Source organism: Neisseria sp. HMSC074B07 (genome assembly GCF_001810355.1).
GTDB lineage: Bacteria > Pseudomonadota > Gammaproteobacteria > Burkholderiales > Neisseriaceae > Neisseria.
In genome coordinates this window covers 76,162-128,571 of the sequence record NZ_KV800921.1, presented here as the reverse complement: position 1 = coordinate 128,571, position 52,410 = coordinate 76,162, and the positions used below count along the sequence as shown (strand labels likewise).

The following is a 52,410-nucleotide window of genomic DNA, read 5'->3' as shown; positions in this document are numbered from 1 at the left end:
CCGTACTGGTTTAAAGTTAATCCACTATAAATGATAAAAGGTCGTCTGAAACCGTTTTCAGACGACCTTTTGACTGAATGGCTGTCAACTTTACCGTTTACGCCGCGTCATACAAACCGCGCACCACCCTGCCGATGGCGGCGATGCCTTTTTCCAGCGTTTCCGCGTCCTGGGCGATGCTCATGCGGATGCACTCGCTCGCGTGCGGGTAATCCTGCGTGTCGATGCCGACGAAGAAATGTTCGCCCGGAATAATCAGCGTGTCTTCGGCTTTGAGCATTTCGTACAGGGTTTGCGATGAAACGGGCAGGTTTTCAAACCAGAGCCACAGGAAAATCGCGCCTTCGGGCTTGTGGATTTTCAGCGGATACGCGCCCAGCTCGCGCTTGAGCAGCGAGACGGCGGTTTGCGCCTGATTGCGGTAAAACGGCCGGATGACGTCGTCTGAAAGCTGTTTCAGACGACCGTCCTGCAACAGGGGCGTTGCGATGGCTGCGCCGAAACGGGTGGGCGACAGGTTCACAATCGCGTTCAGGCTGCTGACGGCTTTGACGACTTCGGGCGCGGCGACGATGATGCCGGTGCGCACGCCCGGTAAGCCGACTTTGGAAAGGCTGAAGCAGAGGATGATGTTTTCGTGCCAATTCAGCGTCACGTCGCTGTAAATGATGTTGGGGAACGGCATTCCGTAGGCGTTGTCGATAATCAGCGGAATGCCGTGTTCTTGCGCCAAAGCGTCCAGCCGCGCCATTTCGCCGTCGGTCAGCACGTTACCGGTCGGGTTGGTCGGGCGCGAACAACAAATCGCGCCGATTTTGCCCGCCTTGAGTTCGGGCAGGCTTTCCAGCGCGTCAAAGTCCACGCGGTATTTGAAGAAGCCTTCTTCGCCCTCGTGTTCGACAGCTTCGATTTTGGGTTTGACGGAAACGAAGTGCTGCCCTTCGACATGCACGTCGGCATAGCCGATGTATTCGGGCGCAAGCGGCAGCAGGATGGCTTTCTCTACGGAAAGGTCGTCTGAAACCTTGAATTTGCCGCCGAAGAGGTTGAAAAGATAGAAAAACGCGTTCTGTGAACCGTTAGTCAACGCGATATTGTCAGCGGTCAGGTGCCAGCCGTATTCGCGGTTGAGGAAAGCGGTCAACGCGTCAATCAAGGCGGCATCGCCTTGGGGGTTGGAGTAGTTGCCGATGTTCTCGACGGCGTGTTCCGCCGCCAGCTTGGAAAATACGTCGGCGAACACGGCGTTGACTTCGGCGATTCGCGCCGGATTACCGCCGCCGAGCATGTTGACGGGCTTGTCGCTTTTGAGCGCGTCGCCGAGGTCGTCCATAAGTTGCAGGATGCCGCTGTGTTGCGTGAATTTTTCGCCGAATGCCGAGAACTGCATGATGACTCCGTGTAAATATGATTGGCGGGGATTATATCAGCTTGATATGGCGAGGGGTCGTCTGAAAATGAATGTGGCGGGTTTGACGCACCATTGTCCCAACATCGCAAGAATATGTGACGGCAATTCATCTGCCCTCTTAAAAATTCAGACGACCCGATGAATCTCATCAGGTCGTCTGAAAATGTGAACGTCGGAAAAGGGAAAGCGACTTAGCGGATTTTCAGCGTACTCAATCCGATTAACACCAAGACGATGGTGATGATCCAGAAGCGGACGACGACTTGGGTTTCTTTCCAGCCTTTTTGTTCGTAGTGGTGGTGGATAGGCGCCATCAGGAAGATGCGTTTTTTGGTTTTCTTATACCAGCCGACTTGAAGCATAACGGACACGGCTTCGACGACGAACAGACCGCCCATGATGACGAGGACGAACTCTTGGCGGACGATGACGGCAACGGTACCGAGTGCCGCACCCAGAGCCAACGCGCCGACGTCGCCCATGAAGACTTGCGCAGGATAGGCGTTGAACCACAAGAATCCGAGACACGCGCCGCACATGGCGGTACAGAAAATCACGACTTCGTTCGCGCCTGCGACATAAGGCAGTTGCAGGTATTGGGCAAATTGGGCATGGCCGCTGGCGTAGGCGAAGATGGCGAGGCCGGCGGCAACGAGGACGACGGGGAAGGCGGCAAGTCCGTCAAGACCGTCAGTCAGGTTGACAGCGTTGGAAGTGCCGACGATGGTCAGATAGGTCAGGACGACGAAGCCGACCACGCCCAGCGGCAAAGCGACTTGTTTGAAGAAGGGAACGATGAGGATGTTGTTGGAGGAGTTTTCAGCAAGGAAGAACAGGGCAAGCGCGGCAACGATGGCGACGCTCGATTGCCACACCATTTTGAATTTGGCGGAAACACCGTTGGGGTCTTTATAGACGACTTTGCGCCAGTCGTCGTAAAAACCGAGCGCGCCGGTGGCGAGCAATACGCCCAAGAGAATCCAAATATACGGGTTTGCCCAGTTGCCCCACAACAGCGTGGATACGGTGATGGCGGTCAGAATCAGCGAACCACCCATCGTCGGCGTACCGTTTTTGATGAGGTGGGTTTGCGGCCCGTCGGTGCGTACCGCCTGCCCGACTTTCAACTGCGTCAGTTTGCGGATGGTCCACGGACCGAGCAGCAGGGAAAACGCCAAAGCGGTCAAAGCTGCCATGACGGCGCGGAATGTGGTGTATTGAAAGATATTCAGACCGGTCAACCAGTTACTGAAATGTGCAAGCCATAAAAACATGGGGCTTCCTTTTGTTTTTGTTGTTACATTGGGCTTATCGCCCGTTTTAAAGTTTGGTTTTTGGGGTCGTCTGAAAAAGTTTCAGACGACCTTTGCAGATTATTAAGCTGTTTATGACAGTCAGTGCCTGCTGAAGTTCACTCTCTATGCAGGTTTCTAGCGAACCCGTTATCCGTTGTTTAGAGAGATGGCAGCGTTATTGAGCGACAGCTGCGTTAGTGTCTTTCTCAATCACGCAAATCGGATAATTTCCCGGATTCCTGCCGCCGCCCCAATCCAGACAGAGGTCTTCATAAAGATACGCCTGCGCCCGCATTCCGGCATAAAACGTGCCAATCAGCGCGGCAATCAGCAATAAGGCTTTCACAAAGCCGCGGCTTTTCATTTTCAGACGACCTCTTTATCCGTTAATGCCTCGACCACTTCTTCCATCTTCATAAAGCGCGAACCTTTCACCAACACGGTGGCGCGTTCGGGCAAATCATGGCTCAACACTTGAATCAACGGGTCTTTGGCGGCAAACCACAAACCATCCGCGCCAAACGTTTCTGCCGCTTCGACGCTGTTGTCGCCGACAAAATAAGCCGCTTCGATGCCTTGGTCGCGGGCGTACGCGCCGACTTCGGCGTGCATGGCGGCGGCTTCATCCTCGCCCAGTTCGCCCATATCGCCCATCACAAAAATACGCGGCGCAGGCATGCGCGCCAACACGTCAATCGCAGCTTTCATGCTGTCGGGGTTCGCGTTGTAGGTATCGTCAATCAGGGTCGCGCCTTTGATGCCGGCTTTGACGTTCAGACGACCTTTGATATTGCTGAAGCCTTTCAAACCTTCCGCCACATCGTCCAAACTCAAACCTGCCGCCAAAGCCAGCGCGGCGGCAGCGGCGGCGTTATGGACATTGTGGCGGCCGGGAACGGGCAGCACCACGGCGGCGCGCTCGTTGCCGCACACCAAATCAAATTCGCACGACAAAGGTTTCAACACGATATTTTCCGCGTGAACATCGCCGCTATCGACGCCAAAAGTCTGTTGCGTATGACTTTGGGAGGTCGTCTGAAACACGGCGGCATGTTCGTCTTCACACGGAATCAAAGCCAATCCGTCTTCACCCAAACCTTGATAAATCTCGCTTTTCGCCTTGGCAATATCGTTCGTGCCGTCAAAACCGCAGCCGACATGGGCGCGCAGGGCGTTGTTGACCAAAGCGGCATCGGGTTTGGCGATTTGCGTCAAAACCGCCAGCTCGCCGAAATGGTTCATGCCCATTTCAATGACAGCATAGCGGTGTTTTTCGTTTAATTTCAACAAAGTCAGCGGAAGGCCAATATGGTTGTTGAAGTTGCCCGCCGTCGCTAAAACGGCATCATCGCCGAAACGGCGGCGCAATACCGCAGCCAACATTTCCTTCACCGTCGTCTTGCCGCCCGAACCGGTAATGCCGAATACAAACGGGTCCACATTATTGCGCCACGCCTTCGCCAGCGTTTGCAATGCGGCAAGCGTGTCATCGACTTTCAACGCGCCATCCATTGCAGCGCAATCTTCGCGCGAAACCACAACCGCCGCCGCACCCGCAGCCAATACGTCTTCAACAAAATCATGCGCGTCAAACCGCTCACCCGCCAAAGCAAAAAACACATCGCCCGCGCGGATGTCGCGACTGTCGGTTACGATGCGCGACACGGGTTTGTTTTCAGACGGCGTCGGAAGGTTGAGGGTCTGGCAGATGAAATTTAGGTCTAGTGGTTTCATGGTTTCTTTCGTTTGTTTTTTTCAAACAGGCATTTTGTTGCAAAGGCATTTTACACTTTGGAAGAAGGCAGCAACTCTTCGACGAGCACCTTTAAAGCACGCCTTCCTTCTCGATTTCTGGTACTGGGATGAGGTGCTCGGTAACATATTATTTCCTTATTACCTTCAAAAGAAAATTTTTCCAGTTTTCCCTTATTCAAGCCGTTTATGCCTTGATCCGAGCCGGACAAATCAGGAAAGCACTCCCTCCGCGCCGCTACGCCGCCGTCTCCGCTCACGAAAAGAATAATCTGTGGCTTTAAAATTTCAATTTGGGCACGTAACAATTTACAGGAAAGTGTTTTTATATCTTCGAACCAATCCGAATGTTTAGGATGTTTAGTTTTATAGTCCACCGCAAAAATATTAGCCCACAAGATGCCCTCATTCCCACTTCGCTTGGCAACCTTGCGGACGAAATTGAAAAATGTTGCTCCTTTTGTGTTTCTTTTTAAATCCCCAGTCAAATTCCGCCAAATAAAATCTTTGCTTAACGACATCAGTTGCCTTACATTTTCGGCATGATATTCATCAAATTTCTTGCTATCGTACCAACTTCGTGTTTCTCGACCGACAATCAGAATTTTATGTTCTGCGCTTTCATAATGCTCAGGGACAAAGCCCAAATGGATATTGGATAATTTATTGTCTTTATTGCTAATTGCACGCAATAAGTTCTGATGTTCCGGTTTGTTTAAAATCTCTACATACTTATTCAGCAATACTTCTTGTAAATCATTCACTTGACGTATTCCTGTACTATTGAAACCGATTTTCCCACACTCAGCTACCGATTTTTCCGTACTCCTGATAATCGGAGAAACACAATACGATGGTTTTACCGTTTTTACGGTAAGGATGGCAGAGGCTGTAATGACCGTCTTCCGCTTCATAGCGCATTTCCTGGGTTTGTCCGGCAAATACTTTTTGCAGGTATTCGCGCCCCTTCAAATCCGGGGAATAGACATAGTCCGTTTTCTTGACCGCCACTTTCTCACCATTTCGATTCACGACGAAATTATCGCTACCTTCTGCATTCTGATTGGCGGCAGGCACGACTTCTTCACTCAGGGTAAGGCGGGTGGAGTCGGCTGAAAAAGCCAGATAAACCGGTTTGTTGCCGATCTTATCCGGCACGATAACCATAGCAGCGTTGAACGAAGAATCGTCTTTAGCCATCAAATCCAAGATTTCCGACGTTTTTCTGATATACGCCAAGTCAAAACGGTAATCGGCCAACGCATCGAGTTGAGCAGAATTGTCTTTGACGATGCGCTCCGACGATTGGATTAAGATATCCCGTTTTTGTTGAATAGTCAGGTAATTGCCGCCGAACAGCAGCGCTGCCAAAATAGGAAATACCGCCAACAGCAGATATACGGTTTTCCTGCCGCCACGGACTTCTTCTTCCTGCCCGCGCTCGGCAATACGGGTCAGATTCAACATGATGTTCAGCATCAGCGTACCGCCCATCACAGCAAAAATCCCTAGAATACTCATCAGGAAAATTTCTGTAATGTGTTCACGGAACACCTTGAGTCCGAAAACTTGAATCAATATCAGCGCGAACACCCAGTACACCAGCAGTGTCACTGCCACCATACCGATAATATTCGTTGCCTTGACCAATTTTTTTGCGTTCATTGCCTCACTCTTTTTTCAGACGACCTATTTGTCCTGATTAATCAGCAGATAGGGATTGATCGCTCCGTTTGGCAAATACACGCCGTAATGCAGGTGCGCCGGCGTAGTTTTGGCATTGCCGGTTTTGCCGACATAGCCGATGACCTGTCCTTCTTTCACACGTTCATACAGGCGGACGTTGGCGAATTTGTTGAGGTGGGCATAATAGTGCCATGCGCCCGGCCCTTGGATGCCGATGACCTTGCCACCCAATCGGTTGCGCCCGATTTTGGTTACAATACCGGGCGTCGTACTGCGTATCGGCGTGTTTTTCTTAGCGAAAATATCCACGCCTTCATGTCTGCGCCCCTGACTGCGCGCCGCGCCCCAAGTGTCGTCAAAACGCTTGCCTTTAACAGGATTGGGCAGGCTTTGCGCCGCCGGCGGTTCTTTCGCCCTCAGTTCGGCAATTTCGGCGTTCGGACGCGGCAGTTGTTTGGTGGTACAGCCTGCAAATAAAATCATGGCTGCACTGATTAAAAGGGTTTTTGTCGGCATTTTCAGCATCAAATCGGTCTCCTCGTTTTTCAGACGACCTTTGAAATTTGAAATCAGGGTCGTCCGAAACAACTGTGATGGGTTTAATGGCTGACGTGCCGTAATGCGTGGGTTGTGTTGCTTTTATTTTGTGGGGGATAAACGTTTTCAGACGACCTTAAGGCTGCCGGGCCGTCTGAAAATTGATTACATTGTTGTCAAATTTATAGTGGAATCGATAAGTCGAATACGCAGTACAGCAAAACCTCTCTACCCTACGGTGACTCCACTCTGTCTGTATACACTCAAAAATTACTCTTCAATATCGACATATCCCAAATCGATCAGTGCCTGCTCCACATTTCCCACTGCCTCATCATCATCTTTTACCATCAGTAGGAAGGCATTTTCGGTATAACCAATGTCTATTAGCCGAAGCCCATGGGGCTTAAGTAATGCATCGTAAGCCTCTAAGACATAGTTACTATCATTGAACATTGCAAACATTTCCATCTCTTCACTCTCAAAAAGATCTTCCAATTCACCTTGATCATCTGGCACGGGAATACCTTCGTGAGCGCAAAATTCTACTAATGTACGTTTGCATACTTCGTCATCAATTCCTGTCGCATCTATTTCAATGCCTAGCTTTTGTATAGGATAAAACTTCCCTAATTTTAAATGCGGTTCTTTCCACTCCATATACTCCATAAATTGATGATCAGCATAATGCCATTCACCTGATTCGTGATACCAACCTAAATGCCTAAATAACCAATGACATACCAAATCCTCATTTTCAGCCGGAGGAGCTTTGGGTAAATCTTCACGGGTTAAATAAGGGACGGCCGCAAGCAAGGCATTGAATAAAGGAGTATAACGTTGCATATTTTTGCCTATTAAAAGTGAGATGGAGTAATGTGTAATTTCCTATTTGCCAATGGCCTTAAGGAATTATCTGGAAAATATTTTTACCTGAGTTCTGCCAACGCTTTCTCTGCAACTTCAAAATCAGAAAAATGGTGCTTCACGCCTTGTACATCCTGATAGTTTTCATGTCCTTTGCCGGCAATCAGGATGATGTCGCTTGAAGCAGCACGTTCGACTGCGTAACGGATAGCTGCGGCGCGATCGGCTTCGACGCATTCGGGCGCGGGCACGGCAGGCAGGATGTCGTTGATGATGTCTTGCGGATTTTCCAAGCGCGGGTTATCACTGGTTACGACAACTTTATCCGCACCCTGTACGGCTGCTGCGCCCATCAGCGGGCGTTTGCCTCGGTCGCGGTTGCCGCCGCAACCGAATACGCACCACAAAGCCGCACCCTGTGGTTTGATTTCCTGCAAGGTAGCTAGTGCTTTTTCCAATGCATCGGGCGTGTGTGCATAATCGACAACGACTAAGGGCTTGCCGTTGTTCATGATGCAGTCCATGCGGCCTGAGGCGGGACGGATTTTTGCCAACACATCCAATACTTTATCAAGCGGATAACCGTTGGCACAAAGCAAGGCGATGCAGGCGGCGAGGTTTTGCGCGTTGAACCGTCCGAGCAGGCGTGTGCGGCAGCGGCCTTCGCCCCACGGCGTTTGGAATACGGCTTCCATACCGTCTGAAGAGGCGGTGAAATGAACAATGCGGATGTCGGCGTGTTCGCTGAAGCCGTAGCCGTAAACGGCCAAATCAGGACAGTCTCTTTTCAGACGACCTGCGAGTTCTGCACCGTATTCATCATCTACGTTAATGACGGCGTGTTTCAAGCCGTGCCAGTAAAACAGGCGCGACTTGATGGCGCCATAGGCTTCCATCGTGCCGTGGTAGTCGAGGTGGTCTCGGGTGAGGTTGGTGAAGATTGCGCTGCGGAATGGCACGCCGTTGACGCGCGATTGGTCAAGACCGTGGCTGGAGACTTCCATCGCGGCGGCTGTCGCGCCCTGTTGACGGAAGCGGTAGAGCAGGGTTTGGACATCGACGGGGGCTGGGGTGGTATGCGTGGTTTCTTCCAATGCACCCCAAAAGCCGTTGCCGACCGTGCCGATAATGGCGGTTTTTTCGCCCAACAAATCGGCGGCTTGCGCCAGCCATTGTGTGATGGAGGTTTTGCCGTTGGTGCCGGTTACGCCCCAGACTTTGAGGTCGTCTGAAACGTTGCCGTAAACTTGTGCCGCCAACATGCCGGCACGGTGTTTCAAATCTTTGATGCCTTGATTGGGGACTTTCCATTCGGGATTCCACGCAAATTTGCCGTCGTCGTCCCAAAAAACAAAAGCCGCGCCGTTGGCAATGGCAGCGGGGATATAACTGCGGCCGTCTGAATATTCGCCCTGACAGGCAACGAAAATATCACCTTGTTTAATTTGACGGCTGTCTGAATGCAACAAACGCCCTGCTGCGTTTGCACACAGCAGAGGCGGAATGTTGGTTTCAGCTAAAGGGGTTAACTTGCTGAACATAAAATAATCTCGTTGATACTCGGATTAAGACGGTGTTTTGACGGCTGCAACATTAGTCAGAGGCTTGGTGGGGGAAACGCCCAAGATATTCAGGCTGCCGCCCATGACTTGTTTGAAGACCGGACCCGCCACTACGCCGCCGTAGTAACCGTTTGCAGTCGGTTCGTCGATGGTTACCGCCACAATCACACGGGGATTTTTAGCAGGAGCAAAACCGATGAAAGTTGCCACGTGTTTGTTATCAACGTAACGTCCGTTGACCAACTTACGCGCCGTACCGGTTTTCGCACCGACATCAAAACCATCTACCGCACCCGCCGTACCCGTACCGCCGGGCTCGGTTACAGAAACCATCAAATCACGCACTTCACGCGCGGTCGAAGCTTTAATGACGCGTTTGCCTTTGGGCGCAACCGCCTGTTTCTCAAAGCTAACCGGCAACAATTCGCCGTCATGTGTCAACATGGTATAAGCACGCGCCAATTGCAGCAGGCTCAATTGCAAGCCGTAACCGAAAGACATGGTTGCCTGTTCAATCGGCTGCCATCTGCGCCAGCTTCTCAAAAGACCGGCCGTCTCACCGGGGAAACCGGAGTGCATCCGCACGCCCACACCCAAATCATGATAAAAATCATACATTTCTTTAGGCGTGAATTTTGCAGACAGTTTGCTGGTACCAACGTTGGAAGATTTTTGCATAATGCCGCGCACATCCAAAGTAGGATACACATGGGTATCGCGTACGGTAGCGGGACCGATTTTATAAGGCATGGTGTTAAAACGATCAGCCACACCGACTTTGCCGGAATCCAATGCTTTGGCAATCGTAAACGGCTTCATGGCAGAACCCGGCTCAATCATATCGGTAACGGCGCGATTGCGGCGCTGTTCGCTATCGGCGCTGCCCGGTTGATTCGGATCGTAGGCAGGACTGTTAACCAAAGCCAAGATTTCGCCGGTTTGCGCATCCAATACCACAACCGTACCTGCTTTGGCTTTGTGATAAGCCACTGCCTTATTCAGCTCATCATAGGCAAGCGTTTGAATACGTTGATCCAAAGACAAAACCATGTCCTGCCCGTTTTTCGGATCGCTGTTGCGCGGAGAATCCAAACTATCGACGATATTACCTTTATTGTCGCGCAAAACCACTTTCGCACCGTCCGCACCATGCAGACTGTCTTCACGCGACAATTCCAAGCCTTCCTGTCCTTTGCCGTCAATATTGGTGAAACCGATAACGTGTGCGAACAGGTTGCCCATCGGATAATGGCGTTTCAGCTCTTTTTGAAATGCCAAGCCTTTAATGCCCAAAGCTTTAATTTCTTCCGCTTTTTCTTGGCTGAGTTGACGCTTCAGATAAATAAAATCTTTATCTTTTTTCGCCAATTTTTCCTGCAATGCCTCAACAGGCAGCTCAACAATAGCCGCCAACTTAGCCATCTGTTCGGCAGTCGGCATTTCTTCCATACCGGAAGGCATGGCATACAAAGATTCAGTCGGTGCACTCAACGCCAAAGTCGCGCCGTTACGGTCCGTAATCATGCCGCGCGACGCAGGTAAAGTCAGGGTACGGACAAAACGCTGATCGCCCTGATTTTTCAAAAATTCATGCTGCGTGGTTTGCAAATAGATGCCGCGAGCCAGCAGTCCGACAAACGCAGCCGCAATCAGCCACAACACCAAAGAAATCCGCCCATCACTGGTGATGGGTTTTTTAGCTTTGGCTGTCTTGGGCAGCATGCTCGGTTTATATTCGTTTTTAATCAACATCTTAACATCTCAATTCATAATCACCCGAACCGTGTCTTTATCCGACAGCACCACTTTGCAGTGTCGGATAAGCCGGCTATATTATTTTTTTCGTTCCACCATCACGGTATTATCCGCGCCGGGCGGTTTGAGGCGTTGCTTCTCAGCCGCCACCTTAATCAGCTTGTGGTTCGCCAGCCGCGCCTGATCCAATTTCAAGCGTGCATAGTCCTGATCAAGCTTGATTTCCTGCTTTTGCGCTTTATCCAAAGCGATGAAGTGCAAACGCGATTGGTCTTGCACAGTGACCACCGCAAAAGCAGATACCGATACCAAGACCAACAAAAGGATATTTAATTTATTCATTATTTTCAGACGACCTCAATCTGTTTGTTCCGAGGACACCTGCCCCACATAATGCTTATTCTATAATCTCACCGCCCGTCCGCTCTGCCACGCGTAAAACTGCGCTGCGCGCCCGCGGATTGGAGGCGGTTTCCTCAACACCCGGCTTTATCGCCTTTCCTATCGCCTTTAACGGCGGCAGAGGCAAATCCGCTTCTTTTACTGCCGCCCAACGCGGCAAAGGAGGATGTTGCGAATACTTTTTGACAAACTGTTTTACGATGCGGTCTTCAAGCGAATGGAACGCAATAACCGCCAAACGTCCGCCTTGCTTCAGACGACCCATCACTTGCGGCAGAACCGCCTCTACCTCTTCGAGCTCGCGGTTAATAAAGATGCGAACTGCCTGGAAGGTGCGCGTCGCAGGGTCTTGCCCCCGCTCACGAGTACGGACGTTTTGTGCCACGAGCTGCGCCAGCTTGCGGGTTGTATCGATCGGACTTTCTGTCCGTTGCGCAACAATGGCGCGCGCAATCTGGCGACTAAACCGCTCTTCACCATAATTCTTGATAACCTCGTGCAAATCCTGTTCTGATGCTGTTGCAATCCATTCTGCAGCGGACATTCCCCGCGTCGGATCCATGCGCATATCCAAAGGTGCATCAAAACGGAAACTGAAACCCCGTGCGCCGTCATCTATCTGCGGGGACGAAATCCCCAAATCAAACAACGCACCGTCTATCTCTTCAATACCCAGCCTATCCAAGGTCGTCTGAAAACTTGAAAACCCGTCATGAACTACCGTAACGCGCCCATCCTGCTCAGCCAGCTTTTGCGCCGCCTCAATCGCTTGCGGGTCTTTATCAAACACAATCAGACGACCTTGACTGCCCAGACGGGACAAAATCAATCGGGAGTGCCCTCCCCTGCCGAACGTCCCATCCACATAAATACCGTCTTCACGAACCGCCAAAGCATCAACCGCCTCATTTAACAAAACGGTGATATGTTGATATTCAGCATTACTCACAATTGCAAATCCGTCTGACTTAATTGGAATGCCAACTCTTCAGGATCATCATCCAAAGCCTGAGTCATTTCAGCTTCCCATTGATCACGACCCCACAATTCCAAACGGTTGGCGCGACCGACCAAGGTAACGTCTTTTTCAAAATCCACCCGTTTGCGCAGATTGGCAGGAATCAGTACGCGGCCGGCGCTGTCCCATTCCAGCGTATCCGCATTGTGCAGCAGCAGATTTTGATAACGCTGCAACATCGGATTTCCTGCCGTTTTCAAGTGCAAAAGCTGCTCGGCAACCTTTGCCCATTCAGCCTCCGGATACATCAGCAATTTTTGACGGGAATCCAAAGTAACCACAATCGACGGCGTATAATGGCGCAGCAAAATATCGCGGAACTTGGCAGGAATCGCCAACCGCCCTTTGCTGTCAATACTCAATTCGTGAGCGCCACCAAACACAATTTCGTCCTAATCGGTTTAAATCGGAATTTTTTGGGCAATGCAGACACTTTTACCCACATCGCCCCACTAGCCCACACTATAAAAAATTTTAACGCCTCGGTCAAATCGCCTTACTCTAAAATCCCAGTACATATGCAACAACAAAATCATTAAAAAACAGTATTTTAACCAAACAAGCAAACAAGCCGAACCACCCATCTTACCCGATTTGGTTTTTAAAAACACAATATGTAGTATTGAAAATATTATTTAGACACAATATATGGTATAAAAAAATGAAAAAACGCCCCTTTTCCGTTCACGTTATAATAGACAAATAAATTCATAAATTTTACATTATCTAACAATTATGAAGGCACACCCCCCCCTCCCCCCCCCTGCCGCGCAAGCCTCAAGTTCCAAACTATTCGAAATCATCACACAGGAAATAAAAGCCCAAAATAATTGGATTCCTTTCTCACGATTTATGGAGCTTGCACTCTACACACCCGAATACGGCTACTACACCGGAGGCAGCCACAAAATCGGCACAGAAGGCGATTTCATCACCGCCCCCACCCTCACCCCATTATTCGGACAAACCCTCGCCCGGCAACTCGCCGAGCTACTCCCGAAAACCGCCGGCAACATCTACGAATTCGGCGCAGGCACAGGACATCTCGCCGCCACCCTATTGAAAAGTCTTTCAGACGACCTCAAGCATTACTACATCATCGAACTCTCCCCCGAGCTTGCTGAACGCCAACGCCAATTCATCGCCGAACACACCACCCCGCAACTGGCACAAAAAGTCATCCACCTGACCGAACTGCCCGAATCCTTCGACGGCATCATCATCGGCAATGAAGTCCTAGATGCTATGCCCATTGAAATCATCCGCCGCACCCAAAATACCTTTCAACATATCGGCGTCTCCATCAACTCCGACGGACAGCTCGAACAAAGTCCGCAACCCTTAAACCAACCCGACCTCCTCTGTTTAGCCGCCACCTACTTTCCCGAAACCAAACACCCGTACACCAGCGAGCTACACCCCGCCCAATACGCCTTTATTCTCACCCTCGCGCAGAAAATCACACGCGGCGGCATGATATTTATCGACTACGGTTTTGACGCCGCCCAGTATTACCACCCGCAACGCGACGAAGGCACACTCATCGCCCACTACCGCCACCACACCGTTCACGACCCGTTTTTCCATATCGGCCTGACTGATCTGACCGCACACGTCAACTTTACCGATATTGCCCAAGCAGGCACCGACGGCGGGCTAGACCTCATCGGCTACCTGCCCCAGTCCCATTTCCTATTCAACCTAGGCATTATCGACCTATTGGCACAAACCGCCCCTCCAGGCACGGCAGACTACCTCCGTACCAGCACCTCCGTACAAAAACTGACCGACCAGCACGAAATGGGGGAACTCTTCAAAGTCATCGCCTTTGGCAAAAACATCGGCATCGACTGGACAGGTTTCCGCTTCGGCGACATCTGCCACAAACTTTGAAATCCCCCACCTCAAACCATCCTCCAAACACACAGGCCATCTGAAACACCGTTTCAGACGACCTCATCCATGTTTTATTCCATTAAAAAACAAAAACAAAACATAAAGTACAAAATAAAACTTGCCAAAAACTCAAAACAACATATAATAGCGACTTCACGAAACGGCGAATTAGCTCAGTCGGTTAGAGCAGAGGAATCATAATCCTTGTGTCCGGGGTTCGAGTCCCTGATTCGCCACCAAATTTCGGGGGTATAGCTCAGTTGGTAGAGCGCTTGCATGGCATGCAAGAGGTCAGCGGTTCGATCCCGCTTACCTCCACCAGATAAAAAAGACCTTGTTTAAAACAAGGTCTTTTTTATATTTATTGGCTCTATCATAGATTAACAACACGACACATATTCCAAGCAATCAATTTTCTAAGTACCAAATACAAAAAACCGATTGGCCTCACACCCCCCTCTCTGTTCACAACGTCATCACTTTCCCTTATTTTCAAGAGGCTGCCATGATGCAATTATCTTGGCAGCCTCTTATATCGTAGTGCTAACTTGTTTTGTTTTATATGAAGTTATGGACGCATTCTAAAGACATTACTTACTTGACCGTTATAGATACGGACTCAAGGTTTGGCGCAAAATTTCCATATCTGTAACCTTCGTAATGTTTGCCTTACCCAGACGATCCAAACCAATAAAGCGCATGACGCCGCCACTCACTTTTTTATCATGACTCATGTGCTCTATCCATTTTTCAAATTCAAACTTCGGCGGTGCTGATGGTAATTTTGCAGCCTCAAGCAATGCTGCAATACGAAGCGTATCTGCCTCATGAATTTTACCCAGTTTCTCGGATAACCGTCCTGCCAACACGCATCCCGCAGCTACCGCTTCACCATGCAGCCACACGCCATAACCCATTTCTGCTTCAATAGCATGCCCAAAAGTATGCCCCAGATTCAACCATGCACGAATCCCTTGTTCTGTCTCATCTTGAGCCACAATCTCAGCTTTCATTTTGCAACAATGGTACACAGCCTGCGCAAGTTTCTCCTGATCCTGCATCATTAAATCGGTCATGTGCTGCTCTAACCACTCAAAAAACTCAATATCGCCAAGCGCGCCGTATTTAATGACCTCTGCCATACCGGCAGATAATTCGCGTTGCGGAAGCGTTTTAAGCGTAGATAAGTCCGCCAGTACAGCCTTAGGTTGATAAAACGCGCCTATCATGTTTTTCCCAAGCGGATGGTTGATTGCCGTCTTACCGCCAACTGAGGAATCGACTTGACTTAACAATGTAGTCGGTACTTGGATAAATGGGGCGCCACGTTGATAAGTTGCTGCCGCAAAACCAACCATATCGCCAATGACCCCTCCTCCCAATGCGATCAAGGTCGTTTTGCGCTCTGCCCTATTTTGCATTAAACCGTCAAAAATAAGATTGAGCGTTTGCCAATTTTTATATTCTTCCCCATCAGGCAGAGTAATACTGAAACTGGGAATACCTAATCTATCCAAGGTCGTCTGAAAAGATTCTAGATATAAGGGCGCAATCGTCTCATTCGTAACAATAGCCACCTTATTACTTAAATATGGCTTTAATAAAACATCAGCTTGTTCAATAAGATGATTTCCGATAAAAATAGGATACTGATGGGAGGGAGTTTGAACGGTCAGGGTACGCATTTTGATTCCTTTTTAATCTTTAGTTCCTGGCTCTCATTTAGGGTCGTCTGAAAACCTATATCGTTACTCACTGATAACAAATCTATTATCGATTTAACGCCTCAAACAACCGTTTCACCGTTTTTGCACAGCTGTCGGACTCGATCACAATGTGCGCAGTATTTCGATATAAAGGATCACGGGCATTATAGAGCTCTTGCAACTTAGCAAGCGGGTTCTCTACCTGCAACAAAGGGCGGCCGTTATCATAACGGGTCCGCTCTAACAGAACCTCAGGCGAGGCATGAAGATACACGACCGTACCATTTCGTCGCATATTTTGCCTGTTTTCCTCACGCAAAACCGACCCTCCTCCTGTTGATAAAATAATATCCTTCATCGCAGTCAATTTCTTGAGCATAGCAGTCTCTCGATTGCGAAACCCTTGCTCACCTTCCATCTCAAAGATGATGGGGATAGAGACACCTGATGTCGTACAAATCTCATGATCACTATCATAAAACGGACGATCCAACATTTGGGCAATATACCGCCCCAAAGTGGTTTTCCCTGCACCCATCAAGCCAATTAATATTAAATTACCGTTGATTTTTTCCATAAAAAGCATTTTATACGATACTCAGCATTATTTGTGCCACCCTTCCAAACTCGTGTCTGCAAACACCATGCTCCGATTTTTAATCCGTTGATTCTAATTGTTTTTAATTTCAGACTTCTAAAAGTCTTTGGCTATTATATTTGACGCACAAATCCTGACCATCAAATTGAATATAGTGGCTTAACTTTAAACCAGTACGGCGTTGCCTTGCCTTGCTGTACTGTCTGTACTGTGCGGCTTCGTCGGCCTTGTCCTGATTTAAATTTAATCCACTATAAATAAAAACCGGGCAGATATCCAAAAGACATCTACCCGGTTTTATTGCATCACTTAATAACGCAAATTACTACCCACGCCATCCATAATGCGAGGCGTTATGAAAATCAACAATTCGCGTCGTTCTTCTTTCTTGGCTCGTGATTTAAACAAGTTTCCTACTACAGGAATATCACCAAGCAATGGAACTTTATTGATGGTATCGCTATTGTCCTCTTCATAGATACCACCAACGATCAAAGTGCCACCATCTTCAACCATAGCCTGAGTATTCAAGTTCTTAGTCTGAATACACTTGGTTATCAAAGAATCTACAGTACAGTCGACCGGGGTATCTTTAGTGATCTTAACGGTCATAATAATTTGACCATCCGGAGTTACATTAGGAGTAACTGTCAGACCCAAAACCGCTTTTTTGAATGAAACCGAAGTCGCACCGCTTGAAGAAGCTTCTTGGTAAGGAATTTCGGTACCGGATTCAATCGTAGCTTCTCGACGATCCTGAGTCAGAACGCGAGGATTAGAAATGGTTTTGCTCTTACCAGTTGCTTCAGAAGCAGAGATTTCCAAACCTAATGCACCAGATGACAAGGCTCGTACTAAAGCGATACTGTTCGTCGCCGCTGTAGCAGGCAAACTTACGTTAGGCTGCAAAGACCAAGTTGGATAAGCAGACTCTCCGCGGAACACTGAGGCGTTAGTATTGTGGTTATTCTGAGCACTTGACCAATCATTACCCCAAGAGTTTCTTCCTCTTGCACCAGCAGCACCAAACTTAACGCCCAAATCGCGTGAGAATCCATCTTTTGCTTCTACAATGCGCGCTTCAACCATAACTTGGCGTGTAGGAACATCCAACTCATCAATCAATTTACGGAATTTCTCGATGACGTTCCGATTATCTGTAACAATCAAGGTATTCGTTGCGGGGTCAATCAAAGCACTGCCTCGGCCGCTCAACAAGGTATTGCGACCATTGGAATTGCTACTTCCATTATCTTCCAAACGAAGGATTTTGCGGAACTCCTCCACATTTTTATATTTCAATTGGAAGGTTTGCGAATACAAAGGACCAAGCTCTGCAATTTCTTTTTCTGCTTGCAAGAAGGCCTTATCCTTCGCCAACAATTCATCACGTGGAGCAATATTGATGATATTACCTTGACGACGCATATCCAAATTACGGGCTTGCATTACCAAGTCCAATGCCTGATCCCAAGGCACATCCTTGAGGGATAAAGTCATCTTACCATTTACCGTATCGCTAGCCACAATATTGACGCCTGACTCTTTTGCAAGAATCTGCAGAATAGTACGAACTTCAACATCTTGGAAATCTAGAGAAATTTTACGACCATTGAAAGATTTATTTGCATTACCACCATTCAAACCACGTGACTCCGTATCAGCGGCTTTAGGTAAAATTTCAAAAGTAAAATGCCCTGCTGCCGGCTTAGTACGAACTTCCCAGTTTGCACTATTTCGAATAATCAGCTGAGTATCATTACCGATGCGTTTTAAAGTGATATTTTTTACCGGTGTATTAAAATCGCCTACATCCAAACTACGTTGTGCTTGTGTTGGCAACGGATAGTTTTTCAATGTAATGATGACACGATCACGCTGTTGTTTAATATCAGGCTGTCCAGTAAAAGCCGGAACGCTTAATTCAACAATACCTGAATTGCGCGAGCCTTTACGGAAGTCGATATTAGCGGAATTAGCGACTTGCTTTGCTTTTTCTGACGGAACAGAATCCTGCATAGAAGGCTTATTATTTGATACAGACATTGCAGAATTTCGGTCAGCTGACTCACTAACAAAAACCCAAACTTCATTACCATGAATTTCAGTATTATATTGGGCAGTTTTATTCAAACCCAACACAATACGGGAACGGTCATTATTTTGTGCCGCCGTAATCTGATTTAATAACGGATCGGCATACTCCAATACTGATTGAGGCAACCGAATAGTAGTGTTAGCAAAATCAAGTGCAATTCTAGCTGGAGCCGAAGTAACAAAACCGCTCGGACTGGTTACATCACGATCAAAACGGATTTTGATAATTTTTTGACTATCAGGAAGAGTAGATACATTAATATCAGTAATATTACCTGCAAAAGCAGTTTGCACAGCCATGGCTACGCCAATACTGGCAAAAAATTTTGTCATGTGCTTAGTTTTCATAAAGTGAGACCCCTTAATTAATTTGGAATTGCGGCAGATTCGCTTCGAGATTCAGCTGTCGAAGCACCACTTGAACCTTCATCTGACTGTGTACTTAACGGCAATTCAGCCTTTCGATATATCCAGTTACCAGAACTGTCTTCTATTAATTCAGTCAAAGTAATTTTATCCTCAGTAATCGTTTGGATTTTACCGTAATTCTGACCGATATAGTTGCCCGGCATAACGGTATAAACATGTCCATTTACATCGATAAAACCAGATGTCTTATTATTACCACGCAGAATACCGACATAACGCATATTTTCCAAACTAAATGCTTCCAATGTCTCTTTCTGACGATTCAAATTAGGAGCATTATTCCCCTTGGGTGCATTTTCCAAACGTCGATAGTCAAACGCATTTAACCCATTATATGCCGGAGGGGTATATGCAACTGGCGGAGTAATCGTCGGTGCTTGAAATGGAGTAACCTTAATTTTAGCTTCATCTTGCGTCTGTTTTATCCACATATTTAAATCATCATGGGTGGGGGAACATGCTGCTAAAGACAAAACACCTACGAGTAAGATAGTATTTTTCATGATTTCCCTAATAACTTTTATTTATTGTCAACTTCAGCACCATTCTGCGCATCACTTCCGTTAGCCTGTGCCTCCTTCTGTTTGGCTGCAAGCTCGGCAGCAACTTCTTCTGCAGGACGAGCCTTATAAGTTGTTGCAGTGGCACTCAGTGTCAAAATATCACTTTTGCCCTCTTTACCACTTTTTCCGTCTGCTGCTTGGGAGAGCTTCAGAGATTCCAAAGTAATGATTCGCGATAAACCTCCGACATCACGAGCAAACTGGCTAATCTGATTATGCTTACCCGTAATGGAAATTTCATAGGGTAACTTTTGAATTGGACCATCATTAACCGGAGCTTGAGGCACAACACTATCCAACCGCAAACCATTAGCGGATCCAGCCTGATGCAATTCTTGGATTAAATTAGGAATTTCGGCATCTGTCGGCAGTTGTTTCAACAAAACATCAAAAGCTGAACGGATAGACGCCAACTCCTCCTGAAGATTATGCAAATTAACAGCCTCAATACTTTTTTTCTTATATGTTTCCTTTAGTTCGGCTTCTTTAGCTTCCTGCGTAGAAAGTGTTTCGAGTTGCTCTTTGAAAATACCAACATATCCTATTGCCAAGACCCCCGCTATTGCCAACCCTGCGATAAATAACTTAGCAGGCATATTTAACAAATAGAGGTTTTGGATATCAATATTTTTTGCTTTACTTACAGACATTTATTTTACCTCTTGCTTCTGTTCGCCAGTTTCAGTCGTGTTCGCGGCTGGATTTTGTACGGGTACTGATGGATGACCTGAATTATTCAACAAAACCTTCAGAGTAAATTCTTGATAATTATCAATTTTCTTAATACTCAAAAGTTCTGGCTGAGCAAAAACCCCGGTACTTGGTAAAGAACGCATAAACATTGCAATCTTATTATCACTACTTGCTCGACCCGTAATTTTGTAAGATGTCGAACTTTCTGCTTCCAACGCTGTCAGATAAGAGTTATCGGGAGTAACTACATTTAAGCTGTCGATGATATAGGCAGCCTGTGAACGTTTTTCCTGTAACTCTTCTACTTTTTGTTTTTTTGATAGGAAATTTTCTTTTTCTTGCTGCAGTTTTAGAATTTCTCCCAAAGCTTTATCCAGCTTTTCAATTTCCTTCCCTAGAAGGGCATTACGGTCTTCCTGTCTGCTGATTGCATTATTAATTGTCAAATATGTCAACACAAGCAGACCTGCACCTATCAATAACGCCGAAAGCATTAATACTTTAAATTGTTGCTTTTTGCGCTGTTTGATTTCTTCCCTATAAGGAAGAAGGTTAATTTTAACAAATTCGATCATATTACAATCCCCTTAATGCTAATCCGAATGCTAATGTTAAAGACGGTGCATCAATTTGCAGCTGCGGCAAATCAATTTTATTGTTTCGTTCAGCATATAAAACCGGGTGAATACACTGTGTCGCAGTATTGGTTTGAGAAAAAATACTTTCTGCCAATCCAGCCTGTTGCGATGCAAACCCAGTTAATAAAATATGTTTAATGTTTGAGAAGGTCTCTGTCGTCTGCGTAGTGTAGTAAAACTGCAATACACGTTGGATTTCTTGCGCTACCTGAACGTTAAAGCGATCTGCGACTTGGGTCTGATAATCAGATGGTTTGCTGGATGAAGCTATCATCTGCGCCGCTTTTTCTTCTGTCACTTGATAAGTACGCTGAATCAGTTGATTCAACTGTTCCGTACTGACAGGAGTCTCTTGTTTATACAAAATCTGTCCGTTTTGCATCACCAATGCGTACATTTGGGTAGCATGAATGCCAAATACGGCAACTTTTTCATTAGTCAATTCAGGTGCATGATTATTAATCCAAAAAGCATAGGCATTTCTCTGAGCCAAAAGATCCAAATCTAAGGCAGACAGATCAAGCCCTGCATTTTCAAACATTTCAATAACAGGCTCAATATCGTCTTTTCTAGCTGCTACGGTTGTAATCTGCTGCCCCGCCGGGGAAACGGATACGCCGGTCACCTGATAGTCATAACTCATTTCATCAATAGGACCGATTGCTGAAATTTCAGATTCAGCAAACTCGTCCAAATCAAGTTCGGTATCGCGAGGGTTGTAAGTTATGTTCTCTATTGTTGCCAAGCTTTGTGGTACAGCTGCAACAAAGTTCTTACAAGAACTGCGCAATTGCGTATAAGTATGTTGCAAATAGGTGACAAGTTGGTCGTAATCTTGGATTTTGTTACCTTTTACAATATTTTTAGGTAATTTGGTAATAACGTATTTTTCTAGCTGAATTTGGTTTAAACTACGGCCTGTCAGCTGAACCATCTTAATGGCATGCTGGCTGATGTCGATGCCGATAGCGGCTCGGTTGCTTAACCCTCCGGAAGCTTTACTTGCCTTGCTGGTTTTGCTTTTAGGGCTTTTTGATAAGCTAATCATATAATTTCCCTGTATTGTTAGGAGTGAGTAACTGTTTCGATATCCGTAAAGGATTTCTTTTTCTTTGCACAGTAAATACTGTGTTTCACAGAAATCGGTTTCTATTTTACTTTATTTAATGCCAGTGATGGCAAAAATTATTACTTAGTCATGATTAAAAAGATTATAACGACCTGTCTTGGTTTGATATTAGGATTGGCACTCTTCGGTGTCGGCTTGCTCGCTATTGCGATTTTGGTCACATACCCCAAGTTGCCTGCTCTTGATTCTTTACAACACTACCAACCCAAAATGCCCCTCACAGTATATTCTGCCGACGGTCAGATTATTGGGGTTTACGGTGAACAGCGCCGGGAGTTTACAAAAATTGGAGATTTTCCAAAGGTTTTGAAAGACGCTGTTATTGCCGCAGAAGATAAACGTTTCTATGAGCACTGGGGCGTAGACGTAGTAGGCATTGCCCGTGCCGCTATCGGCAACGTAGTCGCCGGCGGTTTGCAATCAGGTGCCAGTACCATTACTCAACAGGTAGCAAAGAACTTCTACTTGAGTAACGAGCGTACATTTACCCGCAAATTCAATGAAGCCCTATTGGCCTATAAAATCGAACAGACGCTTAGTAAGGATCAGATTTTAGAACTGTATTTCAACCAAATCTATTTGGGTCAACGGGCATACGGTTTTGCCTCTGCCGCTCAAATCTATTTCAACAAAAACGTGAAAGATTTGACTTTGGCTGAAGCATCCATGCTGGCAGGCCTACCTAAAGCGCCTTCAGCGTATAACCCCATCGTTAACCCCGAGCGCGCTAAACAGCGCCAAGCCTACATCCTGCGAAACATGCAGGAAGAAAATATGATTACTGCACAACAACGCGATCAAGCTTTGAAAGAAGAGCTGCATTATGAACGTTTTGTGCAAAACATCGACCAAAACGCTTTGTATGTTGCTGAAATGGCACGCCAAGAGTTGTATGAAAAATATGGCGAGGACGCATACACCCAAGGCTTTAAGGTCTACACAACCGTCAATACTGCCAACCAACGTGTTGCTACTGAAGCCCTTAGAAAAGCGTTGCGTAATTTCGACAGAGGCAGCAGTTATCGCGGCGCAGAGAACTACATCGACCTCAGCAAAACTGATGACGTAGAAGAAACGATTAGCCAATATCTTTCTACTTTATATACGGTTGACAAAATGGTTCCTGCCGTTGTCTTGGAGGCCTCTAAAAAAGGAGTTCTGATTCAACTACCTAGCGGAAAAAGATTCAATCTGAACAGCTACGCACTGGGCTTTGCAGCCCGTGCAGTCAACAACGAAAAAATGGGAGACGACCGTATTCGTCGCGGTTCCGTCATCCGTGTCAAAGGCGGCGGCAACAATTGGTCTGTCGTTCAAGAACCTCTACTACAAGGCGCTCTGGTCTCATTAGATGCAAAAACAGGTGCCGTGCGTGCATTGGTCGGCGGTTATGACTTCCACAGCAAGACATTTAACCGAGCCACTCAAGCCATGCGCCAACCAGGTTCTACCTTTAAGCCTTTCGTATACTCTGCGGCACTCGCCAAAGGCATGACAGCATCCACCATGATTAATGACGCACCACTCTCCCTGCCGGGTAAAGGTGCCAATGGTTCTGCTTGGAATCCTAAAAACTCAGACGGCCGTTATGCAGGCTATATCACCCTGCGCCAAGCATTGACCGCCTCTAAAAACATGGTTTCCATCCGAATCTTGATGTCCATCGGTATCGGATACGCACAACAATACATCCAACGTTTCGGCTTCAAACCGTCCGAAATCCCTGCCAGCCTGTCTATGGCGCTTGGTACCGGTGAAACAACACCATTGCGTGTCGCTGAAGCATATAGCGTCTTTGCCAATGGCGGTTACAAAATTTCCGCATACGTCATCGACAAGATTTATGACAACGAAGGTCGTCTGAAAGCACAAATGCAACCTCTTGTTGCAGGCGAAAACGCTCCTCAAGCCATCGACCCGCGTAACGCATACATCATGTACAAAATCATGCAGGACGTTGTCCGTGTCGGTACTGCGCGAGGTGCCTCCGCACTTGGCCGTTCCGATATCGCCGGTAAAACCGGTACGACGAACGACAATAAAGATGCATGGTTCGTTGGATTCAACCCAAGTATTGTCACTGCCGTATACATCGGCTTCGACAAACCGCGCAGCATGGGCCGCGCAGGTTACGGCGGCACGATTGCCGTTCCAGTCTGGGTAGATTACATGCGCTTCGCGCTCAAAGGCGTAGAAAACAAAGGCATGAAAGCACCGGCAGGTATCGTGAACAGCGGCGGCGAATACTATATGAAAGAACGCATGACCACCAGCTCCGATATCACTTTGGACAATAGCGGTACCGTTCCACGCCCTGCACAACAACCTTCCCGACAACAACGCCCGGCCAATGCCAACACTGCCGCAACGCCTGATAGCGATCGGGATGGCGGAGACCGCGGTCGCGGTGATTTGCAAGAAACGCCGGTACAGCCAAGCAATGTTAACAATCGACAATTAGACTCACTGTTCTAATTACACCGGTCAAAAGGTCGTCTGAAACCCGAATCAGGAATTTCAGACGACCTTTTTATATATGGCAGCACAATCTCAATTCATTGTCATGTGAAACAAGATGGAAAAATTCACTTTAAACCGATACAGCATTGCCTCATCCGAGCCTAAAGCGGAGAGTTTCCCCAAATGCTAAAAAACCAGTTTCATGTCATCTGCACTGCTCATCAAACCTATCCCCTACCCCTTGATTTCAAATTACCTCACCACACTAGATTCTGCCCCTTCCACTCACCCCATCAATCAAACGAAATGTATAGTGGATTAACTTTAAATCAGGACAAGGCAACGAAGCCGCAGACAGTACAGATAGTGCGGCAAGGCGAGGCAACGCCGTCCTTGTTTAAAGTTAATCCACTATAAAAACAACAAGGTCGTCTGAAACATGATCCAACATTTTCAGACGACCTTTTCGGGTTTATCTATTTTAAAGCAACATACACAGCAGCAAGATGATTTTGTTCCCTCACCCTGCAAGACAATAAACGGATTTGCGTCCCGTCAATGCAGATAATACTACGACCGATTACAATGGCTCGGAATTTTCCGGATTTCCGATATTCAAGTTGTCCATTTCTTCTTGATGCGTAGCAAACCATTCGCCGACGACTTGGTTAACTTCTTCGATCCCTTGCTTTTTAAGACTGGAAAACAGTTGTACGCTGATGCGTTGACGGGTCATATAGGGCTTGAGCGTTTTTTTGACTGCGCCTAAAGTTTTGATTTGCTCGTTTTTCGACAGCTTGTCGGCTTTCGACAACAAAATATGCACAGGGCGGCCGGTGATATGGAAAAAGTCCAGCATCCGCAAATCTAGCTCTTTCAAAGGGTGGCGCGCATCCATAATCAACACCAAGCCGATGAGCTGGCATCGTTGTTGGAGATAGTCGCCCAAGAGTTTGACCCAATGCGTACGGATGGCTTCGGGAACTTGCGCATAACCGTAGCCAGGCAAATCCACCATGAAGCTGCCATTGCTCAATTCGAAGAAATTGATGTGTTGGGTTCGTCCCGGCGTTTTGGAGACGTAAGCGAGCCGGACATGGTTGGTCAGGGTATTGATCGCGCTGGATTTGCCTGCGTTACTGCGTCCGACAAATGCGATTTCTGCGGGTGTGTCGGGCAGGTCTTTGAGATGGTTGACGGTGGTGAAGAATTTGGCGTTCTGAAAGAGGTTCATCCGTATTTCCTTGTTCCCTGAGACGGAGTGGCGGAATTTGCCGTGTTCATGTTGCGAAACATGGTAGTAATTTAATGTAAATCTAGTATAGAATAGCACGTTTATAGAATTATCGGTTTTTATCGGGTAAAATTTATCCGGCGTTTTGAGTATAAAAAAGGCATTGTCGCGGTATGCAATGCTGTAATCAGGAGCACTCCATGAAACGATTGACTTTAGCGGCCTTGGTTTTGGCTGCCGGTGCGGCTGTCGCTGCCCCGAAAGCGGATATTGCAAAAGGCAAAGAAGTGGCTACTACCATTTGTGCGGCATGTCATGCGGCGGACGGCAACAGCGGCATCGCCATGTATCCAAAGCTCGCCGCGCAACACAGTGCCTATATCTACCGTCAAACCTTGGATATTAAAGAAGGCAAACGTACAAACGGTTCCGCCGCTGTGATGAAACCTATGGTGATGAACCTGTCCGAGCAAGACATTCTGAATGTATCCGCATTCTATGCCAAACAACAGGCCAAATCCGGCGAGGCTAACCCGAAACAAAATGATCCTGTTTTGGGCGGCAAAATCTACCGAGGCGGTTTGGTGGATAAAAAAGTTCCTGCCTGTATGTCCTGCCACGGCCCCAGCGGCGCGGGTATTCCGGGCGGCGGTACCGAAATCGGCGCATATCCGCGCTTAGGCGGCCAACATATGTCTTATGTGGTCGATCAAATGAAGGCTTATAAATCCGGACAACGCAAAAACGCGATTATGGAAGATATTGCCAAACGCCTGACCGAAGAAGAGTTGAATGCGGTTTCCAACTTCATCCAAGGTCTGCATTGATTCCTATCAATCCGTCTGTTTGCGGATGATGTGAATATCAAGGTCGTCTGAAAACGCTTGCCCTTGGGCAGTTGTTTTCAGACGACCTTGTGCGATGGTATGCCGCCGCTTTTGAGGCAATAAGTATTTTCAAATGGCAGCCTTTGGCTTTTTGCCCCATCATGTCTATTTTTTGTGCCGTTCGATAATCGGGCCTCTTCCGAATCCCGACCATCCCCGTATTCTTTATCAAATCAAACCGCTATGAGCAAATCCTCTTCATCCGTCCCCCTTATCCACAAACCTTGGTTCGCTTTTTTAAGCTCCATGCGTTTTGCCGTTGCCTTGCTCAGTCTTCTGGGCGTCGCTTCGGTTATCGGGACGGTGTTGCAGCAAAACCAGCCGCAGGTCAATTATGTTGTGAAATTCGGTCCGTTTTGGTCGCAGATTTTCAACTTTTTAGGCTTGTACGATGTTTATGCGTCCGCTTGGTTTGTGGTCATCATGATGTTTTTGGTGATATCGACCAGCTTGTGCCTGATTCGCAATGTTCCGCCTTTTCTCCGCGAAATCAAATCGTTCCGTGAAAACGCCAAAGAAAAATCATTAGCGGCGATGCGCCATTCGACTGTGTTGGAAGGCAAGATGTCGTCTGAAATTGCCCGGCGTTATCTCGAAGTACAAGGCTTCAGCTGCAAAACCGTAACGCGCGAAGACGGATCGGTTTTGGTTGCCGCCAAAAAAGGGGCGATGAACAAGTGGGGCTACATTTTTGCCCATACCGCGCTGATTGTGATTTGCTTGGGCGGCTTGATAGACAGCAACCTCCTACTGAAAATCGGTATGCTGACCGGACGCGTCGTGCCGGACAATCATTCCGTCTATGCCAAAGACTTCAAACCGGAAAGCATTTTGGGTACGTCGAACCTGTCGTTCCGCGGCAATGTGAACATTACCGAAGGGCAAAGCGCGGACGTGGTCTTCCTCAATGCCGACAACGGGATGCTGGTTCAGGATTTGCCGTTTGAAGTGAAGCTGAAGAAATTCCACATCGACTTTTACAATACCGGGATGCCGCGTGATTTTGCCAGCGATTTGGAAATTACCGACAAGGAAAGCGGCAAAAAATCGGAACACACCATCCGCGTCAACCATCCGCTGACGCTGCACGGCATCACCATCTATCAAGCGAGCTTTGCCGACGGGGGATCCGATTTGAAGTTCAAAGCCTGGAATTTGGGCAATCCCAGCCGCGAGCCGGTAACGCTCAGGGCGACATCTATGCGCGACTTCCCGCTCGACATCGGCAATACGTCCTACAAACTGGAGTTTGACCAATTCACGTCTATGAACGTGGAAGACATGAGCAAGTCGTCTGAAAAAGAGCAAACCCTGCAATCAGCGATTAACGACGTGCGCGCCGTCTCTCAAGAAGACAAAAAATACACCAACATCGGCCCATCCGTTGTTTACCGAATCCGCGACAAAGCGGGTCAGGCTGTCGAATATAAAAACTATATGCTGCCCGTCAAGCAGGATCAGGATTATTTCTTCATCACCGGTACGCGCACAGGTCTGGAACAGCAATCCCGTTGGCTGCGCATTCCTGCCGATAAGACTTTCAAACCCTACACCTTCATGGCGATGCGCGAACTCTTGAAAGACGAAGCCGCACGCAAAGCCGTCATCCGCAACGCGACCTTGAACGCGCCCGACAACATCCGCGAGCAATTCACCCTTGCCGCCGAAAACACCTTGGGCATTTTTGCGAAAGGCGGCTATTTGGCGTTGGACGAATTTATCACCAAAAACATCCCCAAAGCGCAGCAGGAAAAAATGCAGGGATATTTTTACGAAATGCTGTTCGGCGTCATGAACGCCGTATTGGAAGAAACCATCCAAAAATACAAGCTGCCCACATGGTCTCAAGACGAAGCGCGCAACCGCTTCCTGCTGCACAGCATGGACGCCTATACCGGCCTGACCGAATACCCCGCCCCCATGCTCCTGCAACTGGACGGCTTTGAAGAAGTCCGCTCCTCCGGCTTGCAAATGACCCGTTCGCCCGGTGCATTTTTAGTCTATTTAGGCTCTGTTTTGCTGGTTCTCGGCACGATATTTATGTTCTACATCCGCGAGAAACGCGCGTGGGTTCTGTTTTCAGACGACCGCATCCGCTTTGCCATGTCTTCCAGCCGCAACGAGCGCGACCTGCAAAAAGAGTTTCCGCAACATACACAAAGCCTGCAACGACTGGCGAAAGATTTGAACCATGACGCATAACCATAATCCCCTACCCGAACACGAGCTGCTGACGCACAAATCGTTCCTCAAGTCCCTGAACACGGTCGACTGCCTATTCGCCCTCCTGACCGCAGCCGGCGCATTCTTCGCCCAAACCCGCATTCAGCACGCCATGGACATCTACGAAATGGTGATTTTGTGGGCAAGCGCAGGCATTACCGTCTTTTTAGGCTGGTTTTTCAAACCCATGCGCTGGTTTGCCCCCTTGTGTGCCGTCCTCGCATACGGCGCCGTCATGCTCTACGATGGCGACATCACACACGCCGACGGCTTCCTGCTCAAATACTTCCTCAGCAGCCAGTCCGCGATTATGTGGCAATGCGCCTTCGTTTTCTTCGCACTCTTCGCCTATATCACCGGCGCCGTGTTGGCACAACGCAAAAACGTCGCCACCAATACCCTGCTCGGCATGGGTTCCGTATTCGCCTGGGTGTCCGCCGTCGCAGGCTTTACCGGACTTTTAGTGCGCTGGCACGAAAGCTACCTCCTGCGCCCTGACGCAGGACACATCCCCGTTTCCAACCTCTACGAAGTCTTCATCCTCTTCCTCGTCATCACCGCTCTGATGTACCTCTACTACGAAGCCCGTTTCGCCGTACAAAAACTCGGCGGCTTCGTCTTCAGCTTCATGGCGATCGTCGTCGGCTTCGTCCTTTGGTACAGCTTTTCCCGCGAAGCACACACCATCCAACCCCTGATTCCCGCCCTGCAATCATGGTGGATGAAAATCCACGTCCCCGCCAACTTCATCGGCTACGGCGCATTCTGTATCGCCGCCATGCTCGGCATCGCCGAACTCTGGGCATTGAGAAACGAAAACGCCGGCAAAAAATCATGGCTGCCGCATTCGCAAGTCATCGAAGAAGTCATGTATAAAGCCATCGCCGTCGGCTTTCTATTCTTTACCATCGCCACTATCCTCGGCGCACTGTGGGCTGCCAAAGCATGGGGACGCTACTGGAGCTGGGACCCGAAAGAAACTTGGGCATTCATTGTCTGGCTCAACTACGCCGTCTGGCTGCACCTGCGCCTCGTCGCCGGCTGGCGCGGCAAAATCCTCGCATGGTGGGCAGTCATCGGTCTGTTCGTTACCGCCTTCGCCTTCATCGGCGTCAATATGTTCCTGAGCGGCCTGCACTCTTACGGCACCTTGTAAGCGTCAAAGCACAATAAAGAAAGGTCGTCTGAAAAGCTTTAGCGCAACCCGCAAAGCATTTCAGACGACCTTTCCACACCATCAGCCACAACACAATAAAATCACACAAAATACCTCCCAATATCCCTCCCCTTCCTATTGAAACACCCCTTCCGATACACCATAATTCCATCTATAAGGCGATCACGCAAAACGCGTGTACATTGCGTCGATTTACCCGTTACTATAGTGGCTTAACTAAATCAGGACAAGGCGATGAAACCGCAAGACAGTACAGACAGTACAGAAACCGATTCACTTGGTGCTTCAGCACCTTAGAGAATGTCTCTTTGAGCCAAGGCGAGGCAACGCCGTACTGGTTTAAAGTTAATCCACTATACCCTCAACCCCACATCAAAATAACAAAGGTCAACATCATGTGCCAACTGCTCGGCATGAACTGTAACACCCCCACAGATATCGTCTTTTCCTTTGAAGGCTTCCGCCGCCGCGGCGGCATTACCGACCACCATGCAGACGGTTTCGGCATCGGCTTTTTCGAAGGCAAAGGCGTACGCCTGTTCCACGACGACAAACCCAGCGCCGCCTCGCCCGTCGCCGACCTCGTTCGCGCCTACCAAATCAAATCTGAAAACGTCATTGCCCACATCCGCAAAGCCTCGCAAGGACAAACCTCGCTGGCAAACACCCACCCCTTCATGCGCGAAATGTGGGGCGAATACTGGCTGTTTGCACACAACGGCCATTTAATCGATTTCTACCCCGAACAAGGCGAGTATTACCATGCCGTCGGCACCACCGACTCCGAACGCGCCTTCTGCTACATCCTCAACCGCCTACGCAGCCGCTTCGCCACCAAGCCCGACCCGGACACCCTATTCGACGCCCTCGCCGCACTTACCCACGAAATCCGCCGCTTCGGACTGTTCAACTTCGTTATGTCCAACGGCGACAACCTGTTTGCCCACGCCAGCACGCTTTTGCACTACATCGTACGCAAAGCCCCGTTCGGCAAAGCACGGCTTTTGGACGACGACGTCATGGTCGATTTTTCCGAAGTCACCACCCCCAACGACAAAGTCGCCGTCATCGCCACCTTACCGCTGACCCGCGACGAAACCTGGTCGCAACTGGCAGTGGACGAACTGGTCATGTTCCGACAAGGCGACATCGCCCGCAGCGACCGTCCTGAACAACCCGTCTATATGAGCGTAGAAGAAGGCTTGGCAATCGCCCGCGCCGTCGGCGTATCCGTTTAAAACAAAGAGGTCGTCTGAAAACCCAGATTCAAGGTTTTCAGACGACCCCTTCAACCCATAATAAACCCACCGACTATACGGGAATAGCTCAATCGGCTACAATTCCGTTTCACAAACAAATAAATTCAAAAACTTATGAAATGTCCGTTTTGTCAGCATCCCAATACTCAAGTCACTGATTCGCGGCTCTTGGAAGAGACGAACAGCATCCGCCGCCGCCGCCGTTGCGTGGAGTGCGGGCAGCGGTTCAGTACGTTTGAAACGGTCGAAATGCGGATGCCGCAGGTGATTAAATCCAACGGTACGCGCGTGGCGTTTAATCCGCACAAGCTGAGAACCAGTTTGGAACGGGCTTTGCACAAACGCCCGATCGCCCAGGAAAAAATCGATGAAACGGTCGCACTGATTGAGCAGCGTCTGTATCAGTCGGGCAACAAGGAAGTGCCGTCGCGCATGGTGGGGGAAATGGCGATGGAGGAATTGGCAAAAATCGATCAGGTCGCTTATGTCCGTTTTGCTTCCGTGTATAAAAGTTTCAACGACGTGTCCGAGTTTACTCAGGCAATCGCCACGCTGGTGCAGACTGACGGGAAATAGGTCGTCTGAAAGCGGTGTGTTGATGATGAAGAGGATGTTTATGAAAAGAGTTTTATCCGTAGCCGCCGCACTATTCTGCCTTGCCGCCTGCAACCCCGAACAGGGCGATGCGGCGTCGAAAGTCGCCTCCGATACGGTTCAAACGCTGACGAGCATGGACGGCAAAATTTCCATCTCTGTCCACAACAGCCACTTCTCCGACATCATCGCCGATTCCGCTCGCCATCCGAAAAACGTTCCCGCCTCCAACCTGATTCTGCTCCAACACGACCCTGAAGCGCGCATTACCATTTATGCAGCGAACAACGGCCCGGCGCAAACGGATGCCAAAACCTATTTCGCCGAACTCAAAACCGCCCTGCAATCGGACGAAACTCAAAATGTCCGCGTCGGTATCGCCACCGACAACCGCATGAATTACCAAACCGACCGCGAAGACCGGCAAGGTACGTTCAACCAATACTGCATCGCCATTCACGAAGCCAATATTTATACCGTTTGCGCGTACAGCCATCATGCGGGGCAGAAAGATTTGTCCGTCGTTTTAAAAGAAGTGAGTTTGGCGCATTAGCATTTTGACGAATGGAACACGGCGAAGGTCGTCTGAAAACGGAAAACTTTAAGAAATCCAAATTATGTTTGATTGTATTGATACCCAAATGATGCAAAACGCCCTTGCCCTTGCGCGGCTCGGGCGTTTTTCCACTTCCCCCAATCCCCGCGTCGGCTGCGTGATTGCACACGGCAGCCAAATCGTCGGGCAGGGGTTTCATGTCAAAGCGGGCGAACCGCATGCCGAAGTGCATGCGCTGCGGCAGGCGGGCGAAATGGCGCGCGGAGCGACGGCTTATGTGACGCTCGAACCGTGTAGCCATTACGGCCGTACGCCGCCCTGCGCCGAGGCTCTTATCGGCTCGGGCGTGTCGCGCGTGGTCGCCGCCATGACCGACCCCAATCCTTTGGTGGCAGGCAAAGGTTTGGCAATGCTCGAAGCCGCAGGCATCCGCACCGAAAGCGGTTTGCTGGAAACCGAAGCGCGCGAACTCAACCGCGGCTTCCTTTCCCGTATCGAACGCGGCCGCCCGTTTGTCCGCATCAAATGCGCCGCCAGCCTGGACGGCAAAACCGCGCTCGCCGACGGACGCAGCTACTGGATTACCGGCGAAGCCGCAAGGGCGGACGTGCAAACCTTACGCGCGGAAAGCTGCGCCGTCTTAACCGGCATCGGCACGGTGCTTGCCGACAACCCGCGCCTCAACGTCCGCGCCTTCCCGACCCTGCGCCAACCTGCGCGTATCGTGTTGGACAGCAAACTGCAAACGCCGTTGGACAGCCACATGGTTTCAGACGACCTCAGCCCCACCGTCATCGTAACCGCCGTTGATGATGAAGAACGCCTCAAACCATACCGCGCGTTCAATCATATCCGCATCTTAAGGTCGTCTGAAAACGCAGACGGACGCATAGACCTTGCCGCACTGCTGCCCCAATTGGCAGAACTGGGTTACGGCGAGATTATGGTCGAAGCAGGCGCGACGCTGACCTCCGCCTTTATCGAAGCAGGCTTGGCAGACGAAATCGTGTTGTACCAAGCGCCGAAAATCTTAGGCGAAGGCAGAAGCCTGCTCACCCTCCCTGCCAACCCTGCCGTTTTGACTTCGGAAGGCGAGTGGGAAAGCCGTTCGGTAGAGCTGATCGGGCAGGACGTAAAATGGGTTTTGCGTAAAAAATAGGCTGATTCATAAACAACAAAGGTCGTCTGAAAACTGATTTTTGGTTTTCAGACGACCTTTTTGTCAGAAGCAACGATATTTGACCGTATCGCCCGATCTGCTTGCCAGCGTTACAAATACCGCTTCAACATATACCTTAGTAATATTAATTTTAGGTTAAATTACGCAAATATATTAATACTAATTTTTATTAATTATTTGTATTTCCGATATTATATTTAGTCACCAACGGTATAGTAATCACTAAAAATAATACAATTCAAAATCTTACCGCCCAGCTTGATTATAATATTTGCATAAACATTTCCCAACACTCCATTATCGTCGGGCAATGCTGCATTTGCACATGCAAAACTTTTACGTCCAAAACCAATCTTAGGGAAAGATTTATTTTCGACACCGACAAAACGGATTCCGACCCTGCTGTTTTTATGACTGCCGGCCGGGGTTCTGCTGCGGCATTTTGCACTGTGCGGCACGCCCTTTTCCATCACATGAGACTTGTCATGAAAAATATTACCATTCAGAAATTTGCAGATAAAACCGCCAAAATCGGCATCGTCGGCTTGGGCTACGTCGGCCTGCCACTGATGCTCCGCTATGTGGACATCGGTTATCAGGTTTTGGGCTTCGACATCGACAAAACCAAAGTCGACAAACTCAACAAAGGCGAAACCTACATCGAGCATATTCCTGCCGAGAAAATCGCCGCCGCTTCAAACAGCCTGTTTGAAGCCACCACCGACTTCTCCCGCATCGGCGAAGTGGAAGCCGTGATTTTGTGCGTACCGACTCCGTTGAACAAATACCGCGAGCCGGACATGAGCTTTGTTATCGACACTACCGACGCGGTGAAACCTTACCTGCGCGCCGGTCAAGTGCTGTCTTTGGAATCCACCACCTACCCCGGTACGACCGAAGAAGAATTGCTGCCGCGCGTTGAGGAAGGCGGCTTGAAAGTCGGTAAAGACGTGTTCTTGGTTTACTCTCCGGAACGCGAAGACCCGGGTAACCCGAATTTTGAAACCCGTACCATCCCGAAAGTCATCGGCGGTCATACCCCTGCCTGTTTGGAAGTCGGTATCGCGTTGTACCAGCCTGCCATCGACAAAGTCGTACCGGTAAGCTCCACCAAAGCCGCCGAGCTGACCAAGCTTCTGGAAAACATCCACCGCGCCGTGAACATCGGTTTGGTGAACGAGATGAAAATCGTCGCCGACAAAATGGATGTCGATATTCACGAAGTCATCGCCGCCGCGGCAACCAAACCGTTCGGCTTCGTTGCCTACTATCCCGGCCCGGGCTTGGGCGGACACTGTATCCCCATCGACCCGTTCTACCTGACTTGGAAAGCGCGCGAATACGGCGTGAACACCCGCTTCATCGAGTTGGCAGGCGAAGTGAACTCCCACATGCCCGACTACGTCATCAGCAAAGTGGGCCTGGCTTTGAACGAACACAACCGTTCCATCAAAGACAGCAAAATCTTGGTTTTGGGTATCGCCTACAAGAAAAATGTGGACGACATGCGCGAAAGCCCGTCTGTGGAAGTGATGGACCGCCTGCACAAATTGGGCGCAAACATTTCCTACTCTGACCCGCACGTGCTTGAGTTCCCGTACATCCCCGGCCACCACTACTTCGACCTGAAGAGCGAGCCGCTGACGCCGGAAACCGTAGCGAAATACGACTGCGTAGTCCTGACCACCGACCACGATAAGTTTGACTACGACATGATTGCCGAACACGCCAAACTGATTGTCGATACGCGCGGCAAGTTCCCTGCGAAAAACCCGAAAGTCGTGAAAGCGTAATACCTTTGACGATTGAGGCAGACTGCCTGCCGACGGGTTTCGGCAGGCAGTCGGCTTTCTTAGACCGTTTGTTTTCAGACGACCTAAGAAAGCCCTTATTTATATGATGCTGCTGCGTTTTCAGGTCGTCTGAAAATCTTGGCGGCAACAAATCCCTCCTATTTATGAATATAAGAAAAATACTCGGCTATGCTTTGGGTCCGATAGGCAGTGCGGCTTTCGGCATCCTCTCGCTTCCGCTGATTTCATGGTACTACCCTACGGAAGACATCGGCCGTATCGTCTTACTGCAAACCATATCCGCTCTGACCATCCTGATTTTGGGGCTGGGCTTGGATCAGGCGTATATCCGCGAATACTACGTCAGCGAAGACAAAGCCGCGCTGTTCAAATCCTTCAGCCTGTCCCCGTTTGTTTTGAGCATTGCCGGGGTATTGCTGATACTTTTGTGGAATCCTTCTTGGCCTTCCAAAATTATTTTTAATTTGAACAACACCAAGCTGGGTATTCTGTTTTTAGTTTTTTTACTGACCACCCTGTTTATCCGCTTTTTCTCGCTCATCCTACGGATGCAGGAAAAAGCAATTGCTTTCTCACTCAGCCAGCTGACACCGAAATTCCTGATTTTGGTTTTGGTTTTGCTCTTCATCCTAATCGGCTTGCCAACCCATACCACCAGCCTGGTCTTTGCCTATACCGCCGCCCAAATACTGACCGTCGCTGTATTGATCTACCAAACCCGAACCGATTTGGCCGCCGCCATCCGTTCGCCTTGGTCGGCAAAGCTGCACAAAATGGGTCTGCAATACGGACTGCCTTTGGCATTCGGCAATCTCGCCTACTGGGGGCTGACGTCTATCGACCGCTTTGTTTTGAAAGAAATGGCAAGTTTGGAGCAACTGGGGATTTACTCGATGGCGGTCAGCTTCGGCGCTGTCGCCCTGATTTTCCAAAGCGTGTTCTCGACCATATGGGCACCATTGGTGTTCAAATGGGTTGAAGACAACGCCAACCTCGACAAAATCGGTGGCATTACCCTGTCGATGACTGCGCTCATCAGCGCGATGGTTTGCTTTATCGGTATTTTTTCACCGGTGGTCACTTGGATTCTTCCCGGTAAATATGCATCGGTACAGTTTATTTTACTGTCGTGCATGATGTTTCCTTTGTTCTATACGCTGACGGAAGTGACCGGTATCGGCTTGAACGTCGTCAAAAAAACCTGGCTGATTACCGCAGTCAATATTGCGGCATTCCTGCTGAACTTCGGCCTGCTATATTGGCTGGTTCCAATACTGGGCGCACGGGGTGCCGCAATGGCAAGCGCGACTTCTTTTTGGGTATTCATGCTCATTAAGACCGAATTGTCTTCAAGGATGTGGCAAAAGCTGCCCTGCCGGCAAATTTATATCAATACCGCACTCTGCCTGATTTTGTGCCTGAGCTATACCTACTTCGGCAACACCGGCAACTATTACATTTTTGCTTTAATCTGGCTGGCAGGTTTGATTGCCCTGACGTTGAAATACAAAACGCAACTTTCTTCAGCTTTATCGACAGTGAAAAGTCGTCTGAATAAAAAACATTCAACACAATAACAACCATACCGCACGCAGTTTTGATTTTGCCGCCACAAAACGCTTACTCACCGAGAATCTTTGATTTTGTGCCCTGTCCGCAACCTATGCGGCGTGTACGCTGACACATCCGACACAGGTATTATCATGCATACATTAATCATTCCTTCTTGGTATCCATCCACTCCGGACGACGTCAACGGAATCTTTTTCCGCCTGCAAGCACAAGCCTTGCAACGCTCCGGAGTCAAAGTAGGGGTCGTCGCACCGATATTCCGTTCGTTCAGAACTCAGGCGAAAACTGCGTTCAACCCGAAAAATTACGGAATAAGGACCTACATCGACAAAGACGTATCGACTTATGTGTACGACAGCATGTTCTTCTTTCCGCGCATTCCGTATATCGACCGCAAACGGGAAATTGCTGCCAGTATGAAACTGTTCCGCCGATACGTTGCAGACCACGGCATGCCCGACGTCCTGCATGCACACTGCGTCAACAGCGGCGGCATTATTGCTTACGAGATCCACAAAGCCACCGGCATCCCGTATGTCATTACCGAACACAGCACCACCTATGCCCGCAAACTTATCCGCAACTGGCAGCGCCCGCTGATGTATGCCGCCGCCCAAAACGCCGCCTGCCGCTTGGCCGTCAGCCGCGACTTTGCCGAACTGCTGAAAGAAGAATATCAAGGATTGGAGTGGCAATATGTTCCCAATATCCTGTCCGCCAGCTTTGAAGCGCCGATAGACCTTGCCGACAAACCCGCCAACGAAGACTTCACCTTCTGCTCGGTCGCACACCTGCAACATAAAAAAGGCTACGACATCCTACTGCCCGCCTTTGCCGAAGCAGTCAAAGCCTATCCGAACTTGAAGCTGAAAATCGGCGGGGGCGGCTACGAAGAATTCAAGCTGCACCGTTTGGCAAAAGATTTGGGCTTGGAAGACAACGTTATCTTTGAAGGTCGTCTGAAAAACGAAGAAGTCTTGGATTTGATGCATCACAGCGATGCTTTCGTATTGGCCAGCCGCCACGAAACTTTCGGCGTCGTGTTCATCGAGGCTTTGGCGCAAGGATTGCCCGTCATCGCGACGCGCTGTGGCGGTCCTGAGACTATCGTCAATCCGTCCAACGGGCTTTTGGTCGATGTCGGAGACCAAAAATCGCTGACAGAGGCGCTTATCTCCCTCTATCGAAACCGAAAAAAATACCTCCCGCGCCTGTTGCGCGAAAACTGCCTGAAAGAATTTGGAGAGCGTCCTGTTACCGAACAAATCATTTCTGCATATAATAAAGCTCTTGGAACGACCTAAATTTCAGGAAGCAACGTGAAAATTAAAAAACAAAATATATACATTACTATGCTTTATACGATGGTTACCGCCTACATGTTGGGGCCGATGCTGTCGTATAAACTGGGGATTCCGCGTATCGACAATCCGCTGACCCTCTTACTGGTGCCTGCCACCCTGCTGATTTTTTTCATAGAAAACAAAACATTCAACAGCAAGGCAGGACTCATGCTGGTGGCTGTCGGGCTGATGACCGGCTGGAGCGCGATCCACCTGCTCATCACGCCGATGGATTCGGTCAGGGTCATGGATAGCTTTTTCTTCCTGTCTGTTGCCGGCTTGTTTTATCTGCTGTATCTGATTTTGAACCGACACGAAAACCCCTTGCGCTTCATACGCAGGCTGTTGATTTTCTTTTGCGCCTTTATCATTATCCCGCCCGTTATCGAAGTATTGACCGGCACACAGTTTGTCAACTCAGACGAAATTTTGGCGATTGAAGCCGGCGTTATTAAAGGCTTTTTCTTCAACCCCAACAACTTGGGTACGACCGCACTCTGCTTCGCCCCTGCCGTTTTGATATTTTTCAATATCGGTGTCAGCAAAAGAGAACATCTGTTCGGCTGGATTTTGTTTTTGAGTTTGGGTGCGATTATTTTTGCCAGTGCGTCACGCACGGCGACGATGTGTTACATCATTTTGTTCTTATTGAACCTGATTTACCGCAATAACGGACTGTTCTCCCTGCTGACCGTCGGCGTCGCAGGCGCGGTTTTGTCGATGATTCCGAAGCAATACATTGCCGACTTTCTGCTTTCGATGCACGGCAACGTCTTTTTGGAAAACATTTCTTCCCGCCTGTATTTGTTCCTGTTCAACTTGGAGAGTGACAACTCGGTCGGTTACCGCCAAGAAATTTATAACTACTTCTGGAGCAATCCGCCGCTTTTGCTTTACGGCTACGGCCCTAAAAACTTTCAGGAATACTTCGGCGGGCATTTGAGCGACAGCCTCGGTTTTGAAAACCCGCACAGCTTCATCATCGAACTGTATTTGGGCTTCGGCATCATTTCCTTAATCGGCTTCATCTGCTACATCATTTGGTATGCAATGAACGTCTTTTTAAGCCAAAACCTGCGAAACAAACAAAAAGCCATCGGCTTGGCGGCAATCGGCCTGTTTATTTTGGCGGGCTTCATCCCGTCCACCATTTTGCGTCTGCCCTTCATCTGGCTGCCCTGCTTTTTGATTTTCTTGTACAGCGTCCTGCCGCAGCGCGATGCAACTTACAACGCGTACCGATATACCCCTTGATAGAAAACACGCTATGAAAAAAATTGTTTTGACTACTTCCATGTCCGGCCTCGGCGGCACTGAAAACGCGACCTTCCGCTTAGGACGGTTGCTCAGGCAGCGCGGCCACGAGGTCGTCCTTGCCTCTTCCGATGGCCCGCTCATCAAAGAAGCCCAAGCCTTGGGCATCCAATGGCGTCCGATTGATTTTTATCAGGGCGGCATCTTGGGCTACATCAAAGGCATGTTCGCCTACATGAAGATGTTGAAACAAGAAAAACCCGACATCATCCACTGCCAAATGGCGCGTATCGTTCCCGCCTGTGCCATCGCGGCGAAAATCTCTTCGCCGAAAACCAAAGTGTTCTACCACGCGCGCGGTTTGGATGCCGAAACTTATCCGAAAATCGCCAAACTTTTCGACAAACTGGGTGTATACATCATCGGCAACTGCAGGCACGAACAGGAAAAACTCATCCGCCACGGCTTCCCCGCCAACCGCATCACCTACACCTACAACGCCCTGCACAAAGCCGATTACGTTCCTGAAAAAACCGCCAAAGACTACGTCATGCTCGGCACGCTGTCGCGCTTGGATACCGTCCGCGCTGTGCATGTGATGCTGGACATCTTTAAGAAAATGGTCGACCGCAATATGCCCGTGCGCCTGAACGTAGCAGGCATAGGCGAGGAGATGGACAATCTGAAATCGCAAGCAAAACGACTGGGCATAGACGACAAAGTTACCTTCCTCGGCGGCGTGCGCGATTTGACCGGCTATTTCAAAGACGTGGATATTTTGGTGAACACGCCGCACTGCATCGGCGACCACGGCGCAGGCGTCGGCAACAACATCCTTGAAGCCGGCCTCTACGACACGCCCGTCGTGACCTACAACATGGGCGGCATTTCCGAAATGGTCATTACCGGCGAAACCGGATACTGTTTCCCCTTCGGCGAAGACGAAGCCTTTATCGAAGCCGTCGATCAACTCATCAAGCAGCCCGAGTTACGCGAAAAGATGGGCAAAGCCCTGCATAAACACGTTGAGACCTTGTGTTCCGATGATGAAATCTATCGCACCACAATGGCCGCTTACGATATGTGAGGTCGTCTGAAAATATGAACATCACTATCGTCGCCCCCTACTGTTCGCTGCCGTCCGAGCCGCATTTCAACCGCTTCTGGTATCTCGCCGAACTGTTGTCGCAGTCTCATGATGTATTGCTGATTACCAGCAATTTCAAACACTACGACAAATCTTTCAGACGACCTGAAGATGCCGAATCTGCTTCGCAAGGTCGTCTGAAAGTCATGCTGTTGGAAGAGAGCGGCTACGGAAAAAACGTCTCGCTGGACCGCGTCAAAAGCCATCATGTGTTCGTCAAAAATTTTGAGCAATGGCTGAACAACTGCCGTCCGGGCGAACAAGACGTCGTCTTTTCCGCCTATCCGCTGATCGCCACCAACCTGCTTTTGGGCGAACACAAAGCGCGTTTGGGCTACAAGCTGATTATCGACGTGCAGGACGTATGGCCGGAGTCCTTCTCCTCAGTCGTGCCGTTTTTGAAAAAAATCCCGCACAACCTGCTCCCCTTCTCCTCCCGCGCCAACCGTGCCTACCGCTACGCCGATGCGCTGGTCGCCGTGTCGCAGACCTACCTCGACCGCGCCAAAGAAGCCAATCCGAACGTACCCAGCGAAGTCGTCTATATCGGCGCGGATTTTCCGAAACTCGATGCTGCGCCGGCAAAAGACTTCGGCGACGACAAAACCCGCTTCTTCTACTTGGGTACGCTCAGTTACAGCTATGACGTGGAAACCGTGTGCAAAGGCGTTCGGAAACTGTTGGACGGCGGCGAAAATGTAGAGCTGCACATCATGGGCGGCGGCCCCGATTTGGACAGGCTCAAACAATATGCCTGCGAGGGTATTAAGTTTTACGGTTACATCCCCTACGCCGAAATGATGTCGGTCGCCAAAGGCTGCGACATCTCCGTCAACGCCATCCATTCCTACGCCATGCAGTCGATCACCAACAAACTGTCCGACTATATGGCATTGCAAAAACCGATTTTAAACAGCCAGGTCAATGACGAAGTTGCCGAAGTCCTCACCCTGCTGCCGCATGCGGACTACCGTTCCGGTGATGTGGACAGCTTCGTCCAAGCCGCCAAAGACATTCTGGCGCGCAAAAACGACCCCGTTCAATCCGACGAAATCGTCCGCCGCTTCAAGCGCGACGTGGCGTATCAAAAAATCGTCAACCTGATTGAAAGATTAGCCCATGAGTAAATTCTTCAAACGCCTGTTTGACATCATCGCCTCCGCCTCAGGACTGATTTTCCTCTCGCCCGTATTTTTGATTTTGATATACCTCATCCGCAAAAACTTGGGCGAACCGGTATTCTTCACCCAAGAGCGGCCGGGCAAAGACGGCAAACCGTTCAAAATGATCAAATTCCGCTCCATGCGCGATGCGGTCGACAAAGACGGTAACCCGCTGCCCGACAGCGAGCGGCTGACCCCTTTCGGCAAAAAACTGCGCGCGACGAGCTTGGACGAACTTCCAGAGCTTTGGAACGTTCTAAAAGGAGAGATGAGCCTGGTCGGCCCAAGACCGCTGTTGATGAGCTACCTGCCGCTTTACAACGAATTTCAAAACCGCCGCCACGAAATGAGGCCCGGCGTAACCGGTTGGGCGCAGGTCAACGGGCGCAACGCGCTTTCGTGGGACGAAAAGTTCGCACACGATATTTGGTATATCGACCATTACAGTTTTTGGCTGGATATGAAAATCCTGTTTCTGACAGTCAAAAAAGTCTTTATCAAAGAAGGTATTTCGGCTGAGGGAGAAGCCACCATGCCCTATTTCACAGGAAATGACACTGATGCGAAAAAATAACGTACTTATCCTTTCCGCGGGAAGGCGCGTTGAATTGGTACAGGATTTTCAAACCGAAGCTGCCAAGTTTTCAGACGACGTCAAGATTTTGACGACGGATTTGGTGCCGCGTATGTCCTCCGCCTGCCACGTTTCGGACGGTTCGTTTGAAGTGCCGCTGATTAGCGCCGATTCATATATCGACAGCATTTTCGATCTGGCGGTACGCGAAAACATCGGTTTAATCATCCCGACCATAGACACCGAACTGCAAAAGTTGGCAGACGAGCGCGAACGCTTCGAAGCGGCAGGCATCCACATCGTCGTTTCCGACTCGGACTTCATCGCGCAATGCCGCGACAAACGGAAAACTGCCAGTTTGTTTGCCCGCTACGGCATACGCTCGCCCGAAATTTACGACCGCGAGAAGCTGGTTTTCCCTTGCTTCGCCAAACCCTACGACGGCAGCCGCGCCATCGGTGCTAAACGGATCGACACGCCAGCCTGCCTGACGCCTGAAATCGTGGACGACCCCAAGCTGATGTTCTGCGAGCTTATCGACATCGAAAACGAATTTTCCGAATTTACCGTCGATATGTATTACGACCATGAAGGTCGTCTGAAATGCGCCATCCCGCGAAAACGCTTGGAAGTACGCTCCGGCGAAGTCAGCAAAGGCGTTACCCGCAAAAACAGCCTCTACCAAACGCTGCTGGAAAAAATGGCGGTATTGGAAGGCGCGCGCGGCTGCATTACGGCGCAGTTCTTCTGCAACGAAGAAACCGGCGAATTCTACGGCGTGGAAATCAACCCCCGCTTCGGCGGCGGCTTCCCGCTGACGTATGCCGCAGGCGGCAATTACCCGGGCTGGCTGATGCACGAATACTTCCGCAACGAAGAAATTCCGTTTTCAGACGACTGGGAAAACAACCTCATCATGCTGCGCTACGATGCCAAGGTCTTAGTTCATGAAAACGATTAATCCCGAAACCGCCGTCATTGTCTTCGACTTGGACGATACGCTGTACTCGGAATACGAATACAAACTCTCCGGCATCCGTGCAATCGTCGATACCGTTACCACCCTGTATCCCGATTGGGATTCAGACGACCTATGGCGCAGTATCGACCCCGACGGCAAAGACTGGCTGGACAAGTTGTGCCGCCACTGCGGTTTCAACGAATCGGAAAAACAGGTTCTTCTGTGGCAATACCGGCTGCACCGCCCGACGCTGACGCCGTATGCCCCGCATGATTTCCTGTCCGAGCTGACCGCGCCCTTCGCCGCACGCGCGCTGATTACCGACGGCAGAAGCCTGACCCAACGCTTGAAACTGGAAGCCTTGGGGCTGTATTCCCTGTTTGACGACATCCTCGTCTCCGAAGCCTGCGCTTCGGAAAAGCCCGACGGCAAACGCTTCCGCTATTTACAAGACAAATATGCCGAAAAGGCAGACTGTTTCATCTACATCGGCGACAACCTTTCCAAAGACTTCATCGCGCCGAACGCTTTGGGCTGGATCACCATAGGGCTGCATCCGTCCGAGCACAATATTCACCACCACTTACCCGAAAACTTTAACAAAGAACACCATCCCGATGCGTGGATCAGCTCCCTGCAAGATTTGGCGCAGCTGATTGCCCCTTCGGACTGTTCAACAAAATCACACATTAGCTGATAAAACAAAAAGGACTCTTACATGACAAAAATATTATTCATGGGACGTAAACGGCTTTCCGCCAACCTGCTCCGGCTCTTATCTTCACAAAACGGCATCGAAATCGTCGGTGTACTGACCGACAGCCACCTGCAAGGCTCGCCGACGGCCGCCGCCGCCAAAGAATTGGGCTTGCCGCTCTACACTTTCGACACTGCCTTGGAAGCAATGAAAGAAGGTCGTCTGAAATACGACTTGGGCTTGTCCGTACTCTACTGGCGCAAACTGCGCGACGAATTCCTGACCGTCCCGCGCTTGGGTACGATCAACTTCCACCCGGCCCTGTTACCCGAATACAAAGGCACAGGCGGCTACAACCTCGCCATCATGGACGAATTGTCCGAATGGGGCAGCACCGCCCACTACGTCGATGCCTCCATCGACACCGGCGAAATCATCGAAGTGGACCGCTTCCCCATTGATTCTTCTGCCGAAACCGCCCAATCGCTCGAACGCAAAACCATGCAGGCATTGGAGCCGTTTGCACAACGCATTATCGCCCGCGCCGTCGAAGCGCAAGCCAAACTGCCGACTACGCCCAACATCGGTGGTCGTTACGTCAGCCGCGACGAAATGGAAGCCATGAAGCAAATCCGCGACGGCGACGACGTCGAGAAAAAAATCCGCGCCTTCTGGTTCCCGCCTTACGACGGTGCATACGTCGAAATCAACGGTCAAAAATACACCTTGATCAACCGCCAACTGCTGGAAGAAGTCGCCCCCAAAGACTCCACCAGCCTTTTCGCAGGAAAAGCCAATGCTTAACACATCCCTCTCCCCGTGGCCGAGCTTCACCCAAGAAGAAGCCGATGCCGTTTCCAAAGTCCTGCTGTCCAACAAAGTCAACTATTGGACGGGCAGCGAATGCCGCGAATTTGAAAAAGAATTCGCCGCCTTCGCCGGCACGCAATACGCCGTTGCCCTCTCCAACGGTACACTGGCGCTTGATGTCGCGCTTAAAGCAATGGGCATAAGCGCAGGCGACGACGTCATCGTTACCTCGCGCACCTTCCTCGCCTCCGCTTCCTGCATCGTTACCGCCGGCGCAAACCCCGTGTTCGCCGACGTGGATTTGAACAGCCAAAACATCAGCGCCGAAACCATCAAAGCCGCGCTGACGCCGAATACCAAAGCCATCATCGTCGTCCACCTTGCCGGTATGCCCGCCGAAATGGACGACATCATGGACTTGGCAAAAGAACATGATTTGTGGGTTATCGAAGACTGCGCCCAAGCGCACGGCGCGAAATACAAAGGCAAATCCGTCGGCTCCATCGGACACGTCGGCGCATGGTCGTTCTGCCAAGACAAAATCATGACCACCGGCGGCGAAGGCGGCATGGTCACCACCAACGACAAAGAGCTGTGGAGCAAAATGTGGTCGTACAAAGACCACGGCAAAAGCTATGACGCCGTGTACCACCGCGAACACGCCCCCGGCTTCCGCTGGCTGCACGAAAGCTTCGGCACCAACTGGCGCATGATGGAAATGCAGGCAGTCATCGGCCGCATCCAGCTCAAACGTATGCCCGAATGGACGGCACGCCGCCAAGTGCACGCCGCCAAGCTGGCAGAAAGCCTGGGCAAATTCAAAAGCATCCGTCTGATTGAAGTCGCCGACTACATCGAACACGCGCAATACAAGTTCTATGCCTTCGTCAAACCCGAACACCTCAAAGAAGGCTGGACGCGCGACCGCATCGTGAACGAACTGAACGCGCGCAAAGTCCCCTGCTATCAAGGCAGCTGCTCCGAAGTCTATTTGGAAAAAGCCTTCGACAACACGCCGTGGCGGCCGAAAGAGCGGCTGAAAAACGCCGTCGAACTGGGCGACACCAGCCTGATGTTCTTGGTGCATCCGACGCTGACCGACGACGAAATCGCGTTCTGCAAAGAACACATCGAAGCTGTGTTGGCAGAAGCCACAGCATAAAGTACAAACCGCCGCGCCCGTATCATCGGGACGGCGGCGGTTTACCGCTTCAGCCGAATAAAAAAGGGAACCGGCAAGCAGCCGACACATACGGAAAACCAATGCTCCGTAGCAACAAACGTCTTTTCAGACGACCTTTGCATGACCGGGGTCGTCTGAAACCCACCCACAACATTATTCAGAACATACCAAAATGAATTTGGAAACCCTGTTATCCCTGCCCCGCAACGTCAAGAAAACCTTCTTCGTCATCCACGACGTTTTGATGATTTTTATCGCCTTTTGGTTTGCGCAAAGCCTCCGAGTCCAATACTCCGACGAATGGGCAAGCATGGCGAACTGGCTTGCCTTCGGCTCGACCGCCTTTTTGACCATCGCCCTATTTGTCAGACTGGGGCTGTACCGCGCCGTTACCCGCTTCGTCAGCACCCGCGTCCTGACCGCCGCCGCATTCGGCAGCCTGATTTCGGCAGTCTTGTTCTGCCTGACCACTCTGGTTTTCGAACGTAAACTGCACCTCGCCCTGCCCGTCGTTTATTTCTTGCTGCTGGTCGTCTGTATCACCAGTTCGCGCATGATTCTGCGCGCCATCCTGACCGACCGCCACAAAAAACAAATGGTGCCCGTCATCATTTACGGCGCAGGACAATCCGGCCGCCAACTGCTGGAAGCCATCAAACAGGTCAACGAATATTCCGCCGTCGCCTTTGTGGACGACAACCCCAAAATCCGCCGCACCGTCATCTACGACCTGACCGTCTATGGTCCTGAAGACATCCAATCGCTCATCGACCGCTACGGTGTGGAAAAAATCCTGCTCGCCATCCCCAGCTCCACTCAGGAAGAACGCCGCCGCATCATTCAAAGCCTCGAAAAATACAAATGCGAAGTGCTGACCATCCCCGGCATGAAAGACTTGGTGGACGGTAAAATCAAAGTCAGCGCGCTGAAAAAAATCTCTGTCGTCGATTTGCTCGGCCGCGACCCCGTCGCCCCGCGCCCCGAACTCATGGGTGCGGACATTACCGGCAAAACCGTAATGGTAACAGGTGCGGGTGGGTCCATCGGCTCCGAACTCTGCCGCCAAATCCTGAAATGCCGCCCGTCCAAATTACTGCTGTTCGAACTGTCCGAGTTCTCCCTGTACAGCATAGACAAAGAATTGCGCGAAACTCAGGCAGCCGCCGGCAGTCAAATCGAAGTCGTCCCCCTGCTCGGCTCCGTGCAAAACAAAGAACGCCTGATCAGTGTCATGACCGCGTACGGCGTTGAAACCGTCTATCATGCCGCCGCCTACAAACACGTCCCCATGGTCGAGTTCAACACCGTCGAAGGCATACGCAACAACGTCTTCGGCACGCTCTTGTGCGCCCAAGCCGCCGTCGAATCCGGCGTCAGCACCTTCGTGCTTATCTCCACCGACAAAGCCGTGCGCCCGACCAACACCATGGGCGCCAGCAAACGCATGGCGGAACTCTGCCTGCAGGCGCTTGCCGCCGAACCCGGCCAACAGACCCGCTTCTGTATGGTGCGTTTTGGCAACGTTTTAGGCTCCTCCGGCTCCGTCGTCCCCGTGTTTGAAAAACAAATCGCCGAAGGCGGCCCCATCACCCTGACCCATCAAGACATCACCCGCTACTTCATGACCATCCCCGAAGCCGCCCAACTCGTCATTCAAGCAGGCGCGATGGGCAAAGGCGGCGACGTATTCGTGTTGGATATGGGCGAATCTGTTAAAATCATTGACTTAGCCAAACAAATGATTACGCTTAGCGGCCTGAAATTGAAAGATGCCCAACATCCCGACGGCGATATCGAAATTAAAATTACAGGACTGCGTCCGGGTGAAAAACTTTACGAAGAATTGCTCATCGGAGACGAAGTGCAAAAAACCACTCATCCCCGAATTATGACCGCCAGCGAAGTAATGCTGCCATGGGCGCAATTAAATGACATAATTATGCGTATGGACTTAGCGTGCTCAAATTCAGACCAACAAACCCTGCGCGCCCTGCTGCTCGAAGCCCCCGCCGGCTTTAATCCCAAAGACGATATTTGCGATTTGGTTTGGCAGCAGACACATTAAATACCCGACCGATAAAGCAAAACATTCCACAAAAAGGTCGTCTGAAAATTTTCAGACGACCCCGATAAGACTGACAAGGATACCGACATGAAAAAACAGCTTGCCCTCATCAGCCTGTCCCTGATGGCACTGACCGCCTGCAACAGCAGCACCGTCATTCCCGGCTCCACCATCAACACACGCAACAAAACCATCGTTTACGAAAACGGCGAAACCGTAGCAGATACCAAATTCGACAAGCGCGTCGCCATCTATCCGATCACCTTCGGCCTCGTTGAAAAAATGCGCAAACCGCCGGTGTTGTCACAAAACAACGGTGCGCTTGAGCGCAGCAAAGCCGCCTACCGCTACCACATCGGTAAAGGCGACGTATTGAACATCATGGTCTGGGCGCACACCGACCTCAATTCGCCCGTACAACAAAGCAACCCGCAAAACAACCAAGTCAGCCGAGGCGCATGGGTGGACGAAGGCGGCTACATCACCTATCCGCTGGTCGGCAAAATCCAAGCGCAAGGCAAAACCATAGACGAGCTGCAAAACATCCTGACAGGTCGTCTGAAACGCTATCTTAAAAATCCCCAAGTCGCCATCAACGTAACCGAATTCCGCTCGCAACGCGTATCCGTTTCCGGCGCCGTCGGACAAGCAGGACAACTGCCGATTACCAACGTCCCCATGACCATCCTCGATGCCGTCAACCAGGCGGGCGGCGTGGCGCAAAATGCCGACACCCACAACATCAAATGGACACACAACGGCGTTGACCGCACCATCTCCCTGCAAAACATCATGCAGTACGGCGATATGTCGCAAAACCACCTCTTAAGCAACGGCGACATCGTTTACGTTCCGAACAACAGCAACAGCAAAGTGTACGTTATGGGCGAAGTCGGCCGCCAAGCCACCCTGCCTATCGGCAACCACGGCCTGAACCTCACTCAAGCCTTGGGTGAAACCGGCGGCATGAACCAAGCCTTGGCAGACGCCACCGGCGTATTTGTCATCCGCCGCGCGCCCGAAGATGCGGCCAAACCTATCCACATTTACCAACTTAACCTGAAAGACGCGACCGCTTACGCCTTGGGCAGTGACTTCGACCTGCGTCCGAACGACGTTGTTTATGTGACTGCCGCCCCGGTTACCCGTTGGAACCGCGTAGTGTCGCAATTGACCAGCTTCGTCAGCAACGTCAACGCCATCGACAACACGTTCAAATAACCTGACGGCGCCTGACAGCACCTGCTGTCAGGCAAAACGGCAGGCCGGTTATTTATCGTCTGACGACATATAAACAAAACCTTTTCAGACCGACCAAATATCCGACCTCAAACCGTTTTATCATGATTTGACCCTACACAAGAAAAAAATACCGCTTCTCTTATGTTTCAAAATATTTTAGTAGTATGCATGGGAAATATCTGCCGCTCCCCGATAGCGGAGCGTATCTTGCAGAAAAAGCTGCCCGGACACCGTGTCAGTTCGGCCGGCATCAACGCATTGGCGGGAAAAGATGCCGACTTCCAAGCCATTAAAACCGCCCTTAAACACGGCGTAGTCGTTGCCGGACACACCGCCCGCCAACTGACCCCTGAAATGTGCAACGCAGCAGACCTGATTTTGGTGATGGAGCCGGCCCATATCGATATGGTTGCTGACATCCTGCCTTCCGCGCGCGGGAAAACCATCCTGCTCGCCCAATGGCTGCCCAAGAAAAACATACCCGACCCGTTCAAACAAAGCAGCGAAATGTTTGAAGCCGTATTCCAACAAATACAAAGCGCAGCCGAGACTTGGGCTGAAAAATTGAACGGACCAACCCCGGCATAACACTCACTTACGCCGGATTCAATCAATTAAATCCAAACAGAAAGCCTACTGATGTATAAACAATATCCGTCATCAGCATCCTCCAACAACGACGAAATCGATTTCGGCCAACAACTGCACAATCTGTGGCTGCACAAATCCAAAATCGCCACCGCATTGATTGCGGGCGGCTTGCTCGGTGCCGTTTTCAGCTTTGCGTCCACGCCTGTCTACCGCGCCGACGCCATGTTGGAAATCGAAACCAAACAAAACCAGATTCTGACCGAAATCAACAACATGCTTTCCAACGAGCCGGCGCCTTCCGAAGCCGAAATCGAATTGGTCCAATCCCGCATGGTCATAGGCAAAACCGTTGACGAGCTTCAGCTTGATCAAGAAGTCAAAGCCACCTACTTCCCGGTTTTCGGCAACATGATTCACAACCTCAGCGGCAACGACGATCCGATTTTGAAAATCGGTACATTTACCGTTTCCGAAGAATGGATCAACAAACCCTTCAAACTGACCGTCAAAGACAGCAAAAACTATATCCTGACGCTCCCGAACGGTACAGCCAAAGAAGGCCGCGTCGGCACTCCGCTGAAAATCAATAACGAAACCGTTCTGAAAGTCGACCAAATCCTTGCCGAAACAGAGCAGGATTTCGAGTTGACCAAGTTTTCCAAGCTCAGCGCCATCGAAAATATCAAAAACCAACTCTCGGTCATCAGCAAAGGCAAAACCAGCCCCATCATCAACCTTGCCTACACCGATGTTGATCCGAAAAAAACCAGCGCCGTCCTCAACAGCATCGCCGACAACTACGTCGCGCAAAACCGCGAACGCGACATTCAAGTCGCCTCCAGCGGCTTGGCGTTCATCAGCGAAGAATTGCCTCGTCTGAAAGAAACCCTGCAAGAAGCAGAAAACAAACTCAATGCTTACCGCGAACGCGCCGGTTCGCTCGACATTCCGCTTGAGTCCAAAGGCGCGCTTGAAAGCCTGACCAGCATCGAAACCCAAATCACCCTGCTCAAAACCGAAGAAGCAGGCTTGGCGGAACTGTACACTCCGGAACACCCTTCCTATAAAGCCGTTTTGGACAAACTGGCGGTACTCGAACGCGCCAAGAGCAAAATCAACCAGCAAATCGCCGGCCTGCCCAACACCCAACAGGAAGTCATCCGCCTGACCCGCGACGTAGAAACCAACCAAGCGACCTACGTCCAACTCTTGGCGAAACAACAAGAACTCAACATCATGAAAGCCAGCGCGCAAGGCAATGTCCGAGTCGTTGACCATGCCTACACGCCGGAACAACCGATCGCCCCGCGCAAAGCCGTCATTACCGCATTAAGCGCGCTTGCCGCAGGCGCGCTCGCCTCCATGTGGGTCATGCTGCAAGGCCGTATGCGCCGAGGCATCACGTCGTCTGAAGAGATTGAAAACCTCAATCTCGAAGTCGCCGCCCTCGTACCCTACTCCAAAACCCAGCAAAAACGCGACCTGTTGAAACGCAAATTCAAATCCCTGACCGGCCGCTCCAATTATCTGCTGGCAAACGAGGACGCCTCCGATGTCGCCGTCGAAGCCATCCGCGCCCTGCGTACCAACATCTACTTCTCCATGCTGGATGCGCGCAACAATATCCTCATGATTACCGGTGCGGCGCCGGAAGCGGGCAAATCCTTTATTTCCGCCAACCTCGCTACCGTAATGGCACAATCAGGCAAACGCGTATTGCTGATCGATACCGACATGCGTAAAGGCTATTTGGACCAACTGTTCAAACTGACGCCCGAATACGGCTTGGCAGACATCCTTTCCGGCCATGTCTCCCCTGCTAAAGCCGTCTGTGAAACGCAGATTGAAAACCTGCACCTCATCAGCAACGGCGGTTATCCTAAAAATCCGTCCGAGCTGCTGATGGACAGCCGCTTCACAGAATTGCTGGCAAACGCCCAAAAACGTTACGACTATGTGATTATCGACACCCCGCCTGTCCTCGCAGTGACCGACGCAACCATCGTCGGACAACTGGCAGGTACGGTTCTGCTGGTCAGCCGCTACGGCAACACCACCACCAGAGAGCTTGAAATCAGTGCCGACCGTCTGCGTCAGAACAAGATCAATATCAAAGGCGTCATCCTGAACGGCATGAAGCGCGAAGCCAACAGTATGTATGACTACTACGCCTACCACTCTCCGCAGGATGGCAAGAAGCCGGTTAAAAAAGAAGCGCCGGAAAACAAAGCTTAAAGCCGGAAACCAGCTGTTTTCTGCCCCAAAGGTCGTCTGAAACGGAAAAATCAAGTTTCAGACGACCTTTTGTCATGCCTTTCAACAGATGCGATAAAAATCATCTTATTTGAGTTTAAGCAAGATATAGTGGATTAAATTTAAATCAGGACAAG

46 protein-coding genes, 2 tRNA genes and 1 pseudogene are annotated in these 52,410 nt (G+C 50.0%); 26 read left to right on the top strand and 23 right to left on the bottom strand.

The features are described from left to right. Positions 1-97 precede the first annotated feature (97 nt). The 13 genes from HMPREF2726_RS04280 to mraZ form a co-directional block, all read right to left on the bottom strand. A complete protein-coding gene (locus tag HMPREF2726_RS04280; protein ID WP_009310929.1) occupies positions 98-1,390 on the bottom strand; it encodes a valine--pyruvate transaminase in 1,293 nt (430 codons plus the stop codon). A gap of 212 nt (positions 1,391-1,602) precedes the next feature. Beyond that, positions 1,603-2,685 (bottom strand): phospho-N-acetylmuramoyl-pentapeptide-transferase, encoded by a 1,083-nt coding sequence (mraY, locus tag HMPREF2726_RS04275; RefSeq protein ID WP_009310927.1) that lies wholly within the window; start codon positions 2,683-2,685, stop codon positions 1,603-1,605. Between the two features lie 196 nt (positions 2,686-2,881). Next, the gene (locus tag HMPREF2726_RS04270; protein ID WP_009310925.1) at positions 2,882-3,070 is read right to left on the bottom strand and encodes a hypothetical protein; all 189 of its coding nucleotides are present in this window, start codon (positions 3,068-3,070) and stop codon (positions 2,882-2,884) included. 2 nt (positions 3,071-3,072) lie between these two features. Further along, entirely contained in the window at positions 3,073-4,440 is a 1,368-nt protein-coding gene (gene murF / locus HMPREF2726_RS04265) for a UDP-N-acetylmuramoyl-tripeptide--D-alanyl-D-alanine ligase (protein WP_070602314.1), read from the bottom strand. A 50-nt stretch (positions 4,441-4,490) separates the two neighbouring features. Beyond that, positions 4,491-5,222 carry a uracil-DNA glycosylase family protein gene (locus HMPREF2726_RS04260; protein ID WP_094113210.1) on the bottom strand — a complete coding sequence of 244 codons (732 nt, stop codon included), beginning with the start codon at positions 5,220-5,222 and terminating at the stop codon, positions 4,491-4,493. Positions 5,223-5,262: 40 nt separating this feature from the next. Next, the gene (locus tag HMPREF2726_RS04255; protein ID WP_070602312.1) at positions 5,263-6,123 is read right to left on the bottom strand and encodes a peptidase; all 861 of its coding nucleotides are present in this window, start codon (positions 6,121-6,123) and stop codon (positions 5,263-5,265) included. A 24-nt stretch (positions 6,124-6,147) separates the two neighbouring features. Then, positions 6,148-6,669 (bottom strand): M23 family metallopeptidase, encoded by a 522-nt coding sequence (locus tag HMPREF2726_RS04250; protein ID WP_070602310.1) that lies wholly within the window; start codon positions 6,667-6,669, stop codon positions 6,148-6,150. A 282-nt stretch (positions 6,670-6,951) separates the two neighbouring features. Next, positions 6,952-7,527 (bottom strand): hypothetical protein, encoded by a 576-nt coding sequence (locus HMPREF2726_RS04245; protein WP_070602308.1) that lies wholly within the window; start codon positions 7,525-7,527, stop codon positions 6,952-6,954. An 83-nt stretch (positions 7,528-7,610) separates the two neighbouring features. After that, complete coding sequence (locus HMPREF2726_RS04240) at positions 7,611-9,089, bottom strand: UDP-N-acetylmuramoyl-L-alanyl-D-glutamate--2,6-diaminopimelate ligase (RefSeq protein WP_009310913.1); 1,479 nt, start codon at positions 9,087-9,089, stop codon at positions 7,611-7,613. Positions 9,090-9,113: 24 nt separating this feature from the next. Then, positions 9,114-10,862, bottom strand: coding sequence for a peptidoglycan D,D-transpeptidase PBP2 (locus HMPREF2726_RS04235; protein ID WP_049223498.1), 1,749 nt, complete (start codon positions 10,860-10,862; stop codon positions 9,114-9,116). An 81-nt stretch (positions 10,863-10,943) separates the two neighbouring features. Further along, complete coding sequence (gene ftsL, locus HMPREF2726_RS04230; RefSeq protein ID WP_003761340.1) at positions 10,944-11,207, bottom strand: cell division protein FtsL; 264 nt, start codon at positions 11,205-11,207, stop codon at positions 10,944-10,946. A gap of 55 nt (positions 11,208-11,262) precedes the next feature. Next, the gene (rsmH, locus tag HMPREF2726_RS04225; RefSeq protein ID WP_009310908.1) at positions 11,263-12,216 is read right to left on the bottom strand and encodes a 16S rRNA (cytosine(1402)-N(4))-methyltransferase RsmH; all 954 of its coding nucleotides are present in this window, start codon (positions 12,214-12,216) and stop codon (positions 11,263-11,265) included. Continuing rightward, entirely contained in the window at positions 12,213-12,668 is a 456-nt protein-coding gene (gene mraZ, locus HMPREF2726_RS04220; RefSeq protein ID WP_003761336.1) for a division/cell wall cluster transcriptional repressor MraZ, read from the bottom strand. Before mraZ ends, rsmH begins: the two co-directional genes overlap by 4 nt. 352 nt (positions 12,669-13,020) lie before the next feature. On the opposite strand from mraZ, the gene HMPREF2726_RS04215 reads away from it, so the two are divergent. From HMPREF2726_RS04215 to HMPREF2726_RS04205, 3 genes are all read left to right on the top strand, one after another. Then, entirely contained in the window at positions 13,021-14,178 is a 1,158-nt protein-coding gene (locus HMPREF2726_RS04215; protein ID WP_070602307.1) for a class I SAM-dependent methyltransferase, read from the top strand. A 165-nt stretch (positions 14,179-14,343) separates the two neighbouring features. After that, positions 14,344-14,420: transfer RNA gene (locus tag HMPREF2726_RS04210), tRNA-Met, on the top strand. Positions 14,421-14,426: 6 nt separating this feature from the next. Continuing rightward, positions 14,427-14,502: transfer RNA gene (locus HMPREF2726_RS04205), tRNA-Ala, on the top strand. Positions 14,503-14,786: 284 nt separating this feature from the next. Here the strand turns inward: HMPREF2726_RS04205 and aroB are convergent. The 8 genes and pseudogenes from aroB to pilM all read right to left on the bottom strand — a co-directional run bounded on the left by aroB (position 14,787) and on the right by pilM (position 21,953). Further along, complete coding sequence (gene aroB / locus HMPREF2726_RS04200; protein WP_070602305.1) at positions 14,787-15,866, bottom strand: 3-dehydroquinate synthase; 1,080 nt, start codon at positions 15,864-15,866, stop codon at positions 14,787-14,789. A gap of 85 nt (positions 15,867-15,951) precedes the next feature. Further along, entirely contained in the window at positions 15,952-16,464 is a 513-nt protein-coding gene (locus HMPREF2726_RS04195) for a shikimate kinase (RefSeq protein ID WP_049223704.1), read from the bottom strand. A gap of 164 nt (positions 16,465-16,628) precedes the next feature. Then, positions 16,629-16,741: pseudogene (locus HMPREF2726_RS14355) on the bottom strand (IS5/IS1182 family transposase); the annotation flags it as partial. A 53-nt stretch (positions 16,742-16,794) separates the two neighbouring features. Beyond that, positions 16,795-18,930, bottom strand: coding sequence for a type IV pilus secretin PilQ (locus HMPREF2726_RS04190; protein ID WP_009310904.1), 2,136 nt, complete (start codon positions 18,928-18,930; stop codon positions 16,795-16,797). A gap of 17 nt (positions 18,931-18,947) precedes the next feature. Beyond that, positions 18,948-19,514: a pilus assembly protein PilP gene (locus tag HMPREF2726_RS04185; protein ID WP_049223076.1), complete on the bottom strand. Its 567-nt coding sequence runs from the start codon at positions 19,512-19,514 to the stop codon at positions 18,948-18,950. 17 nt (positions 19,515-19,531) lie between these two features. Beyond that, on the bottom strand, positions 19,532-20,224 hold the full coding sequence (pilO, locus tag HMPREF2726_RS04180) for a type IV pilus inner membrane component PilO (protein ID WP_070602303.1): 693 nt from the start codon (positions 20,222-20,224) through the stop codon (positions 19,532-19,534). Further along, the gene (locus HMPREF2726_RS04175) at positions 20,225-20,842 is read right to left on the bottom strand and encodes a PilN domain-containing protein (protein ID WP_003759517.1); all 618 of its coding nucleotides are present in this window, start codon (positions 20,840-20,842) and stop codon (positions 20,225-20,227) included. It abuts the gene before it with no gap. 1 nt (position 20,843) lies between these two features. Then, the gene (gene pilM / locus HMPREF2726_RS04170) at positions 20,844-21,953 is read right to left on the bottom strand and encodes a type IV pilus assembly protein PilM (protein ID WP_003776205.1); all 1,110 of its coding nucleotides are present in this window, start codon (positions 21,951-21,953) and stop codon (positions 20,844-20,846) included. 150 nt (positions 21,954-22,103) lie between these two features. Here pilM and HMPREF2726_RS04165 point away from each other — a divergent pair, with 150 nt between their 5' ends. Beyond that, positions 22,104-24,509 carry a penicillin-binding protein 1A gene (locus HMPREF2726_RS04165; protein WP_070602301.1) on the top strand — a complete coding sequence of 802 codons (2,406 nt, stop codon included), beginning with the start codon at positions 22,104-22,106 and terminating at the stop codon, positions 24,507-24,509. Between the two features lie 565 nt (positions 24,510-25,074). On the opposite strand, the gene yihA is transcribed toward HMPREF2726_RS04165, so the two are convergent. Beyond that, positions 25,075-25,728, bottom strand: coding sequence for a ribosome biogenesis GTP-binding protein YihA/YsxC (gene yihA, locus HMPREF2726_RS04160; RefSeq protein WP_009310901.1), 654 nt, complete (start codon positions 25,726-25,728; stop codon positions 25,075-25,077). 200 nt (positions 25,729-25,928) lie between these two features. Between yihA and HMPREF2726_RS04155 the strand changes: the two genes are divergently transcribed. From HMPREF2726_RS04155 to ribD, 7 genes are all read left to right on the top strand, one after another. Then, a complete protein-coding gene (locus tag HMPREF2726_RS04155; protein ID WP_003759506.1) occupies positions 25,929-26,555 on the top strand; it encodes a c-type cytochrome in 627 nt (208 codons plus the stop codon). A 243-nt stretch (positions 26,556-26,798) separates the two neighbouring features. After that, positions 26,799-28,817, top strand: a complete 2,019-nt coding sequence (locus tag HMPREF2726_RS04150) for a cytochrome c biogenesis ResB family protein (RefSeq protein ID WP_148132468.1) — start codon at positions 26,799-26,801, stop codon at positions 28,815-28,817. Beyond that, positions 28,807-29,994 carry a c-type cytochrome biogenesis protein CcsB gene (gene ccsB, locus HMPREF2726_RS04145; RefSeq protein ID WP_070602299.1) on the top strand — a complete coding sequence of 396 codons (1,188 nt, stop codon included), beginning with the start codon at positions 28,807-28,809 and terminating at the stop codon, positions 29,992-29,994. The genes HMPREF2726_RS04150 and ccsB overlap by 11 nt, the downstream gene beginning before the upstream one ends. A 416-nt stretch (positions 29,995-30,410) precedes the next feature. Then, complete coding sequence (locus HMPREF2726_RS04140) at positions 30,411-31,253, top strand: class II glutamine amidotransferase (RefSeq protein WP_003769129.1); 843 nt, start codon at positions 30,411-30,413, stop codon at positions 31,251-31,253. A gap of 135 nt (positions 31,254-31,388) precedes the next feature. After that, complete coding sequence (nrdR, locus tag HMPREF2726_RS04135) at positions 31,389-31,850, top strand: transcriptional regulator NrdR (protein WP_003776195.1); 462 nt, start codon at positions 31,389-31,391, stop codon at positions 31,848-31,850. Between the two features lie 40 nt (positions 31,851-31,890). Further along, a complete protein-coding gene (locus tag HMPREF2726_RS04130) occupies positions 31,891-32,421 on the top strand; it encodes a hypothetical protein (protein ID WP_009310898.1) in 531 nt (176 codons plus the stop codon). Positions 32,422-32,485: 64 nt separating this feature from the next. Then, positions 32,486-33,583 carry a bifunctional diaminohydroxyphosphoribosylaminopyrimidine deaminase/5-amino-6-(5-phosphoribosylamino)uracil reductase RibD gene (gene ribD / locus HMPREF2726_RS04125; RefSeq protein ID WP_070602297.1) on the top strand — a complete coding sequence of 366 codons (1,098 nt, stop codon included), beginning with the start codon at positions 32,486-32,488 and terminating at the stop codon, positions 33,581-33,583. A 218-nt stretch (positions 33,584-33,801) separates the two neighbouring features. Here ribD and HMPREF2726_RS04120 read toward each other — a convergent pair whose 3' ends face one another. After that, positions 33,802-34,062, bottom strand: coding sequence for a hypothetical protein (locus HMPREF2726_RS04120; protein ID WP_246827854.1), 261 nt, complete (start codon positions 34,060-34,062; stop codon positions 33,802-33,804). Between the two features lie 27 nt (positions 34,063-34,089). On the opposite strand from HMPREF2726_RS04120, the gene HMPREF2726_RS04115 reads away from it, so the two are divergent. The 15 genes from HMPREF2726_RS04115 to HMPREF2726_RS04045 all read left to right on the top strand — a co-directional run bounded on the left by HMPREF2726_RS04115 (position 34,090) and on the right by HMPREF2726_RS04045 (position 52,255). After that, positions 34,090-35,397, top strand: coding sequence for a nucleotide sugar dehydrogenase (locus HMPREF2726_RS04115; protein ID WP_039862706.1), 1,308 nt, complete (start codon positions 34,090-34,092; stop codon positions 35,395-35,397). A 164-nt stretch (positions 35,398-35,561) separates the two neighbouring features. Then, complete coding sequence (locus tag HMPREF2726_RS04110) at positions 35,562-36,995, top strand: lipopolysaccharide biosynthesis protein (protein ID WP_070602292.1); 1,434 nt, start codon at positions 35,562-35,564, stop codon at positions 36,993-36,995. 126 nt (positions 36,996-37,121) lie between these two features. Continuing rightward, complete coding sequence (locus tag HMPREF2726_RS04105; RefSeq protein ID WP_070602290.1) at positions 37,122-38,294, top strand: glycosyltransferase; 1,173 nt, start codon at positions 37,122-37,124, stop codon at positions 38,292-38,294. Positions 38,295-38,309: 15 nt separating this feature from the next. Further along, positions 38,310-39,587, top strand: coding sequence for an O-antigen ligase family protein (locus HMPREF2726_RS04100; RefSeq protein ID WP_070602288.1), 1,278 nt, complete (start codon positions 38,310-38,312; stop codon positions 39,585-39,587). Positions 39,588-39,600: 13 nt separating this feature from the next. After that, the gene (locus HMPREF2726_RS04095) at positions 39,601-40,674 is read left to right on the top strand and encodes a glycosyltransferase family 4 protein (RefSeq protein WP_049223818.1); all 1,074 of its coding nucleotides are present in this window, start codon (positions 39,601-39,603) and stop codon (positions 40,672-40,674) included. A gap of 14 nt (positions 40,675-40,688) precedes the next feature. Beyond that, complete coding sequence (locus tag HMPREF2726_RS04090) at positions 40,689-41,861, top strand: glycosyltransferase (protein WP_070602286.1); 1,173 nt, start codon at positions 40,689-40,691, stop codon at positions 41,859-41,861. After that, complete coding sequence (locus tag HMPREF2726_RS04085; protein WP_003769146.1) at positions 41,854-42,471, top strand: sugar transferase; 618 nt, start codon at positions 41,854-41,856, stop codon at positions 42,469-42,471. The genes HMPREF2726_RS04090 and HMPREF2726_RS04085 overlap by 8 nt, the downstream gene beginning before the upstream one ends. Continuing rightward, on the top strand, positions 42,458-43,432 hold the full coding sequence (locus HMPREF2726_RS04080; protein ID WP_009310890.1) for an ATP-grasp domain-containing protein: 975 nt from the start codon (positions 42,458-42,460) through the stop codon (positions 43,430-43,432). The genes HMPREF2726_RS04085 and HMPREF2726_RS04080 overlap by 14 nt, the downstream gene beginning before the upstream one ends. Further along, positions 43,419-44,129, top strand: coding sequence for an HAD family hydrolase (locus HMPREF2726_RS04075; protein ID WP_009310889.1), 711 nt, complete (start codon positions 43,419-43,421; stop codon positions 44,127-44,129). The genes HMPREF2726_RS04080 and HMPREF2726_RS04075 overlap by 14 nt, the downstream gene beginning before the upstream one ends. A gap of 21 nt (positions 44,130-44,150) precedes the next feature. Next, entirely contained in the window at positions 44,151-44,933 is a 783-nt protein-coding gene (locus tag HMPREF2726_RS04070; RefSeq protein ID WP_009310888.1) for a formyltransferase family protein, read from the top strand. Next, positions 44,926-46,101, top strand: a complete 1,176-nt coding sequence (locus HMPREF2726_RS04065) for a DegT/DnrJ/EryC1/StrS family aminotransferase (RefSeq protein WP_009310887.1) — start codon at positions 44,926-44,928, stop codon at positions 46,099-46,101. The genes HMPREF2726_RS04070 and HMPREF2726_RS04065 overlap by 8 nt, the downstream gene beginning before the upstream one ends. A 193-nt stretch (positions 46,102-46,294) precedes the next feature. Continuing rightward, complete coding sequence (locus tag HMPREF2726_RS04060; protein WP_009310886.1) at positions 46,295-48,187, top strand: polysaccharide biosynthesis protein; 1,893 nt, start codon at positions 46,295-46,297, stop codon at positions 48,185-48,187. Between the two features lie 87 nt (positions 48,188-48,274). Then, the gene (locus HMPREF2726_RS04055; protein WP_009310885.1) at positions 48,275-49,408 is read left to right on the top strand and encodes a polysaccharide export protein; all 1,134 of its coding nucleotides are present in this window, start codon (positions 48,275-48,277) and stop codon (positions 49,406-49,408) included. A 162-nt stretch (positions 49,409-49,570) separates the two neighbouring features. Further along, positions 49,571-50,017 (top strand): arsenate reductase/protein-tyrosine-phosphatase family protein, encoded by a 447-nt coding sequence (locus HMPREF2726_RS04050; protein WP_003759455.1) that lies wholly within the window; start codon positions 49,571-49,573, stop codon positions 50,015-50,017. Between the two features lie 51 nt (positions 50,018-50,068). Beyond that, positions 50,069-52,255 carry a polysaccharide biosynthesis tyrosine autokinase gene (locus tag HMPREF2726_RS04045; RefSeq protein WP_009310883.1) on the top strand — a complete coding sequence of 729 codons (2,187 nt, stop codon included), beginning with the start codon at positions 50,069-50,071 and terminating at the stop codon, positions 52,253-52,255. Positions 52,256-52,410: the final 155 nt, after the last annotated feature.

Excerpts from the sequence above, each read along its gene's own strand:
- HMPREF2726_RS04280 (WP_009310929.1), bottom strand. The coding sequence starts at position 1,390 with ATGCAGTTCTCGGCATTCGGCGAAAAATTCACGCAACACAGCGGCATC.
- mraY (WP_009310927.1), bottom strand. The coding sequence starts at position 2,685 with ATGTTTTTATGGCTTGCACATTTCAGTAACTGGTTGACCGGTCTGAAT.
- HMPREF2726_RS04270 (WP_009310925.1), bottom strand. The coding sequence starts at position 3,070 with ATGAAAAGCCGCGGCTTTGTGAAAGCCTTATTGCTGATTGCCGCGCTG.
- murF (WP_070602314.1), bottom strand. The coding sequence starts at position 4,440 with ATGAAACCACTAGACCTAAATTTCATCTGCCAGACCCTCAACCTTCCG.
- HMPREF2726_RS04255 (WP_070602312.1), bottom strand. The coding sequence starts at position 6,123 with ATGAACGCAAAAAAATTGGTCAAGGCAACGAATATTATCGGTATGGTG.
- HMPREF2726_RS04250 (WP_070602310.1), bottom strand. The coding sequence starts at position 6,669 with ATGCTGAAAATGCCGACAAAAACCCTTTTAATCAGTGCAGCCATGATT.
- HMPREF2726_RS04245 (WP_070602308.1), bottom strand. The coding sequence starts at position 7,527 with ATGCAACGTTATACTCCTTTATTCAATGCCTTGCTTGCGGCCGTCCCT.
- HMPREF2726_RS04240 (WP_009310913.1), bottom strand. The coding sequence starts at position 9,089 with ATGTTCAGCAAGTTAACCCCTTTAGCTGAAACCAACATTCCGCCTCTG.
- HMPREF2726_RS04235 (WP_049223498.1), bottom strand. The coding sequence starts at position 10,862 with ATGTTGATTAAAAACGAATATAAACCGAGCATGCTGCCCAAGACAGCC.
- ftsL (WP_003761340.1), bottom strand. The coding sequence starts at position 11,207 with ATGAATAAATTAAATATCCTTTTGTTGGTCTTGGTATCGGTATCTGCT.
- HMPREF2726_RS04215 (WP_070602307.1), top strand. The coding sequence starts at position 13,021 with ATGAAGGCACACCCCCCCCTCCCCCCCCCTGCCGCGCAAGCCTCAAGT.
- aroB (WP_070602305.1), bottom strand. The coding sequence starts at position 15,866 with ATGCGTACCCTGACCGTTCAAACTCCCTCCCATCAGTATCCTATTTTT.
- HMPREF2726_RS04195 (WP_049223704.1), bottom strand. The coding sequence starts at position 16,464 with ATGGAAAAAATCAACGGTAATTTAATATTAATTGGCTTGATGGGTGCA.
- HMPREF2726_RS04190 (WP_009310904.1), bottom strand. The coding sequence starts at position 18,930 with ATGAAAACTAAGCACATGACAAAATTTTTTGCCAGTATTGGCGTAGCC.
- HMPREF2726_RS04185 (WP_049223076.1), bottom strand. The coding sequence starts at position 19,514 with ATGAAAAATACTATCTTACTCGTAGGTGTTTTGTCTTTAGCAGCATGT.
- pilO (WP_070602303.1), bottom strand. The coding sequence starts at position 20,224 with ATGTCTGTAAGTAAAGCAAAAAATATTGATATCCAAAACCTCTATTTG.
- HMPREF2726_RS04175 (WP_003759517.1), bottom strand. The coding sequence starts at position 20,842 with ATGATCGAATTTGTTAAAATTAACCTTCTTCCTTATAGGGAAGAAATC.
- pilM (WP_003776205.1), bottom strand. The coding sequence starts at position 21,953 with ATGATTAGCTTATCAAAAAGCCCTAAAAGCAAAACCAGCAAGGCAAGT.
- HMPREF2726_RS04165 (WP_070602301.1), top strand. The coding sequence starts at position 22,104 with ATGATTAAAAAGATTATAACGACCTGTCTTGGTTTGATATTAGGATTG.
- yihA (WP_009310901.1), bottom strand. The coding sequence starts at position 25,728 with ATGAACCTCTTTCAGAACGCCAAATTCTTCACCACCGTCAACCATCTC.
- HMPREF2726_RS04155 (WP_003759506.1), top strand. The coding sequence starts at position 25,929 with ATGAAACGATTGACTTTAGCGGCCTTGGTTTTGGCTGCCGGTGCGGCT.
- HMPREF2726_RS04150 (WP_148132468.1), top strand. The coding sequence starts at position 26,799 with ATGAGCAAATCCTCTTCATCCGTCCCCCTTATCCACAAACCTTGGTTC.
- ccsB (WP_070602299.1), top strand. The coding sequence starts at position 28,807 with ATGACGCATAACCATAATCCCCTACCCGAACACGAGCTGCTGACGCAC.
- HMPREF2726_RS04140 (WP_003769129.1), top strand. The coding sequence starts at position 30,411 with ATGTGCCAACTGCTCGGCATGAACTGTAACACCCCCACAGATATCGTC.
- nrdR (WP_003776195.1), top strand. The coding sequence starts at position 31,389 with ATGAAATGTCCGTTTTGTCAGCATCCCAATACTCAAGTCACTGATTCG.
- HMPREF2726_RS04130 (WP_009310898.1), top strand. The coding sequence starts at position 31,891 with ATGAAAAGAGTTTTATCCGTAGCCGCCGCACTATTCTGCCTTGCCGCC.
- ribD (WP_070602297.1), top strand. The coding sequence starts at position 32,486 with ATGTTTGATTGTATTGATACCCAAATGATGCAAAACGCCCTTGCCCTT.
- HMPREF2726_RS04115 (WP_039862706.1), top strand. The coding sequence starts at position 34,090 with ATGAAAAATATTACCATTCAGAAATTTGCAGATAAAACCGCCAAAATC.
- HMPREF2726_RS04110 (WP_070602292.1), top strand. The coding sequence starts at position 35,562 with ATGAATATAAGAAAAATACTCGGCTATGCTTTGGGTCCGATAGGCAGT.
- HMPREF2726_RS04105 (WP_070602290.1), top strand. The coding sequence starts at position 37,122 with ATGCATACATTAATCATTCCTTCTTGGTATCCATCCACTCCGGACGAC.
- HMPREF2726_RS04095 (WP_049223818.1), top strand. The coding sequence starts at position 39,601 with ATGAAAAAAATTGTTTTGACTACTTCCATGTCCGGCCTCGGCGGCACT.
- HMPREF2726_RS04090 (WP_070602286.1), top strand. The coding sequence starts at position 40,689 with ATGAACATCACTATCGTCGCCCCCTACTGTTCGCTGCCGTCCGAGCCG.
- HMPREF2726_RS04085 (WP_003769146.1), top strand. The coding sequence starts at position 41,854 with ATGAGTAAATTCTTCAAACGCCTGTTTGACATCATCGCCTCCGCCTCA.
- HMPREF2726_RS04080 (WP_009310890.1), top strand. The coding sequence starts at position 42,458 with ATGCGAAAAAATAACGTACTTATCCTTTCCGCGGGAAGGCGCGTTGAA.
- HMPREF2726_RS04075 (WP_009310889.1), top strand. The coding sequence starts at position 43,419 with ATGAAAACGATTAATCCCGAAACCGCCGTCATTGTCTTCGACTTGGAC.
- HMPREF2726_RS04070 (WP_009310888.1), top strand. The coding sequence starts at position 44,151 with ATGACAAAAATATTATTCATGGGACGTAAACGGCTTTCCGCCAACCTG.
- HMPREF2726_RS04065 (WP_009310887.1), top strand. The coding sequence starts at position 44,926 with ATGCTTAACACATCCCTCTCCCCGTGGCCGAGCTTCACCCAAGAAGAA.
- HMPREF2726_RS04060 (WP_009310886.1), top strand. The coding sequence starts at position 46,295 with ATGAATTTGGAAACCCTGTTATCCCTGCCCCGCAACGTCAAGAAAACC.
- HMPREF2726_RS04055 (WP_009310885.1), top strand. The coding sequence starts at position 48,275 with ATGAAAAAACAGCTTGCCCTCATCAGCCTGTCCCTGATGGCACTGACC.
- HMPREF2726_RS04050 (WP_003759455.1), top strand. The coding sequence starts at position 49,571 with ATGTTTCAAAATATTTTAGTAGTATGCATGGGAAATATCTGCCGCTCC.
- HMPREF2726_RS04045 (WP_009310883.1), top strand. The coding sequence starts at position 50,069 with ATGTATAAACAATATCCGTCATCAGCATCCTCCAACAACGACGAAATC.